Genomic DNA, 44348 nt, shown 5'->3' on the forward strand with positions numbered 1-44348 from the left:
TCGACTTCTTCGGCAAGCTCAAGCAGGCCGGGAACTTCAACCCGGTCGAGGTCACCCCGGCGACCATCGAGAAGGGCGAGACCCCGATCAGCGTCGACTGGTCCTACCTGAACGCCGGCTACACCGACAAGTTCAAGGACAAGGGCATCGACTGGCAGGTCAGCATCCCGTCCGACGGCATCTACGCCGGCTTCTACAACCAGGCCATCAACAAGGACGCGCCGCACCCGGCCGCCGCCCGCCTGTGGGAGGAGTACCTCTACAGCGCGGAGGGCCAGAACGGCTACCTGGGCGGCTACGCCACCCCGGCCCTGTTCGACGCCATGAAGGCCGCGGGCACCCTGGACGCGGCCGCCGCCGCCAAGCTCCCGGCCATCGAGAAGCCCTTCACCACCTTCCCGACCGACGACCAGACCACCGCGGCCAAGAAGGTCGTGACGGAGAACTGGGCCAAGGCGATCTCGGGCTGATCTGACTGATGACTACGGCTCCCACCCCGGTGCCGGCCAGCGCCTCCGCCGCCCAGAGCGGCGGGGGCGCCCCCGGCCCCGTCTCCCCCGCCCCGGCCCCGGTCACCGCCACCACGGTGCACACCGAGGCCCCCCGCCCGGCCGCGCGCCGGGCCCGCGGCAGCCGCGCCTGGCTCGCCGCCCTCCCCCTGGTCCTCTTCTTCGCGATCGGCTTCGGCCTGCCCGCCGTCGCGATCGTCATCGGCGCCTTCACCACCTCCTCGGACGCCCCCGACGGCGGCGGCGCCTTCACCCTCGACAACCTCACCGGCTCGCTCCAGGGCGCCTACTGGACGGCCCTGTGGGGCAGCGTGAAGCTCTCCCTGCTGACCGCGCTGATCGCCACCGTGGTCGGCCTGCCGCTGGCCCAGGCCGTGGCGACCTCCCGGTTCCGCGCCTTCCGCGAGGCCGTGATGTCCGCCTCCGGCGTGCTCGCCAACTTCGGCGGCGTCCCGCTGGCCTTCATGTTCGTCGCCACCCTCGGCAACTCCGGCGAGGTCACCAAAAAGCTCGGCCTGACCGCGCACGGCTGGAACCTCTACACCTTCTCCGGCCTGTCCGTGGTCTACCTGTACTTCCTGGTGCCGCTGATGGTCATCACCATCACCCCGGCCCTGGAGGGCCTCAAGGTCCAGTGGCGCGAGGCCGCGTACAACAACGGCGCCACCGGCCTGCAGTACTGGCGGCACGTGGCGCTGCCCGTCCTGCTGCCCTCGCTGCTCGGCGGCTTCGTGCTGCTGTTCGGCGCCTCCTTCGCCGCGTACGCCACCGCCGAGGCCATGGTGGGCAGTTCGGTGCCGCTGATCTCGATGCAGATCGGCGACGCGCTGTCCGGCAACGTCCTGGTCGGCCAGGGCAACCTCGCCCTCGCCCTCGGCCTCGACATGATCGTGGTCGCCTGCCTGGTGATGGCCGTGTACCTGCCCCTTCAGCGCCGGAGTGCCAAGTGGCTCGCCTGATCAATCGCATCCGTTTCGGCCGCGGCCTGGTCCTGCTGCTCTGCGGGATCTACTTCGCGGTGCCGCTGGTCTCGTCGGTGGTCTTCAGCGTCGACGACCACAAGAACGGCACCACCTTCCGCGCCTACACCGAGCTGCTGAACGCCCCCGGCTTCACCGACAGCCTGGTGCTCAGCCTCGAACTGGCCGTCGTCACCGTGGCGGTGCTGCTGCTCCTGCTCGTCCCCGCGGTGCTCGCCGCCCGGCTCGGCGCGCCGAAGCTGCGCCCGGTCATCGAGGTCATGTGCTCGATGCCGCTGGTCGTCCCGGTGGTGGCCCTCACCACCGGCATCATCGGCGTGCTGCGCTGGGGCCCGGACTACCTCCAGGACACCCCGTTCTTCCAGACCATGGTGGCCATCCAGAACCCGGACTTCCCGATCGTCCTGGTCATCGCCTACGTGCTGATGGCCCTGCCGTTCGCCTACCGGGCCATCGACGCCGGACTGCGCGGCGTGGACGTGGTCACCCTGGTCGAGGCCGCCCGCAACTGCGGCGCCGGCTGGCTGCGCGCGGTGTTCACCGTCGTCCTGCCGAACCTGCGCAGCGCGCTGCTGAACGGCGCCGTGCTCACCGTCGCCCTGGTGCTCGGCGAGTTCACCACCGCCTCCATCCTCGGCTTCGGCCCCTTCTCGGTGTGGATCAACTCCAACGGCAAGAGCGACGGCCAGATGTCCGTCGCGGTGTCGATGCTCAGCCTGCTGATCGTCTGGCTCGTCCTGCTGCTGATGTCCGCCGTCGGCCGCGGCCGCAAGGCCGCCCGGTCCTGAACCACCCCCCGTTCTCCAGGAGTTACCAGCCATGACCACGGCCACCGCCACCGCCTCCCGGGCCGCGACCGCCGCCGGCGGCGCCACCGTCGAGTTCCGCTCGCTGCGCCGCGCGTTCGGCGCCACCACCGCCCTCGACGGTCTGGACCTGACCGTCCGGCCCGGTGAACTGCTCGCCCTGCTCGGCCCGTCCGGCTGCGGCAAGACCACCGCGCTGCGCATCCTGGCCGGCTTCGAGCAGCACGACTCCGGCGAGGTGCTGGTCGACGGACAGGACATCACCTCGATCCCCGCCCACAAGCGCGACGCGGGCATGGTGTTCCAGTCGTACAGCCTCTTCCCGCACCTGACCGCGCTGGACAACGTCGCCTTCGGGCTGCGGATGCGCGGCACCGGCAAGGCCGAGCGCCGCAAGCGCGCCCAGGAGCTGCTGGAACTGGTCGGCCTGCCGCACCGCGCCGAGCACTACCCGCACCAGATGTCCGGCGGCCAGCAGCAGCGCATCGCGCTCGCCCGCGCCCTCGCCCTCCAGCCGCGCGTGCTGCTGCTGGACGAGCCGCTGTCCGCGCTGGACGCCAAGGTCCGCCTCCAGCTGCGCGAGGAGATCCGCCGCCTCCAGCAGGAGCTGGGCATCACCACCCTGTTCGTCACCCACGACCAGGAGGAGGCGCTGTCCATGGCCGACCGGGTCGCCGTGCTGCGGGCCGGGAAGCTGGAGCAGTGCGCCACCCCGTCCGAGCTGTACGGCCGGCCGGCCACCCCCTTCGTCGCCGAGTTCGTCGGCACCATGAGCCGCATCCCGTGCACCCGCACCCCGGACGGCGTCGAGGTGCTCGGCCGCCGGCACGCGGTCGACGGCACGGCGCCCGCCGACGGCGAACTCCAGGTGCTGGTCCGCCCGGAGAACGTCGTCCTCACCCCGTCCGCGACCGGCCCGGCCCAGGTGGTCACCGCGTCCTTCCTGGGCGCCGTCACCCGGCTCACCGTCCGCCTCGACGACGGCACCGAGGTCAAGGCCGACCTGCCCACCGAGGCCGCCGCCGCCCTCCCGGCCGGCGCGCGCGCCGAGCTCACCCTGCCGGAGCGCCCGGTACTGGTGGACCGCCGCACCGCCTGAGCGGCCCGTCTGGGATCCTCGTTACCGCCTCTGCACCCTCAGAAGAACCACCGAAGGTACCGCCATGCCTGAAACCGTCCCGCCCGTTCCCACTCCCTCCGCCCCCGTCCCCCTCCCCGCCGCCGTCCTCTTCGACATGGACGGCACCCTGGTCGACACCGAGCAGCTGTGGTGGAAGGCCGCCGCCGAACTCGCCGAGGAGCTGGACCACCCGCTCACCGACCAGGACGCCCCCGAGGTGCTCGGCCAGGCCGTCGAGCACACCGCCGCCCACCTGCACAGGGTCAGCGGCACCAGCCGTCCCGAGGCCGAGCTCGCCACGGTGCTCGGCGAGTCCTTCGCCGCCAAGGTCGCCGCCGAGACGGTGCCCCGCCCCGGCGCGCTCGCCCTGCTGGCGGCCCTGCGCGACGCACAGGTGCCCACCGCGCTGGTCTCCGCCTCCCCGCGCCTGGTGGTGGACCTCGTCCTGTCCTCCATCGGCCGCGACTGGTTCGCCGTCACCATGGCCGCCGAGGACACCCCCCGCACCAAGCCCGCGCCGGACCCGTACCTGGCCGCCGCCGAGCGGCTCGGCCTCGACCCGGCCACCTGCGTCGCCGTCGAGGACACCCCCACCGGGGTCACCTCCGCCGCCGCGGCCGGCTGCGCGGTGCTCGCCGTCCCCTCCAGCGCCGTCCCGATGCCCGACGGCCGGCGGATCACCCTGCTGGACAGCCTGGAGCGCGCCGACCTGGCCCTGCTGGGGAAGCTCTCCACCGCCCCGGCCGTTTGACAGCGACATGCCCTACGTCCTGCTCGCCCTCGCCATCCTGAGCGAGGTCTGCGCCACCAGCTGCCTCAAACTCACCGAGGGCTTCACCCGCCTCTGGCCCAGCCTCGGCGTCGGGGTCGGCTACGCGCTGTCCTTCTACCTCCTCGGCCGCGCCCTCAAGCACATCCCGGTCTCCGTCGCCTACGCCGTCTGGTCGGGCGCCGGAACGGCCGCGGTCGCCGGAATCGGCGTGGTCGCCTTCGGCGAATCACTGGGCAAGGTGCAGATCCTCGGCATCGCCCTGATCATCGTCGGAGTCGTCGTCCTCAACCTCAAGGGCGGCCACTGACTAGTCGTCAACTCGTCTGCCCCCGGGCCGGGTCGGAGCACCGGAACACCGGCACCCCGACCCGGCCCGTTCGCTACCGCGTTCCCATGACCGCCCCCAGGCCCCACCACTGCCGCTTCGTCCACCGCGAACTCTCCCGCCAGCTACCGGAGTTCGACCCCCAGGCCACCAGCCTCTCACCCAGCGGCAAGAGCCTCCGACCCGCCCTCGCCCAACCCTGGGACACCCTCGGCGCCCCCGACCGGCACCACCGAGGTCCACTACGCCGCCGCCATCGTCGCCAACAACCACGGCCCCGCCATCGACGCCTTCGGCACGTTCTGGGGCCGGTACTACGGCGGCAAGGGCAAGGGCTCACAAGTGCGAGCCTTACGCCACCCGGTACGACGATCCCGCGGATCTGGTCGCGGTCGACAAGTACATGCGGAAGTACATCAGGGAGAACAGACGCCCACTCAACAGTCCGGTCCCGATCGAAGATATCCTCGGACCCGACGGCCACAAACGCTTCACCGGTTTCTACAAGGATCCGCAGGATCCGAGCCGCTACCTGCCAGTGGACTTCGAAGGCGGGGAAATCGCTACCTTCTACGAACCCGATGCACATGGAAAGCGGCATCTGGTCACCTCCTACGCCAACCCGGCAGCGGGAAAGTATCCATAAGGACGTCATGGAACCTGAACTCGCCGGATTCATGCGGCATTACCTCAATGTCGAGATGGCCTTCTCCTACATGGATCGCTTGAAGAGAACCATCAGTATGTCGAACCCCATATGGGGTGAAGAACTCCAGAAGTGGTTCACTCAACTCTTCGCCGAGCGGGATCTCACCCGGGGTGAGTACTGCGAACTCACCTGGGTCGAGTTCGAGACCGAGGAGGAGATGTACGACTACCTGACGAAGGTCCACGCCTACCTCTTCCTCGACACCGAGGAAGCCCCGATCCCACCCGATTGAGGTTTCGTCGTTGCGGGCGGCTCCGGCCCCGCCGGAGCCGCCCGCGCTCCGAACCAGCCGAGTTCGCCGGCCCTGATGCCCGCGACGAGGCCCTACCAGGCCTCGAGGGTGAGCTGGAGGTTCGGGCCGCCCTTGTCCTTCGAGTCGCGGATCACGATCCCCGAGGTCAGCCGCTGCGCCTTTACACAGGCCCCACCCTGCTCGCTGCTGCTGCTTGAGCATGCCGATCGACCGATCGTGGCAGGTGCAGCACTTGTGGGTACCCGCCGTCGGCGAGACCGTCACCATGACGGCCGCCGAGTTGTAGATCGCCACGCCGGGGGCGCCCCTCGTCCTGGCCGAAGTCATCGAGGTGAAGGGCGACTTGGCCACCCGCTCTTACCGGGGCGTCCTCCGCGGCCGCCTGTCGGTGCCGACGATGATGACCGGGAAGTCGGACCGGCCGACTTCCTACTCCCATCGGGAGCACGCGACGGCGTCATCGACGAGCCTGAGCCCCCGCCCGAGGGGCGGAAGGATCCGGGCGTAGCGTTCCACCCCGGCGCATCGAGGAGCGGGGGTAGCAGTGGCGGGGAAGAGGACGAGTCGCGGGACGGTCGCGCTGGCGGGTGCGCTGGTGGCGGCGGTGCCGGTCGGGACGTTCGGGCTGGTGGCGGTGAGCACGTACATCGGTTTCGGTACGGCGTCGCTGCTCGGGTTGGTGGTCGGGGTGGCCTGGGTCGTGGGCGTGGTCCGGCTGCTCGGGGCGGCGTTGGGCTGCTGGATGGCGGCGTTCGGCGCGGTCCTGTGGCTCCTCGCGCTGGGGTCGGTGGCGTCGGCCCGGGATTCGGTGATCCTGAGCACGTCCGGGGTGACCGCCACCGCCCGTGTCACGGCGGTGCACGACCGCCCGCAGGGCAAGCAGCCGAGCTCGTCGTACGAGGTCGCCGACGAGAACGGCGTACCGATCCCGAACGGCATGGTGTCCGCGGGCCTGCACTCGCACGCGGTCGGCGACCGGCTCACCGTCCGCTACGACCCCAGGGGTGTCGCGGAGGCACGCCTCCCGGAGAACGTCGACTTCCTCAGGGACGGGGCCGTCGCCCTCGGCCTCAACGCCGTCCTGCTGGCGGGCACGGCCGGTCTCGGGGTGTCGGTGGTCCGCAACGGGCGCCCGCGCCGGGTGCCGTACCGGCGCGGCCTCGTCATCGGCGGCAGCCCGCGGGACGGGCGGTGAGCTACTCCCGCACCACTCGGGCCCGCAGGTAGTTGCGCCGTCCGAAGTTGGGCTCGTCGACCGCCGTGAGGTCCTCGACCTGGAACCGGTACAGCGCCGCCGCGCCGCCCCCGGTGAGGTACTGCCGCCGGACCTCCTCGTCCTGGGCGAAGGCCGGGTACCGCCCCTGGTAGGCCGCCAGGGCGGCTTCCGCCTGGTGCCCCCAGGCCTCGCCCGCGCTGCCGGTCAGCTGGAGTCCGCGCAGTTGCTCGCCGAAGGCGGGCGGCGGCAGGAAGACGGTGGCGGCGGCCCGGGCCTCCTCGGCGAGGTGGTGGCTGTGCCGGGTGGAGCGCTCGCTGACGAAGTAGAGGACGAGGTCCTCGTCGTAGGCGAAGAAGGCGAGGTTGGCGTGCGGTCCGTGCTCGTGGCCGGCGGTGGCGAGGGTGAGCACCATGGCCTCGGCGAGCAGTCCTTCGACGCCCTTGTGCAGCAGGTCGCCCGGCCAGTCCCCCTGCGTGACGTCGAGTCGGTACGGCATTCGGCACTCCCTCCGCTGGCGCCCGGTGCCTTCGCGCCCCGAGCACGACTGAGCCGGGCGGCGCCCCCGTCAGGGGCCGCACGCCCGGCTCACATGCTCCACCCGCCGTCCGAAACCGGACAAGGGGCGGGCCGCTCACGAAATGGGTTCTACGGGTTCTACTGCGCGCGGTGCGAGGCGTACCCGCGGGTCACCACCGGCACCGTGCCGGGGCCGAGCAGGGGGCGCAGCGCGCCCGACCGCATCCTGTCGACGAGCGGTCCGCAGCGTCCGGCCAGCGGGGCCAGCACCAGCGCGACCAGGGTGCCGACGAGGGCGCCGACCGCCACGTCGTGGGGGTAGTGCACGCCGACCCAGACCCGGGAGGCGGCCATCAGGGCCGCGAAGACGGTGGCGACGACGCCGAGCCGGCGGCTGACGAACCAGAGCGAGATCGCGGCGGCGAAGGCGATCACCGAGTGGTTGCTGGGGAAGGACCAGTCCCCGGCGGCGGGGCAGGTCTCCAGCGAGACGCTGCCCTTGATCTGCGCGCACGGCCGGAGTTCCTCGACCATGCCCTTGAGCACGGAGTTGAGGCCGTACGCGACGACCACGATCACCGGGGAGGCGAGCACCTTGGCCATCACCGCGGAGTCGGCGCCGCGCGCACGCCACCAGGCGTACAGCATGAACAGGGCGAACAGGCCGAGGCCGATCGCGGACCAGACCTTGATCACGTCGTCCAGCCAGGTCGGGGCGGACTGCGCCCACTTGTTCACCTGGGTGTAGAGGCCGCCGTCGATGCCACTGCCGTCGTACACGGCGAGAGCCCGAGAGGACATCACACGTCACCTCCGTGACGGCGCGCCTTACGGGCGCGGAACAGTTCGAGAACAATGGGGAGCACGGAGACAACTACTACCAGACCGATGATCGGCAGCAGATACTGGTCGATCCCGGGAATCGAGGACCCGAGCCCGTACCCGGCCAGCACCACGCCGACGGTCCAGACCGCACCGCCCGCGACCTGCCAGAAGGTGAACGAGCGGACCGGCACTTCGAGTACGCCGCAGAGCGGATTCAGCACCGTACGGACCACCGGGATGAACCGGGCCAGCACGATCGCCTTGCCGTGGCCGTACTTGGCCAGCAGTTCCTCGGCCCGCGCCGCGCCCTCCAGCAGGCTCTTGCGCTTGGTGCGGCTCAGCAGTGCCCGGCCGCCGCGCCGGCCGATCAGGTAGCCGACCTGGGCCCCGGCCAGCGCCCCGATCAGGGCGGCGGGGAGCACCTGCCACAGGTGCAGCTGCGGGCCCTTGGTGGCGCCGGGCACGCAGAGCAGGCCCGCGGTGAACAGCAGCGAGTCGCCGGGCAGGAAGAAGCCCACCAGCAGGCCGGTCTCGGCGAACAGCACCACGGCGATGCCGAACGCCCCGAAGGCGGCGAGCAGCGAGGAGGCGTCCAGCGGGTTCACGGCGAGGTGGGTGCCCATCGCGAGGTGAACGGCCGGATCGGCGGGGAACTGGAGCAAGGCTGGCGGACCTCCCGTACGTTGGGGGGCGGTCGCCGCGACGCGCGGCGGACCCGCCCGGGACCGTCTACAGTGACGTAGACGGTCTACATGACTGTAGACGAAAGCTGGAGGAAGCGCCGCCATGTCCGACGTACCGTCCGCCCGCCGGCCCGCCGGGGAGCTGGAGTCCGAGGTGCTGGCCGCCCTGTGGTCGGCCCGGCAGCCGATGACCCCGCAGGACGTCCAGACGGCGCTCGGCGGGGACCTCGCCCGCACCACCATCGCGACGATCCTGGCCCGGCTGCACGACAAGGGGACGGTCGAACGCACCCGGGCCGGCCGCGCCTACGCCTACACCCCGACCGTCCAGGACACGGCGGGCCTCGCCGCCCGCCGGATGCACACCGAGCTCGGCCGCGAGGCCGACCGCTCCACCGTGCTCGCCCGCTTCGTCTCCGACCTCTCCGCCGAGGACGAGCAGCTGCTGCGCGCCCTGCTCGGCGACGGCAGCGACGGCAGCGACGGCAGCGATGTCGGGGTCGAGGACGGCAGACCCGGACCGGCGAGCGGCCCCCGACCGACGGGCGGCCCCGGATCGGCGGGCGCCCCGTGATGATCGCCGTCTGGGCGCCGCTGCTGCTGCCCTTCCTGACCGTCCCGCTGGCCCGCCGGCTCGCCGAGTCGCTGCCGCCCCGGGCCGCCGCCTGGCTGCTGGCCGGCACCGCCACCGTCCTGGCCGGCGGCACCCTCTGCTCACTCGGACTGCTCGCCACCGCCGGCCTGCTCCAGCTGCCCCCGGTCGCCGCCCTCGGCCACCTCTCGCTGCCCTGGCTCACCGCCGCCGCGCCCAGCGCCCCGCTCGCCGCAGCGGTGGCCGGCCTCGCCCTGGCCGCGCTCGGCGCCCTCGCCGTACGGACGACCCGCCGCCGGTGCCTGGAACTGCGCACCGCCCGGGCCGCACTGCCCGCCCCGGGCGCCGCCTGCGCCCCCGGGCCGGGCGACGAGGCAGACGCCGCATCGCACACCGCGACGCGCGCTGAGACGGACGCCGACCAGCATCCGGACACGCGCCCCCGGCAAGCCCCGATGCGCTGGGCGCGCGCCCAGCGCGGACCCCAGGACCCCGCCCTGCACCCCGCCGGACGCCCCTCCCCGCGCCTCGCACGCCGCCCCGCCGGACGCCCCGCCCTGGCGGCCTGGCGGCAGGCCCTGGCCCGGCTCCGGCACCCCGCCGACCACCCGCTCACCGTGCTGGACGACGAGCGCGCCGACGCCTTCGCCCTCCCCGGCCGCCTGCGCCGCCCCGGCCGGACCGGCGAACCCGGCCGGATCGTGGTCACCTCCGGAATGCTGCGCGCCCTCAGCGGGCCCGAGCGCTCCGCCCTGCTCGCCCACGAGCGCGCCCACCTGACCGGCCGGCACCACGTCTTCCTCGCCCTCGCCGAGCACGCCGCCGACGTCCACCCGGCGCTCCGCCCACTGCGCGCGCCCCTCGGGTACCACCTGGAGCGCTGGGCCGACGAGGTGGCCGCCGCCCGGATCGGCGACCGTGCCGTGACCGCCCGCGCGGTCGGCCGGGCCGCCCTCGCCGCGAGCCGCTCGCCCTGGCCGGCCCGGCCCCGGCTGGTCGCCGCCGCCCACTCCGGCCCGGTCCCGCGACGGGTCGCGGCCCTCCTCCAGCCCCGCCCTTCCACCGCCCCGGCCACCCGGCTGCGGGCCGTCGCACTGGCGCTGGCCGCCTGCCTGGCCCTGACCACCGGCGCCACCCTGGAGGCCACCGCCGACCTCCACCACACCGTCGAGGCCGCCCAGCACGAACCCGGTACGGAGCGCTAGCCGCCCCCGGACGGGCGCTGCCGGCCGACCTCGAAAAGGCGCCGGACGGGCGCCGGAAGCGCTCCGAACGATCGCCGAACGGGCGCCGAACCATCGCCCGACCATCGCCGAACGGGCGCCGGACGATCGCCGAAAGGACACCGCAAGAGCACGGGAAGGGCGCCGAACGAACGCCCGCCGGGCGCCCCCCGCCGTTTCCGTACCGCCCGGTATGCGGACTTGGTGGACCCCGTCCCCACGCGCCCGTCGCACCCGTACTCTTTCGTCAGCGCGTCGACCCCGGCGCGTCCTCGAACGGCGGCGAGGAGCAACCCGAGTGCGGCAGACCGGACGGCAGTCCCGACGACCAGAGCGCCGCACCCCGCCGACCGCGGCGGAGCTGGCCAGGGTCCACGAACGCACCCTCGCCGACGCCGCCGCCCGCGAACTCGTCCTCCCCGAGAGCCCCGGGCCCGGTACGCCCGGCCGGCTCGAACCCCGCCCCGAGATCGGCGACTCCTGGGCGAGGCTGCGCCGCCTCGGCCTCGACCCCGACACCGGTGCCTCCACCGTCCTGCTCGGCCCCGCCGAGCTGGAGCAGCGCCGCCGGTCCAGCGGCCTCGACAACGTCATGCCGGTGCTGCGCGAGACCCTGTTGGAGCCGGTGGGCCAGGCACCGCTGATCCTCGCCATCGCCGACGCCGAGGGCCACGTGCTCTGGCAGGAGGGCGAACGCGGCCTGCGCCGCAGCGCCGACCGGATCGGCTTCGTCACCGGTGCCCGCTGGATCGAGGAGACCGTCGGCACCAACGGCATCGGAGTCGCGCTGCGCGCCCAGCGCCCGATGCACGTCCACTCCGCCGAGCACTACCTGCGCAGCCACCACACCTGGACCTGCGTGGCCGCCCCCGTGCACGACCCGACCACCGGCCGGCTGGTCGGCGCCATCAACCTCAGCGGCCCGGCCCACAACGTCCGCCCGTACCTGCTCCAGCTCACCGCCACCGCCGCCCGGCTCGCCGAGACCGAGCTGCGCGCCCACCGCCTGGAGGCGCTGAACCGGCTGCGCACCCTGGCCGCCCCGCTGCTCGCCCGGGTCGGCGGACCGGCCCTGGTGGTGGACGCGGCCGGCTGGACCGCCGCCTCGGCCGGGCTGCCGCCGCAGAGCCGGCTGCGCATCCCCAGCGAGGGCTGGGTCCCGGCCGCCGTGCACTGGGTGCCGGGGCTGGGCGAGTGCGTACTGGAACCGCTCGCGGACGGCTGGCTGGTGCGGCCCGTCCGCCCGACCGGGGCGGACGGCTCCGGCACGGTGACCGCCGAGCGCGCCGAGGGCGCCCGGCTCCGGCTCGACCTGCGCCGACCGGACCGCCCCGAGCTGTCCGTCCGGGGCGCGGCCGACAGCTGGTCGCACCCGGTCAGCCCGCGCCATGCCGAGCTCCTGCTGCTCCTCGCCACCGCCCGCGAGGGCAGTACGGCGGCCCAGTTGGCCGAGGCGCTGTTCGGCGACGCGGGGCGGACGGTGACGGTCCGCGCCGAACTGTCCCGGCTGCGCCGCTACCTGGGCGGCCTGCTGGCCCACCGGCCGTACCGCTTCGCCGACTCGGTGCTGGTCACCGTGGAGGGGCCGGCCGATCCGCTCGACCTGCTGCCCTCCTCCACGGCCCCCGCGGTACGGCGGCTGCGGGCGGAGCTGGTGGCGGGCCTGGTCCGGCTGCCCGGGGCCGCGGCACCCGTGCCGTCACCGCGCCACGGCGCGCGCCCGCCGGTCCCGGGCGACGACCCGGACGACGACCCCGACGCGCCGTACCCGCCGACGGACAGCACCCCCACGAACCACGCGTCCACCGGCAGCGCCGTCACCAACACCCCACCCGTAAGCGGCAGTTGCGCCCCTCAGCCGCCCGCGAGCAGCGCGGCCAACTGGGCGTCGGTGGGCCCGCAGTCGCGCTCGGCCTCGGCCGAGACCAGCGCGTAGGTACGGTCCAGCCAGGCCTGCACCCGGGGCCTGGAGGCCTCCAGCAGGGCGCTGCCGTGCGGGGATTCGAGCGCCAGGTGCAGGGTCGAGCCGTGGCAGGGGCAGTACGCCGGCCACAGCTTGACGTCGCCCTGGCCGCTGATCCCCTGGAGGCCGTCGCGCAGCAGGTCGCGGGAGAACACCCAGTCCGCCTCGTCCGGACGCCCCAGGTGAAAGGTCAGCAGCACCTCGTAGGGCCGTACGGCGTCGAAGCGGAACCGGGTGCACACCTCGCCGACCACTTCGTCTCCCAGTGAGATCCGCAGCGTCAGCACCTCCTCCACCGACACCGGAGCGGCGGTGGAGCCACCCCCATCGCCGCCCGTGGGGGTGGCGGCGAGGGGGGCGCTGGAGGCTGCGGACAGCGGGTCGGGCGGCATGACGGTCTCTCCGGGAACGGCGCGGGATGCCATCAGCCTGCGTCACCCGCGACCGGGCGGGCAAGGGTTGCAAGGGGGTTGCAATAACCCCCGCCCGGGCCCGCCGACCCTTACCAGGAATATCAGACGGACCGTCAACTTCCGCTCATCGAACGGATGTCCGGAAAATGGAGGGATACTGTCCGTCGTCCGGCCACCCGCTGGTACGCTCTCCCCCTCCCGGCGCGGGCCCGCCCGCGAGGCCGGCCCGGAACGGCCGGACCGCTGCCCGGCGTGGTGCGTGGGAGAATACGGCGACGCGACGGCGGCTTCGGGGAGGGAGGGGTCCGGTGGCTGTGCGTGGGGAGACCACGCGGGACGTGCAGCACGAACCCGCACGGCAGGGTCGACACGGTCGGCCCCGCCCGTTCGGCGGCCGCTTCCGGCTGCCCACCCTGCGCTTCTCCGGTGCCGCGATGGCGATGTCCACCGTCGTCGGCATCAGCATCGCCACCACCCTCCTGCTGAACGAGCAGCAGGGCATCGGCCGTCGGGCCGGCGTCGCCCGGGTCGGCACCACCCCGCCGCCCAGCCCGAGCGGTACGGACCAGGCCGAGGCCGCCTCCGAGCGGACCACGGACACCCCTCCCCCGCCCTCCGGCCACCCGCACGCCCCGAAGCCCTCCGGCCACCCGTCGACGCACCCGTCCGGCCCGGCCAACGCCGCCGCCACGCCGCCGTCAGGGCTGCGGGCCGGAACGGCCGCCCCGGTCGCACCGCCGGCCGGCGGGCAGGCCTCCGCCGGGCACGACCCGCGCCCCTCGGCCGACACCCCGGCCGACGGCTCCTCCCCCTCCGCCCAGCCGCCCACGGCCGCCGACCCGTCCGCCCCGGCCCCCGGGCAGCCGGGCACCGGGCAGACGGCCCCCGGGCAGCCGGGCACCGGACGACCGGACGTCGGCGCAGCCGGTACGGGCGAGTCCCCGCACCCGCCCGCGCTCCAGCCGGCCAAGCCCGGCCGCCCGCTCCCGCCGCCGGCCGCCGTCGTCCCCGGAAACGCCGCCGGCACCGACGGCACTGGCGCCGCCGACGGCAGCACCGACGGCACCGCCCCGGACACCGACCAGGCCCTGACCGGCACCGGGCTGACCACCGCCCTCGGCCGCGACGGCCTCCGGCACGCGCTCGACCTCACCGTGACCGAAACGGTCACCGCACTGCAGGCCGAATTCCGGCTCGCCGCAGGCGAGTTGGCCCCCGGTACCGGAACCGTCTGGACGGACCTGCCGGGCGCCGTGGTGACCACCCAGCAGGAACGCGGCACCCTGGTCTACCGCTTCACCACCCCGCCCGGCACCGACGTCGAGCCCGGCCGCTACAGCTTCGTCGTACGCGGCACCCGCCCGGCCGTCCAGGCCGGTCCGGTGCGCAAGTCGGGCCCGCAGGAGGGCTGGAACGCCGCTGCCTTCGGCATCGACCGCCCCCGGGCGGTCGCCGCGCTCGGCGGCTTCGGCCCCTCGGCGCCGCAGGCCGACCAGCGGGCCGCCCAGCAGCCCACCCGGCAGCCCGCGCCGCAGGACGCCCAGCAGCCGGTGGGCCAGGTCCGCTGACCTCCCCCCGGCTGATCCACTGACCTCCCCTCGGCCGATCCGATCGTCCGACGATCGGCCAGCTCACCGGGCTCTTCCCCGCACCCCCGTTCGTTACTGTGTGCAGCACCCGGCCCGACGCCCCCAGCGGCCCCGGCCCGGGCCGTCGTTCCGCACCCGAGGAGGAGTCCTTGTCCACCGTCCTGACTCAAGGCGGCAACGCACCGCTGACCGCCGCGCGGGTGACCGTCGAGGTCACCGCGCCCAAGGCGCTGGACGTCTCCGGCCTGCTGCTGACCGACGCCGGCAAGGTCCGCTCGGACGCCGACTTCGTCTTCTTCAACGCCCCGCACGGCCCGGGCGTGAGCCTGCGCCCGGCCGCCGCCGGAGCACCGGCCGCGATCACCGTCGACACCCCGGCCGTCCCGGCCGACATCAGCAAGGTCGTGGTCACCGCCAGCCCGGCCGACCAGTCCGCCACCTTCGCCGGGATCGAGCCCACCGCCACCGTCCGGGACGCCGACACCGGTGCCGTCCTGGCCACCTTCACCCCGCCCCGGCTGGGCCTGGAGACCGCGCTCATCGTGGTCGAGATCTACCGGCGCAACGGGGTCTGGAAGGTGCGCGCGGTCGGCCAGGGGTACGCGGACGGGCTGGCGGGCATCGCCACCGACTTCGGCGTCACCGTCGACGACTCCCCGGCACCGGCACCGCAGGCGGCACCGACCCCGGCACCGCAGCCTGCGCCGACCCCCGCCCCGCAGCCGAGCGCGCCGACCCTCCAGATGCACTCCCCGGCCGACCTTCCGCTGCCGCCCGTCCCGCCCGTCCCGCCGGTGCCCCCGGCCCCGCCCGTGCCCCCGGCGCCGCCGGCTCCCTCGGTCGACCCCCGGATCGCCCTGGCCACCCTCCCGTCCATGCCCGCCGCACCCCCGGAGCCCCCGGCCCAGGCCCAGGCCCCGGCCCCGGCAGCGACGCCCGCCCCCGACCCTACCGAGCGCCCCAAGGTCACCCTCGACAAGGGCCGGGTCAACCTGGTCAAGGGCAGCTCCGTCTCCCTGGTGAAGAACGGCCGCCCCTTCCTCTCCTCGGTCCGGATGGCTCTCGGCTGGGAGTCCGCCGCCCGCGGCCGTGACATCGACCTGGACGCCTCCTGCCTGGCCTTCGACGCGAAGCACCGGCGCCTGGAGACGGCCTGGTTCATGAAGCTGAGCATCTTCAACGGCGCGATCGCCCACTCCGGCGACAACCTGGTCGGCGGTGACGGCGGCGACGACGAGGCGATCACCGTCCACCTGGAGGGCCTGTCGGCCGAGGTCCACGCGCTGGTGTTCGTGGTCAACTCCTTCTCCGGCCAGAAGTTCACCGAGCTGCGGAACGCCTACTGCCGCCTGGTGGACGTCCGCACCGAGGAGGAGCTGGTCCGCTTCGACCTGACCCACTCCGAGCCGCGTACCGGCGTGGTGATGTGCAAGCTGGTCCGCCGCCCCACCGGCGAGTGGGAGATGACGGCGCTCGGCGAGTTCGTCGACGGCAAGACCGCCCGGGCGATGATCGAACCCTCCGCCGCCCTCCTCTGATCCCGACCGCATCGCTCAACGTCAAAGTCACGCCAGCGATTTCACCCCCCTGGGGCATCAAGTCGTCCACGGATCGACTCGATTGACTCTCCGGGGGGTGATTCGCGCTCTCCCCCGTGACCGCGCACCCGCACCACCCGCGCACCCGTGGAGGAGAGACCGTGCCCCGCTTCCCGTCCCGCCTCGCCGTCGCCGGCGCCGCCGTCGCCCTCACCGTCGGCCTGATCACCCCCGGCGCGGCTCACGCCGGGACCAAGCCCGCCACCCGGACCGGCCCGCTCAAGTGGGCCGCCCTCGGCGACTCCTACACCGCGGGCGTCATCGAGGCCACCGGCGACCTCACCGCGCCCCAGGACGGCTGCGCCCGCACCACCGGCTCCTACCCCGAGCTGATCCGCCGCGACCTCGGCGCACTGGTCGACCTCCACAACGCCAGCTGCAGCGGCGCCGCCAGCCCGGACGTCTCCACGAACAAGCAGAGCCCGCTCGGCCGCCCGCTCCCGCCCTTCGGCAGCGACCCCGACGCGCCGTACCCGCCCGTCCCGCCGCAGATCGACGTCGTCGACCCGGCCAGCGACGTGATCACCGTGAGCACCGGCGGCAACGACCTCGGCTTCGGGCAGATCCTCAAGGACTGCATCGAACTCGGCGCCACCCACCTCGGCCTGGGCACGCCCTGCAAGGACAAGTACGACGCCCAGATCCCCGGCCGGCTCGACCAGCTGCGCACCGACTACACCGCCATGCTCACCGCCCTCCGGACGAAGGCCCCGTCCGCCCGGGTCGTCACCGTCGGCTACCCGCACCTGATCCCCGAGGACGCCGCCCGCTGCCAGTACGGCAGCCTGCTGCAGTTCGGCACCTTCACCCCCGGCGACCTCGGCTGGGCCCGCGACAGCATCCTCAAGCCGCTCAACCTGGCCATCCAGCAGACGAGTTCGGCCCAGCAGGACACCTACGTCGACCTCTACTCCGGCTCCGCCGGACACAGCGTCTGCGACCCCGACCACTGGCTGGACGGCGTGCTGACCAGCATCATCCCGCTCAAGTACGCGCTGGTGCACCCCAACGCCAAGGGCCAGAAGTTCGCCGCCGCCCAGGTCGAGTCCACCCTTCTCGGCAACTGACCGGCGCCGGGCGGGAAAACCAGTGGCACGGCCCACCACCGGGGATCATCCTGGTCGGATGATCATCCGCGAAGCCACCCCCGAGGACTGGTCGGCCATCTGGCCGTTCTTCCGCACCATCGTCGCCGCCGGCGAGACCTTCCCCTACCCCCTGGACATGCCCTCCGAGCTGGGTCGGGAGTGGTGGATGAAAACCGCCCCCGACCGCACCGTGGTCGCCGTCGACGAGGACGGCACGGTCCTCGGCACCGCCACCATGAACCGCAACCGCCCCGGCAACGGCGGGCACGTGGCCAGCGCCAGCTACATGGTCGACCCGGCGCACCACGGCAAGGGCATCGGGCGGGCCCTGGTCGAGTACACCCTCGACTGGGCCCGCGGGGCGGGCTTCCGCGCCATGCAGTTCAACGCGGTGGTCGCCAACAACGACCACGCCGTCAAGCTGTACCGCTCGCTGGGCTTCGAGGTGGTCGGCACCGTCCCCGAGGCCTTCCACCACCCGGTCGACGGCTACGTCGGCCTGCACGTCATGTACCGCCCGCTGTAACCACGGGGGCCCTACTCCTCGATCGCCCCGCCGACCCGCCGCAGGTGCTGCCGGAAGCTGTACGACGGGTCGGCGGCCCGCCGCTCCAGGAACTCCTCGAAGCGGGTCTGCCTCCGCAGGGTGTCCCCGGCCGTGATCCGCCCGGCCTGCGCCCGTTCGGTGGCGGCGATCCCGGCGGCCGTCTCCAGCACCTCCCCGGCCCGGTCGGCCGGCACGAACAGCACCCCGTCCGCGTCCGCGAACACCACGTCCCCGGCGGTCACCAGGTGCGGCCCGAACCGCGCCGACTCCAGCGCCTCCGGCTCCCGGCCGTCCAGCCGCAGCGGGCCCACCGGCAGCGCGCCGTAGCTGAACACCGGCAGCCCGATCTCCACCAGCTCGGGCGTGTCCCGGTGCAGCCCCCACACCACGATCCCGGCCACCCCGGCGGCCCGCGCCTCCAGCACCGCGAGGTCCCCGATGCAGGCCTCGTCGGTCCGCCCGCCGTTGTCGATCACCAGCACGTCCCCGTCCAGCGCGCCCCCGTACGCCTCCAGGAACACGTCCACGCTCCCGTAGTGCCGCACCGGCAGCACCCGCCCCGCCACCCGCGCCCCGGCCACCACCGCCCCCACCCCCACCGGCGCGGCCCGCACCCCCACCCCGAGCCGCACACACGCATCCGCCACCAACGGCGTCGACAACCCCTCGAACTCCTCGAACCCCTTGGACATCCCCAACTCCTCCCGCTGAAAGCCAAGTTGACCAGTACCGGAATCCTATGCCGGACCTCAAACTCACACCATCGAGTGAAAGTCCGCCGTGTACTGCATAACCCGACCGAAGGGCGAATAGCGTGACGCCCATCCGAAGGAGGGGCATCATGAGTGCTGTGGCGCATGAGCAACCGATCACGAACTCCCCGTCGCAGGCCGACATCCTGCTGGAGAGCTTCCTGAGCCTGCACTCCCCCGAAGGCTTCCGGGCTGAGCTCATCGAGGGAGAGATCATCGTGGCACCACCGCCGGACGGCGATCACGAGGACTACATCGACCTGCTGATCGACCAGGTGAAGGCGAAGTCCAAGGTCCACATGCAAGTGTCCGGTGGCAAGGGCCTTCGCCTCGTGAGTGGTGGTCTCTGCCCGAAGAACCACGTCATCCCGGACGCGACCTTTGCTCCGAGGAGTCTCCGGCTCTTCCGCGGGGCCCCGTCCTGGATGGAACCGGACGGGGTGGCCATGGTTGCCGAGATCACCTCGACCAAGCCCGACCAGGACCGCATCGCCAAGCGGCACTGCTACGCCCGGGCCGGAATCCCGCTCTACCTGCTCGTCGACCGCGAGAAGTCCCAGCTCAGCCTGTTCTGCAAGCCCCACCGGGACGAGTACACCGAAGTCCACCTGGCCGCCTTCGGTGAGCCGCTCGCCCTCCCCGCCCCGTTCGACTTCGAGCTGGACACCAAGGACTTCCTCTAGGAAACACGAAACGGCCCGCACCCCCCGTCAGGGGTGCGGGCCGTTCATCCTGCCGCCAGGGTCAGCTACGGGTGGCCATGGCGCGCAGGAAGAAGGTGAGGTTGGCCGGGCGCTCGGCGAGGCGGCGCATGAAGTAGCCGTACCACTCCTGGCCGTACGGGAGGTAGACCCGCATGGTGTTGCCCTCCTCCGCGAGGCGCAGCTGCTCCTCGGGGCGGATGCCGAACAGCATCTGGTACTCGAAGGAGTCCCGGGTGCGGTTGTTCCACTGGGCCAGCTGGCCGGCGATCTTGATCATGTTGGGGTCGTGCGAGGCGATCATCGGGTAGCCCTCGCCGGCCATCAGGATCTTGAGCGCGCGGACGTACGCGAGGTCGACCTCGTGCTTGCCCTGGAAGGCGACCGACTCGGGCTCCTTGTAGGCGCCCTTGCACAGGCGCACCCGGGAGCCGGGGCCGGAGAACTCGCGGCAGTCGGCCTCGGTGCGGCGCAGGTAGGCCTGGAGGACGACGCCCAGCCAGGGGAAGTCCGCCCGCAGCTCGCGCGCGATGGCGAGGGTGGAGTCGGTGGTGGTGTGGTCCTCCATGTCGAGGGTCACCGTGGTGCCCGCGTCGGCGGCGGCCTCGCAGATGCGGCGGGCGTTCTCCAGCGCGATCTTCTCGCCGTCCACCGGCAGGAACTGGCCGACGGCCGACAGCTTGACGGACACCTCGGCGCCGGCCGCGAGGCCGGTCTCCTTGAGGGCCTTGAGCAGGTGCTCGTACGCCTCGGCGGTGCCGGCGGCCTGGGCGGCGTCCTTGGTGTCCTCGCCGAGGTGGTCGAGGGTGACCTTGCGGCCGGTCGCGACCAGGTCGTCGGTCGCGGTCACGGCGTCGTCGAGGACGTCACCGGCGACGAAGCGCTCGACTATCGCGTGGGTCGGGGGGAACTTCTCGACCACGGTGCGGACCTGGGGGGACCGCGAGGCCGCGAGAAGGGCGGAACGGAGCATCGTGACTCCTGGAGCTGATGTTTCCAAGGGTGGCAGAAAGAGCCGGGGCGGCGGTACGGGGGTGAGCCGCCGCCCCGGCGGGGCGGCGCCCGGCTGCGGGGCCGGGCGTCGCGGGTGACCGTTGGCTACTGGGCGCAGAGCGGTCGGGGTGGGCTGGTCAGCCCATGTGCGGGTAGCGGTAGTCGGTCGGCGGGACGAAGGTCTCCTTGACCGAGCGGGTCGACGTCCAGCGGGCCAGGTTCTGCTTGGCGCCGGCCTTGTCGTTGGTGCCGGAGGCGCGGCCGCCGCCGAAGGGCTGCTGGCCGACGACGGCGCCGGTGGGCTTGTCGTTGATGTAGAAGTTGCCGGCGGCGAAGCGCAGCTTGTGCATCGCGTCCTGGGCCGCGGCGCGGTCCTGGGCGATGATGGCGCCGGTCAGGCCGTAGGCGGAGACGGACTCCATCTGGGCCAGCATCTCCTCGTACTTCTCGTCCTCGTAGACGTACACGGCGAGGATCGGGCCGAAGTACTCCTCGCGGAAGTACTCCGCGGCCGGGTCCTGGCAGACCAGGACGGTCGGGCGGACGAAGTAGCCGACCGAGTCGTCGTAGCTGCCGCCGGCGAGGACCTCGACGGAGGCGTCGGCGTGGGCGCGGTCGATGGCGGCCTTGTTCTTGGCGAAGGCGCGCTCGTCGATGACGGCCGACATGAAGTTGGACAGGTCGCTGACGTCGCCCATGGTGAGGCCGTCGACCTCGGCGGCGAACTCGTCCTTGAGGCCGGCCCAGATCGACGCCGGGACGTAGGCGCGGGAGAGCGCCGAGCACTTCTGGCCCTGGAACTCGAAGGCGCCGCGGGTCATCGCGGTCTTCAGCACGGCCGGGTCGGCGGACGGGTGGGCGACCAGGAAGTCCTTGCCGCCGGTCTCGCCGACGATCCGCGGGTAGGTGCGGTAGCCGGCGATGTTCTCGCCGACGGAACGCCACAGGTGCTGGAAGGTGGCGGTGGAGCCGGTGAAGTGGATGCCGGCCAGCGCGGGGTGCTTGAGCGCGACGGCGGAGACGTCCAGGCCGTCGCCGGTCACCATGTTGATGACGCCCTTGGGCAGGCCGGCCTCCTCCAGCAGCTGCATCAGCAGGTGCGCGGAGTACTGCTGGGTGGGGGACGGCTTCCACAGCACCACGTTGCCCATCAGCGCGGGCGCGGTCGGCAGGTTGCCGGCGATCGCGGTGAAGTTGAACGGGGTGATCGCGTAGACGAAGCCCTCCAGCGGGCGGTGGTCGCTGCGGTTCCACACGCCGTCCGAGGAGACCGGCTGCTCCGCCATGATCTGGCGGGCGAAGTGCACGTTGAAGCGCAGGAAGTCGACCAGCTCGCAGGGGGTGTCGATCTCGGCCTGCTGGGCGGTCTTGGACTGGCCGAGCATGGTGGCGGCGGCCAGGGTCTCGCGCCAGGGGCCGGCCAGCAGGTCGGCGGCCTTGAGGAAGATCGCGGCACGCGAGTCGAAGGAGAGCGCCTGCCAGGCCGGGGCAGCGGCCAGGGCAGTGTCGATGGCTTCCTGCGCGTCGGCCTGGGTGGCGTTGCGCAGGGTGCCGAGCCGAGCCGCGTGGTTGTGCGGCTGGACGACGTGGATCTCGGTGCCGCCGCCCATCCGGCGCTCACCGTTGATCGTCATGGTCAGCTGGACCGGCTCCTGGCCGCCCAGCTCCTTCAGCTTGGCCTCCAGGCGAGCCCGTTCGGGGCTGCCGGGGGCGTAGCTGTGGACCGGCTCGTTCACCGGCGCGGGGACCTGGGTCACAGCGTCCATGAGGCGCACGCTCTCCTTCGTTGCAATGCGGGGGAAGGCCTGCGCGGGTCACGCACGGGCCACAGCACGAACGCTATTCCTGGCTGCCCGGCCACTTGATTGGCCGGGCGGCTAAATTCCCCCGTACGGCGTTGTCCGGACCGACGAAAGCGATCACACAACGGTCACGACAGCCCCATCCGCCCTACCCGCCCCACCGGCACCACCCTCAGGACCACTCTCGGCACCACCCTCGGGACCACGCCCGGCACCACCCCCGGCCGGACGCCCCGGCCGGAACCGTTGGACGGTCCCGGCGCTGTCCAACCGGCTAAAATCGACCGCACACCGTTGTCCGAGCGGATGAAGGAGGCCCGGCGTGACCACCCCCGGGCTCCCGCTCCGCCAGCTGCTGATGTCCCTGGGCGAGCCCCTGGTCGAACTCCAGGCCGCCCCCCAGGGCCTGGACGTCCCCGTCCGCGACGTCGCGATCCTCGACCCGGAGGACCCGCCGACCGCCTCCCCCGGCGAACTCGTGCTCGCCATCGGCGCCCGCGGCCGCGCCGCCCTCCCCGCCCTGCGCGCGGCCGGCCGGGCCGGCGCCGCCGCCGTCGCGGTCAAGCTGGACGCACCCGGCCAGGCCGACGCCCTGCGCGAGGCCGCCACCGACGCGGGCGTCGCCCTGCTGTCGGTGCGCCGGGAGACCCGCTGGGAGCACCTGGACTCGCTGGCCCGGGCGATCATCGCCGGTCCCGACGCCCCGGCCTCCCCCGGAGCCCCCGAACCCAACGCGGGCGACCTCTTCTCCCTCGCCCAGACCGTCGCCGTGCTCACCAACGGCATCGTCTCGATCGAGGACACCTCCAGCCGGGTCCTCGCCTACTCCCGCTCCTCCGACTCCGACGAGGTCGACGACCTGCGCCGGCTCTCCATCCTCGGCTGGCAGGGCCCCGAGCCGTACCTCTCCAAGCTCCGCGAGTGGGGCATCTTCCAGCACCTGCGCAGCTCGGACACCCCGATCGCGGTCGAACCGCACCCCGAACTCGGCCTGCGCCGCCGCCTGGCGGTCGGCATCCGGGCCGGCGCGCAGCCGCTCGGCACCATCTGGGTACAGGAGGGCGCCCAGCCGCTGGCCGCCCACGCCGAACAGGCCCTGGTCGGCGCCGCCCGGGTCGCGGCCGCCCAACTGGTGCGCCGCCGACGCGAGTTGTCCGCCGACGTCCGGCTCACCCAGACCCTGCTGACCGGACTGCTGGAGGGCTCCACCGGCCCCCAGTCGCTGGCCACCCACCTCGGCCTGGACCTGCGCCGCCCGGCCACCGTGCTCGCGTACGGGGCCCGCACCACCGAGGCGCTGCACCGCTCCGACGTCACCGGCCTGATCTCGGTGCACACCGCCGCCCGGCACCGCGGCGCGCTGCTCGCCCCGATCGAGTCCCGGGTCTACGTGCTGCTGCCCGAGCTCCCGCCCGGCCTGCCGATGACCACCGTGCGCGACTGGGCGGCCGAGGTGGTCACCGCCGCCCGGGAGCACCTCGGCGTCCCGCTGCGCGCCGCGATCGGCTCGACCGTCGACGGCCTGTCCCAGGTGCCGGACTCCCGCGCCCAGGCCGACCGCATCCTGGACGCGATGGGCCGCGGCGGGGTCGACCTCGACGTCGCGGCGCTGATCGACGTCCAGGCCGAGGTGCTGGTCAGCGAGGTGCTCGCACTGCTCCAGGACCGCACCGGCCTGCGCGACCCGCGGCTCACCGCGCTCACCGCGTACGACCGCCGCCACCACACCCGGCTCGCCGAGTCGGTGCTCGCCTGGCTGGACGCGCTCGGCGAGGTCCGGGTCGCCGCCGACGCCCTGCACATCCACCCCAACACCCTGCGCTACCGGGTGCGCCGCGCCGAGCAGTTGACCGGCATCGACCTCGCCCAGCCGCAGCAGCGGCTGCTGGCGATGCTGCAACTGCGGCTGCCCGCGGACGAGTAGTCCGCGGGCAGCCGCCTGACTGATGATCCGTCAGGCTCCGTACCCCTGGCCGCGCTTGTGCTCGTTCAGCCGGCGCCACGGCCCGCTGATCGCCAGCTGGATGCCCGGCTCCTGGATGTTGGCGAAGAGGGTCCGGCCGTCGTCCGAGAAGGTCACCCCGGTGAACTCGCTGAACTCGGGCTTGGCCGCGCTGCCGATGTTCAGCTCGTTGCGGGCGATCGGGTAGACCAGCCCGTCCTCGGTGGCGCCGAACAGGTGCGAGATCCCGTTGCCGTCCTCGGCGATCACGATGCCGCCGTACGGCGAGACGGTGATGTTGTCCGGGCCGTCGTAGTTGTCGTGGTCGCCCAGGACGTCGTCGTTGACGCCCAGCAGCACCTTGAGGGTGATGGTGCGACGCGCCGGGTTGTAGAACCACACCTGGCCGTCGTGCTGCAGCGGGCTCTCCGAACGGGCGTAGCTGGAGACGAAGTAGAAGCCGCCGTCACCCCACCACATGCCCTCCAGCTTGCGGGCCCGGGTGACCTCGCCCTCCTTGAACTGCTTGCGCACCGAGACGGTCCGGGCGTCGCGGTCCTGCACCTTGACCCAGTCGGCGCCGTAGACGGTGCCGACCTTGGTGGCCCGGGAGAGGTCGTCGACGAACCTGCCCTGGGCGTCGAAGACCTTGAAGGCCTCCAGCACGCCGGCGTCGGCGGCGAGCTTGCGCAGCTGGTACCGGCCGTGCCGGAAGCCGGCCGGCGGGGTCCAGCGGAACAGCAGGCCGTTCGGGTTGGAGGCGTCCTCGGTGAGGTACACGTGACCGCGCTTGGGGTCCACGACCACGGCCTCGTGGGCGTACCGGCCGAAGGCCTTCACCGGCTGCGGGTCGCGGTTGTAGTCGTCGTCGAAGGGGTCGACCTCGAAGACGTAGCCGTGGTCCTTGGTGAAGCCGTTCTTGCCGGCCTTGTCCTCGGTCTCCTCGCCGGACAGCCAGGTGCCCCACGGGGTCACCCCGCCCGCGCAGTTGGTGGCGGTGCCGGCGATGCCGACCCACTGCTCGACCGAGCCGTCCCGCTTGGCGTGCACGATCGTGCAGCCGCCGGCCGCGCCCGGATCGTAGACGTGCCCCTCGGTCAGCGGCACCGGGTGCGGCCAGTTGGCCCGGGCGCCGGACAGCTCGTGGTTGACCACCATCAGGTTGCCGCCGCGCTCGTCCTCGAAGGCGGACGTGCCGTCGTGGTTGCTCGGGGTGAACTCGCCGGTGCGCAGCCGGGTCTGCCCGGCCCGGTTGAGCACCTTGTACGAGAAGCCCGCGGGCAGCGAGAGCAGCCCGGCCGGGTCCGGCACCAGCGGGCCGTAGCCGATCGCGGCGCCGCCCGCCGCGTTGGTCCCGGCGGCACCGGCCGCGGCGGCGACCGGGGCCTCGCCGCCGACCGGCGCGGCGATCGCACCGGGGGCGCTGGCCAGCGCCTCGGCACCGCCGGCGATCAGCACGCCGGCCCCGACGAGGGTGGAACGGTTGACGAAGTCCCGACGGGACAGCGACATGGCAGCAACTCCTGGGGGGGTGTACGGGCGTCGAGGCAGGTCGTCGACGCCCAGCAGACTCCGCCGCAGGGGTGAACCCGGCATGACGCCCACCGCACGACGAGGCGACCATTTGCCAACCGATGACCGACACATGACCCACGCTTTACCGAACGCGGGTCAGCCGTGTCCGGATCGGTCGAGCGCACGTCGGTCGAAGGCGGGTCAGCCCCGCCCGGTCCGCCACTGCTCCCAGGCCGCCAGCCACAGCTGCTCCACCAGCCGGTGCTCCTCCGGCGTGCCCGACCCGGCCGTCCCCGGCCGCTCCCGCCACAGCTGCTCCCAGGCCCGCTGCGCCGGCAGGCTCGCCACCTCGCTGGCGAACACGGTGTACCGGACCACCTCCTCGACCGCCGCCTCGCCCTGCGGCGTCCCGATCAGCCAGTGCGTCTGCTGGGACAGCCGGTTGAGGTGGTTGACCATCGAGGTCACCGCCGCCGCGGCCTCCTCCCGGGTCTCCGTGGCGAGCCGCATCTGCTGGCGCACGGCCGCCTCCCAGCGCACCGCGCAGACGTCCCCGCGCAGCCCGCGCGGCAGCCGCGGCGTCCGCCCGACCCGCACCTGCGCCTCGATCGCGGCGGCCTCCGCGATGCTCTGGGCGATCAGCTCCCGGTGCGCCTCCAGCCCCGCGACGGTCGGCAGTTCACGCTCCTCGACCGGGACGTAGCGGGCCCGGCGGGAGGCCAGGTCGCGCAGCAGCTCGGTGCGCCCGCGCAGGTAGCAGTCGAAGTCCCCGATCCCGGCGAGCTCCACCCCGCCGGGGGGCAGCCCGCGCCCGCACACCGTGACGGCCTGCCCGTCGACCCGCAACCGGACGGCCCACACCGGCCCGGCGACCTCCGGCCCGCCCGAGGCCGCGCCGGCTGCCGCACCGCCCGGGGCCCCGCCGACCACCGCCCCGCCGGGCACCGGCCGGTCCTCGTGCACCTCCACCGCGCAGGGCTCACCGTCCACGGTGATCCACTCCCGCAGCGTCCGCACCCGGCCCGGCCCGTCGCCCTCGTCCACGCCCAACTGCTCGTAGACGCGGTCCCGTTCGTCCTCGACCACGTCCTCCAGCTCGGGCAGCACCTCACAGCCGTCGGCCCCCGGCCGGTACGTCCGCACGGTCACGTACGGCCCGGCCGCGGTGGTCCAGTCACCGCACTGCACCTCGACCCAGCGCAGTTCACCGCCGCAGGTCTCGAAGGCCGCGAGCGCCTCGCCCCGGCCGGGCGGCCCGGCCACGCCGTACACCGGAAAGTCCACCGTGGCGAGGGTCCGGCGGGAGAAGTCCTCCTGGCCGGCGAAGCGCTCCGGCCCGCCCGACCGCTCCGGCCCCGACCGCTCGACGTTCCACTCCTGGGGCCTTCCGCCGCTCTCCCGCACCATCCTCTGCCGCACCCCCGAGTCCTCGCGCCCGCACCGCTGACGCCACTTTACGTGCCGGGAGCTGCCGGGTCATCAGCTCCGCTGCCGTACGGGGGCGGTGGCCGTGTCCGTCGGCCACGATGTCAGCAGCCCTCCCTACGCTGGCGGCATGACAGCACAGAACGACGCAGCCCAGCCCGCCTTCCCCGCCCGGATCAGCATCGTCACCCTCGGCGTCTCCGACCTCGACCGCAGCGCCCGGTTCTACCAGGACCTCGGCTGGCGACGCTCCGCCGCCTCCAGCCCGGAGATCGTCTGGTTCCGCACCTCCGACTCGGTGCTCGGCCTCTTCCCCTCCGAGGAGCTGGCCGCCGACGCGGGCGTACCCGCGACCGGCGAACCCTCCTTCCGCGGCGTCACCCTGGCGGTGAACCTGGAGTCCCCCGCCCTGGTGGACGCCGCGCTGCGCACCGCGGTCGAGGCCGGCGCCGTGGTGGTCAAGCCGCCGGTCCCGACCAGCTGGGGCGGCTACTCCGGCTACTTCGAGGACCCGGACGGGCACCTGTGGGAGCTGGCCCACAACCCGTTCTTCCCCTTCACCGAGGACGGCTCGCTGGACCTCCCGTAGCCCGTCGTCCGCCCCTCCGCCGTCCTCGCCCGCCCCTCCTCAGCCCTTCCTCAGCGCCTCGTCAGCCCCTCGTCAGCGCCTCGTCAGCCCTTCGACCGGGCCTTGAAGGCCGCCTTGCGCGCCTCCTTGGCCAGCGCCCGGTCCGTGTGCAGCTCGCCGATCGCCTCCAGGACGTCCGCCGTGTACGGGTGGTCGACCCGCCACAGCTCACCGAACCACGACGCCGGGTCGCCCTTCACCGGCAGGTCGGTGATCAGCTCGCGCAGCAGCGCCGCGTCGCCGCCGCTGTCCAGCAGCTGGGCGGCGAAGGTGTCGACCACCGTCCACAGCGCCATCGTCCGCTCCGGCACCGGCACGTCCGTCGCGCCCAGCGCGGACAGCCAGGCCCGCACCGCACCGCCGAGCTCCGGGTCGTCCAGCACCTCCCGGGCGGCGGGCTCGGCGCCCGCCCCCAGCAGGTTCAGCGCCGAAACGCACAGCATCCGGCGCAGCGGACCGTACGCGTCGTCGCCGCGCGCCGCCGCCAGCAGCTCGCGCGCCGCCGGCTCCGGCTCCCGGCCGGCCACCCAAGCCCGCAGCTCCTCCTCCGGCAGCACGTTGGCCGCCTCGCACACCCCGCGCAGCAGCTCGGCGGCGTCCCCCTGGGCCAGCTCGCCGACCAGCGGGGCGTCGTAGCCGTCCTCCAGCAGCCACTGCCGGATGCCGTACTGGCCGAGCGGGGTGAGCCGGACCAGCCCGAAGCGGGCCGACTCCTCCTCGTCCAGCGGCGCCTCCCCGACGAGGGCGGGCTCCTCGCCCTCCTCCTCGTCGAACAGCTCCGGGTCGATCGGCCGGTACTCCAGCAGGCCCAGCTCGGCGAGGTCGCCCAGCATCGGGTCCAGCGCGACCATCACGTCGGTGATGTCGCCGAGCAGTTCCTCGCTCGGCTCCTCGCCCTCCGGCACCACCAGCAGCGCGGCGAGCACGCCCAGCGGCACCGTCTCGTTGCCCGGGTCGGCGAAGGCGGTGGTCTCGTACAGCACCTGGAGCGCCTCGTCGAGCAGCTCGGCGGCGGCGTCCCGGGCCTCCTCGACCTCGCTCAGGCCGTCCTCGTCGTCCTCGTCCGCGTCGTCCTGGTCCGCCTGGTCCGCCGACACTTCCGCCGCCTCGTCCTGCTCCGGCAGCGAGTCCGCCTCCACCGCCAGTTCCCGGACGATCCCGGCGGCGGTCAGCCACAGCTCCAGGACGGTCTCCGCGTCCCCACGCTCGGCGGGCTCCAGGTCCGGGCCCGGGACGGCGACGTGCTCGCCCTCCTTGGTCGTGCCCAGCTCCACCAGGTCCAGGTCGCAGGCCAGCGACCAGGCCCGCAGCGCCTCGACCTCGGCCTCCTCCGGCACCTCGCCCTCGGCCGGGGCCAGCCCGAGCAGCCGGGCGACCGGCGCCCGGTCCTCCTGGACGAGGTCCCCGAACTCGTCCACCACCCGGTGCGGGGACGCCCAGCGGGCCAGCGCCAGCGCGTAGCCGAACATCGGCACGGCCTTCGCCTGCTCGGCCAGCTCCTGCTCCGCGGGCAGCTTCACCGGCGGCACCAGGATCGCCGCGTCGTCCAGGTCCTCGTCGTCCAGACCGTGCGCGGCGAACGCCCCGTAGAGGTCCTGGAGCTCCAGGTCCGCGGGCAGGACCGCCTCGGCCGCGCCCTCTCCGGCCGAAGCCCCCGCCCCCGTGTTCTTCCGACGTCGTCCGGCCATCGTCGTGTGCTCTCCCTCAGCCAGCGGTCAGCTCGAACAGCTCCGCGTGTCGATCTACCACCTCAGCGTATAGGCCGGGCACCCCCGATGCCCGGCCTCACAGGGCGCGCAAAGGGGCGCGCGCCGCTTCCACGCGCCCACCCCTTATCCTTCGCTTTGGCACCGCGCACAACCCCGCGCGGGCCACCGGGCAACGAAGCCCCTTCTCTCAGCTCACCCGCTCCACCAGGGAGCCCCGCACCGCGGCCACCACCACAGCGCCTCAGGACGGGCGCGCCGGCACACCCAGCCGACCCCGGTGGCGCCCGGCCACAGGAGACCCCTGCCATGGCGGACCTCTCCCCCGCCGGCTCCGTGCTGCGCACCGCGCAGCTCGACGGACGCCGACTGTCGGAGGCCCTGCTCCCCCTGGAGCTCGCGCCCCGCGCCCAGCTCCAGCTCGCCGCGATCAGCCGCTGGAACGCGCTGCGCGGCATACGCGTCGGCCTGGTCGCCGGCGCCCTGCTGCTGATGCTGATCGGTGCCAACCTGGCGACGCCGATCTACCCGCTCCTCCAGCAGCGCCTCGGCCTCGGACCACTCGACACCACGATCCTCTTCACGATCTACGTGTTCGCGCTGCTCCCCGTGCTGGCCGTGGTCGGCCACTGGTCCGACCACCTCGGCCGCCGCGCCCTGATCCTGCCCGCCGTCGCCCTGGCCGCCGCCGGCGACCTCGTCTTCGCCACCGCCGGCAGCTTCTGGCAGCTCGCGGTCGGCCGGGCCGTCCAGGGCATCGCCGTCGGCCTGTCCACCGGCGCAGCCGGGGCCGCCCTCGGCGACCTGCTGCCCGACCACCCGGCGCTGGCCCCCAAGCTCACCCTGGCCTGTTCCGCCGGAGGCGTCGCGCTCGGCCCGGTGGTCGGAGCCCTGCTCGCCGGCGGCTCGGACCCGCTGCTGACGCCCTTCCTGCTGCACGCCGTCGCCCTGCTGGCGCTCTGCGTGCCACTGGCCCTGGTCCACCCGCGGATGCCCGGCCGCAACCGCCCGCCGGCCTCCCCGCCCCGGATCACCACCCCGGCCCACCTGCGCCCGCAGCGCCTGCGGCTGCCGCGCACCGGCCGCCGCGAGTTCCTGCTCGCCGCCACCGCGGGCTTCATCTCGTACGGGGTCTTCGGCGTCTACCTGGCTCTCGCCCCTGCCTTCTCCGCCAAGCTGCTGCACACCCCCTCGCACCTGACCGGCGCGATCGTGGCCGCCCTGCTGCTCGGCTCCTCGGCCCTCGCCCAGCTGATCATCCCGCCGACCGCCGACCGTACGGTGATCGCCCTCGGCATGACCGGCCTGGCCGCCGGCCTGGGCCTGGTCGTCGCGGCCGGCTACACCGACACACCCGCGCTGCTCTTCATCGGCAGCGTCCTCGGCGGCGTCTGCCAGGGCGTCGCCTTCCGCTCCCTGTTCACCACCGCCGTCGCCGCGATGAACCCGGAACGCCGGGGCTCCGAACTGAGCTCCCTCTGGATCATCGTCTACCTCGGCAGCTCCGCCCCCGTCATCGCCGTCGGCGCCCTCGTCCAGACCTACGGCCTCCTCCCCGCCGTCAGCGGCTTCGCCACCCTCGCCGCCGTCCTCTGCGCCGCCCTCGCCCTCACCATCGCCCGCAAACCCCGCCCGGCCTGACCCCGGCACTGAAAGCGCCGCTGCCCGGGACTCCCCCTCCGGAAGTCCCGGGCAGCGGCGCTTTCCCCCACCGGGCGAACACCCGCGCATCATCCGCTCCGTGGATCAGCCCTACCACCGTTCCCCACCATCCACCCCCCACCCGCCTCCCGGCGGGTGCCCGCCCCGGGCCTGGCCCCGTACCGCCCTGCCGAAAGAAGCCAATGAGCGCCCGGAGGCCGCCCCCGGCTGCCGGGGGCGGCCTCCGGGACAGGTCGAAATGGCTGTGGCCGCACGGCAAACTGGCCCGGATACCGGGCCCGGAGGCCACCGAGCTACCCGAAGGGGTGGTCCCGCCCTGGTACGGGTTGACGCTCATCTACCAGCCGGACGAGCTCGGCGGGCTACCGAGCGCGCACACGCCCAGACGATCAAGCTCCCGGCCTGGCATCGTGAGCAGGATCTGCGTCTGGCCGAACACTACGTCCGCGCGGCCATCAAGATCAGCGACCATCACAAGGAGCTGCTGTGACCGTCACCTCCCCCGAGTTCGCCGCCAGCCTGGCGGCCGAGGCCGAAACCGCCGGAATCACCGGCTTCGTCGCCGCCGCCATGATCAACCACGACGGCCGCATCCTGCTCGTGCGCCGCAACCCCGACGACTACATGGGCGGCCTGTGGGAGATCCCCTCCGGAACGGTCGAGGCCGGGGAGACCATCCTGGACGCCCTCCATCGGGAGACCGCCGAGGAGACCGGCCTCACCATCGACCAGGTCACCGGCTACATCGGGCACTTCGACTACAAGAACAGCCGAGGCGGCACCACCCGCCAGTTCAACTTCACCGTCACCGTGCAGAAGACCGAACCGGTTGTCCTCACCGAGCACGACGCCCACCAATGGGCCCTCCCCAGTGACCTGCCTGAGGTGAGCGACGCGGTTCGCGAGCTGATCACACGCTGAGGCGTACGAGGGTGGCGGGCCCCTCGGATTCCCCGAGGGGCCCGCCACTCCGCGGTCGAGACGACCTGCTGCGGCTCAGGAAGTTACTGCCGATGCGCTGCTGAGCTCCTGCCCGGCCTGGTCCAACTCCAGCGACAGCTCTACGGTGATCTTCGTATCGCTCACGGCGAGCCCGATGACGAATGCGGGGCCGTCCTCCCGACCGGGCGGAGCGCCAACGGCCCGACGCCGTCCACCTCGGTCACGCAACGAGCACAATGTCCAGGTATGCCTGCACCGGCTCGAAGAGCCCGTACGGCACGTACTCGGGGATCTCGGCGAGGGCCACCCACGCAAGGGCGTCCAGTTCGTCCGTGTCCACCACCTCGGCGGTGCCGCCGACGACCTCGCAGGCCGTGTACGACATCAGCCGGCCGGTCTTCGGGTGCACCCGCTCGCCCAGGAGCTTGACGGCGGCCACACCCAGTCCGGTCTCCTCTGCGGTCTCGCGGACGGCCGCCTCCTCGGGCGACTCACCGGCCTCGATCTCACCGGCCGGGAACTGCCAGGAGAGCTGGCCCTCACTGACCCGCCGACGCACCATCAGCACACGGCCTCCGCGGACCACGATCGCGGCGGCAATTCCCGGGCGTTCCTCCGCAGTTCGCTGTCTCACGTCTGCTCCTCCAGGGCGGCCAGGATGGGGGAAATCGTATCGGCGTCGAAGAAGCGGGCCATCGAGTTTCGAGGAACCCACATCACGTCGACGTTCTCGACAGCGTCGCCGCCGGTTGGCTGACCAGCAAGGTACTCACGCAGGAACCACTCGTTGGACACTCACCCCACTTTGGCCGCCTACTGCAGACCCAGGCCCTTTCGGCAACCTGGAGTGTCTTCATTGGGCAAGCCACGTGTCGGGTTTGAAGGTGTCGGATCCCCAAGCTCGCGGCACGATCTGGTGTTACAGAGACGCGAGTTCGGCAGCTCGCTGAGCGAGTTCCGGGGCGCCGGGAATTCCGCGCCTGCTGTAGACGGCCATGGTTGAGCGCACCGTTTTCAGCTCCTTCTGGTTTCGGTCGGATGCCACGCCGTCCATGAGGTCCAGGCACTGATTCCAGAGGACGACGGCTTCCTCATGACGGTGTTGGGCGGCGACAGACTTGGCGAGGTTCGCGATGGTCAGACCGCGAACCCGCTGGTACGTCGCCGGAACGCGGTCCTCAAGTGCCCTGCGGTAGTGCCGTTCAGCGGCTCGGTGGTCCTTCATCTCGGTCAGGGTCTTGCCCGTGTGCGATGCCACGGTGGCCGCGACCGGGCCGGAGGCGGCCGCGTAGGATGGCACGCCGTCGTCGGCGGCGAGCATGGCGTCCTCGGCGGCCAAGAGTGCCCCAGCGGCATTCTTGCTCTGGCCGCTTGCTCCGTAGGCCCGGGCGGACGTCACCAGCAGCAGCGCCTCCGTCTTTCGGTCGACTTTCCCCTGGGCCCGTGAGAGCGCGGCTTCGGCCAGCTCGACGCAGTGCGTGGTCTGGTTCAGGTCGAGGGCCTGATGGGTCAGGGCTCGCATCATCCAGGCTCCATGGCCTGCGGGATCACACTCGCAGGCAAGCTGGTAGGCGAGGAGATAGAACCGCTGGGAGGCGCCCTCGCGGCCCAGATCGTGGCACTTCCATCCGACCAGCGTGGCGAGCTCGGCTGCCGCGCCGTACGCGCTCCGCCGGACCTCCTCGGACGGGAACGTGGCCTGGAGCATCGGCACCACGGCATCCGCCAGGTAGGCCGACACGGTGGACAGCCCGTGGCCGCCGCCCAGTCTCTCGTCGGCGGTCCGGAACATCTCGATGAGCTGCCGGACGGTGGAAACCTCTTCGGCTCCGGCCCTACGGCTGCTCTTCGCGGTTCGCAGGGTGGCGGCGACGGCCTGGTGGTCGTAGGTGAGCGGGAGCCCGACGGTGGCGGTGGCGAAGGCCAGGGCGAGGAGATCACGGCGGTGGAACATGACAAGTCTCCCGAGGTCGACAGCAGTTGCCAGAAGGTCAGGGGGCATGGCCTCCCCGATGGCCGGGAAGCCTAGACCGATCTCGGCGGTCGTCACCTGGCGCTTCGCCACTCTGGTCAGGGCCTCGGCGAGGTAGGCCGCAGTATTGCCGGTCGGGGTGCCGCCCCTAACCCAGGAGAGCACGGCCGACCGCGAGGTGTGCAGGGTCTCACCGGCCTCCGCCGCGACGCTGCGGACCACCTTGGCCAGGACTTCGTACGTACACCCGGCTTCCGCCATGACGGACGCCAATTGTTCGTTCGGCTGCTTATGCCCGGTCAACTCGCACCCCCAGAGCTGATCTTGAACAGATTGAACAGGCTGAGCGGGCCATCACCGTACCGCCCGAATGTGGCCGACTGTTCACTGAATGTAACAAACCCGCACCTCAGAGGAGGTTGATGCCTCATGGCCGACGAGTACCGCGACCCGCGCCTTCATGAGCTGTCCGGGGCCAGCGTTCTGGTCACCGGAGGCGGTGGCCTGGTCGGCAGCCGCATCGTCGCTCAGCTCGCCGCCTGCGGCGCCACGCCGATCGTCCTGGACCGGTTCGACGCCTACCCGCACCCGGTGCGGGACCTGTTCCAGGTGGACCGCCACAGCGCCCAGGTCCTGCTCGGCGACGTTCGCGAGCGGGCCACCGTGAAGTGGCTCACCGGCCGTGCGGACTACGTGATCCACGCCGCCGCGTACGCCGATGTCGCCGCCTGCACCCGCCGACCCGACATCGCCTTCGCCGCGAACGTGCACGGCACCCAGACCGTCCTGGACGCCGTGGCGGCCTCGACGGTGAAGCGGCTGGTCTTCGTCTCCTCCGCCTCTGTCTACGGCAACGGCACCCCCGCCGAGGACGGCGCGGCGCGGTTCACCGAGAACCAGCCGCTGACCCCGATCTCTGTGTACGCCAACACCAAGCTGTGGGGCGAGCACCAGGTGCGCCTGATGCTCGGAGGCAGCGACACCGAGTACTCGATCGTCCGGTACTTCTCGGTCTACGGCGACCCGCAGATCCCCAAGCCCGGCTCGCACTCCTGGATGGTGCCCTGGCTGGCCCTGTCCGCCCACACAAACCGGCCGATGAGGCTCAACGGTGGCGGCCACCAGGTCCGCGACATGATCCACGTCGAGGACATCGCGCACGCCACCATCCTCGCCCTCGTCATCGACCAGGCTGCCGGGCAGACCATCAACATCGGCACCGGCATCCCCACCCCGGTGCGGCGGATCGCCGAGCTGATCGCCGCCCACTACCCCGGCGCCGCGTTCGTCGAGACACCGATGCCGGAAGGCGACCCGCGCGGAGGCTGTGCCGACACCAGACGGTCCACCGATCTGCTCGGCTGGCATCCCGCCATCACCCTCACCGAGGGCATCGACCGCTACGTGCACTGGCTCAGCACCACGCCGGACGCCGTCCCGGACTGGTTCACCACTCCGATCACCGCCGCCGTCTCGGCCGCCTGAACGAAGGGACATTCACCCCATGCGCGTCGTTCTGCTCGGCGGAGCCGGATACATCGGCTCCGTCGCTTCCCACCGCCTCGTCTCGCTCGGCCACCATGTCACCGTCGTGGACGGCATGATCTACAACCGCGGGGACGACCCAGGCTGGCTCCTGCCCAGCGCCGCCACGTTCGTCCCCGGGGATCTGCGTGACCCCGAGCTGCTGGCTGGGGTCTGCGACGGCGCGAACGCCGTCGTGCACCTCGGCGGGATCGTCGGAGAGCCGGCCTGTCGGCTGGACGAGGAGCTGGCCGTCGAACTGAACTACGCCGCCCCGATGATCGCCGCCGAGGCCGCCGCCGGTGCAGGCGTCGATCAGTACGTGTTCTTCTCCTCGTGCAGCGTCTACGGCAAGCACGAAGGCACCGTGAACGAGGACACCGAGCCCAACCCGCTGGGCATCTACGCCCGGACCAAAGTCCTCACCGAACGGCATCTGCCCGACGTACTCGCCGAAGTCACCGCCTTGACGAGCCTTCGGCTGGCGACCGTCCACGGTTCCTCGCCCCGTCAGCGCCTGGACTCCGTAGTCAACTCCATGGCCTCGCGCGCCGTCGCCACCGGGCGGATCCCCCTCAACGGAGGCACTCAGCGTCGGCCCCTCGTCCACGTCGGCGACGTCGCCCGGGTGCTCGCCGGCGTCCTGGACAAGGATCTGACCGGGGCGTGGAACGTCGGCAGTGACCAGGAGAACCACACCATCACCGACATCGCCGAGACTGTGGCCGCCATCGTGCCCGGATCGAAGATCCAGCGCGGCCCGGAGCTCGACGAAGCCGACGCCCGCGACTACCGGGTGAGCTTCACCCGGCTCCAGCAGCGCCTCCCTGGCGCATGCTCCACCACCCTCAAGGACGGCGTGCAGGAGATCGCCGACCTCCTGGTGGCCCGTCAGATCGCCGACCCGGAGGAACCCCAGTACGACAACCACCAGGCCCTGGCAGCGGCCTTCACAGCAGGCAAGGTGCGGAGCGTGCGCACCCCTGAGTGCCGGCGCTACTTGGCCGAGTACACCGCCGCGTGGGGGCAGCCGTGACCGTCATCGCGCCGTTCCTGCCTTGGAACCGGCCCTCGCTCGGGCAGGAGGAGGAAGCCGAGGTCATGGACACCCTGCGCTCGGGCTGGCTCACCCACGGCCCGAAGGCCAGCCGGTTCGAGGAAGCGGTGAAGTCCGAGCTCGGCGTCGAGGACGCGTTCGCGGTCTCCTCGTGCACCGCCGCGCTGCACCTGGCCCTGCTGGCGGCCGGGGTCAAGCCGGGCGACGAGGTGATCACCCCGAGCCTGACCTTCTGCGCGGCCCCGAACGCCATCGTCCAGTGCGGCGCCAGGCCGGTGTTCACCGAGGTCGATCCGGTCACCCTTACCATCGACCCCGAGGCGGCCAAGCAGGCGATCACTTCCAGGACGAAGGCCGTCCTGGTCATGCACTACGGCGGCCAGCCCTGCGATCTCCTGGCCTTCCGCAAGCTCGCCGACGATCACGGCATGGTCCTGATCGAGGACGCCGCCCACGCTCTGCACGCCTGGCGCGACGGCCTTCGGGCGGGCAGCATCGGCGACCTAGCGACGTTCTCCTTCTACGCCAACAAGGTCATCACCTGCGGCGAAGGCGGGATGATCGTCGGCCGCGCAGACCTCGTCCAGGCCGCCCGCCTACTCGGCCGGCACGGCATCGACACCTCCGCGTGGCAGCGGCACGGCACACGGAACACCGCCGACTACGAGGTCACCGTGCCGGGCTTGAAGTACACGATGCCGGACATCACAGCCGCGGTCGGCCTCCAACAGTTCCACAAGCTGCCCGACTTCACCGCCCGCCGAGCACAGATCGCTGCCTCCTACGACCGGTCCCTCGCCGACCTGCCCGGCCTGCGGCTGCCCACCATCGCGGACGGCGTCCGGCACGGACGGTTCCTCTACCCCGTTCTGGTCGAACCGGTCGGCGGCCGGACCCGGGACACGGTGGCCGAGCTGCTCCTGAACGACCACAGGATCGGCACCAGCGTGCATTTCAAGCCGGTGCACCGCCTCGCCGCGTACCGCCTCCTGGACTGCCACTTGCCCATCACCGAGCAGATCGCCGCCCAGCAGCTCTCCCTGCCCTGCTACCCCGCGATGACAGCTGCGGACGTGCAGCGCGTCATCGACGCCCTCCATGCCATCTGGTCCTGACCCCGTGCCGGGCTGGCTGTCAGATCACCGGCGGCCGGCCCAGCCGCGTCATCCGCCACACCGTGCTCCACCGCATCGGCCGCCGCGGCGGGCATGGCACCCGAACACCCTCGAAGAACCCCGACCACCACGCCTTGAGCCCGGACATCGGCGGCCGGCGGACCAGCGTGTACAACGCCCAGGAGGTGAGGTAGACCGGCACCAGAGGGGCGGGCAGGTGGCGCTTGGCCAGCCACACCCGGTTCCGGGCCGTCATCCGGTAGTAGGCGGCGTGACGGGCCGGGTCGGTGCGGGGGTGCTGCAGCACCAGGTCGGCGCGGTAGTCAATCCGCCAGCCCGCGTCCAGCGCGCGCCAGGCAAAGTCGGTCTCCTCGTGCGCGTAGAAGAACTCGGCGGGAAACAGGCCGACCTGATCGATCACTCTCATGCGGATCGCGTGCCCGCCGCCCAGGAACGTCGTGACCGGACCGGACTGCAGCGGATCGCTCGCGCCGAAGCGGGGCACGTGGCGGCGCTGGGTGAACCCGGTCTCATCCGCGATCCGGAAGCTGACAATGCCGAGCTTCGAGTCCCGCTCGAAGGCCTCCCGGATCAGCCGGAATGTGTCGGTGCGGGGCAGCAGCCCGTCGTCATCCAGGACAACCAGCACGTCCGTGCCGCCAAGCTCGCGCAGCCGGTCGACGCCGGCGTTGCGACCCCCGGGAATGCCGAGGTTCTCCGGCAGCTCCACCGCGTCCACCCAGTCCGGCAGCTCGGGCAGCTTCACGCCCTGGCCGAGCACGACGGTCCGAACGCCGTTGTCGCCGCCGTCCTGGGCCCGTACCGACTCGAGTAGTGCCGTCAGCTCCGCAGGCCGGTTTCCCATCGTCAGCACCACCACGCCCAGCGTGACGCCCATCGCACCCGACCCTTCGAGGAACCTTCATGATCTCGCCGACACCCCGGCCTGGCCGCGGACCGTCGCTGCACGAGCTGGCCGACACCGGCCGACTACCGGACCACCAGGTGATGGACCGGCCGACGCTGGACTGGATCGCCCGCCACCGGCCCGCGGGCCCGGGTGTCCGGGCCAGACTGCCACACCGGCCGCTCCTACTGGTACCGAACGCCTCCTGGTTCGCCCGCACGCAGACGGCCGCCTCGATTCACGGCGTACGCCACGGTGCCCGGGTCGCCGTGCTCGTGCAGTTGCTCGCCGCCAGCCACGATCTCAGCCCGGGCCGAGGGCTGGCGCTCGCGGCCGCGGCGGCCTGTCACGACTGCCGGCGGCTGAACGACCACGACGATCCCGGCCACGGTCGCCGCGCCGCCGACTGGCTGACCGAGCATTCCGCGAGCCTTCAGACGATGTTCAGGACGGTGGCCACGACAGAGGCGATCACCGCAGTCGCCCTTCACGATGTGCCGCACCATGCCTTCGCCCGCGACCAGGAACGCGCCTACGAGCAGCACAAGGTGGCGGTGGACCTACTCAAGGCAGCTGACGCGCTCGACCGCTACCGGCTACCGCTGGCCCGCTGGTGGCCCGACCTCAACCGCCTGCAACTCCAAGTCCCCGCCTGGGCCCCGGTGCTCGCCCACGACCTGGTTGTGGGCAGCGAGCATGCCCACCTCGACGGCGCGACCGACACCCAGGCCCTGGAGCGTGCGCTCCAGGCCGTAATGCCCGAGTAGGAGAAGCCCCCGTGCACACCGAGTGGGACTTCGCGCACACCGACTACAACACACGTCCCGACCGACCGCTGCCGGCCGGGCTCGCCGCCTCCGAGGCCGACTGGCACCAGCGCCTCGAACAGGCCCCCAACGGGCACCTGCTGCGCGAAGACAGCAACGCCATGCTCGCCACGCTCACCGCCGGCGGCCCGGTCTACCTGCTGCACCTGACCCGTTCCCTGGACGCCATCCGCTCCAGCGGCCACCTTCTCGCGTCCACCGGCTGCCTGATCGGAGCCGTCTACGGCTCGCCCCTCACCCCGCTGCCGGGCGGCGCGCTTCGGCCTCATAACCTCGGCTCCTACCTGCTGAACGCCCGCCAGGGCCTGGCCAGCCGCCGTCACAGCACGCCCCTGGTCATCCGAGTCACCCCCGGTCACCCGGCACCGGCCAAGGGCCTGGACTACCTGCGGCTCGGCGGCATCCACCTGCGGACCTACCAGACGTACCGGCACTTTCTCACCGCAGTCGAGGACGACCAGGTACTGCAGTCTGTCGTGGACCGGGTTCGTGTCGCAGCCCCGTTCCTCGACAAACTCCTGCACAACGCCAGTGGTGGCACAACGCCGAACGAGTCGTTCATCGACGCCCTCGCCGCAACGGTCCCCGTCCTTCCCTATCTCGGGTACCTCTATTTCGAGACCGTCGCCGAATACCTGATGCTCCACTCCAGCAGCCGGGCCACCCAGGAGTACGCGGACTGCGGGGAAATGAACAACCGGCTCTACAAGGAACTCGCCTTCTCCGCCGTGGACAGCATGGGCACTCTCTTCGACCTCGGGCGGTTCTGCCCAGGCCACACCCGACTCCTCGATCTCATCGGACGCATCGAGCCCGGCCTGGCGGCGTCAGCCGCCGACTATGTCCGCCGACGCATGTCCCATCTCTTCGCCGCCACGTCCCTGACGCCCTGTCAAGAAATTTGGAATTTAACCTTCCGCGCGGCAAACCTGGACACACTGACCGAGACAGCACCACGCCTCCTCGGCCAGCTGATCTTCCGGGAGATCCGGCTCCTCGATCGCTACCCGCAGCTCTACTACCGCTTCGAGCAGGCCAAGGCCTCGGAGGCGTGGACCTACTGGAACGAGGTGGGCATCCCGACTCCGTTCAACGGCGTCACCCCAAAGGGAGAGATCGGCATCAACCCGGCCTACCCCAACGGCCGGTTCACAGTCTGGACGGCAGAGTCATGCAAGCAGGGGCTTCTCCATCCGGTTGAGCAGATCGCCGCCGCTCCAACCGCCCGGCTCGTGCCGTGGCTGGTTGCTCCCCTTCGGGACCGAACGGAGGAGGAGCGGTGGTCGAAACGCCGCGCCGCCCCGACGTGATCGGGCGACACCGGTTGATCGTGATTCCCAGGGCAAGCAACGCCGCTCGGCCCGACCTTCGAGAGAACGGAGCCTCCCATGGACGGCATCACCTTCGGCCGGGTCACCGTGACCCTGCCCCACCTGAACGAGCCCGGCCTGTACCTGTCCAACGTCGCCAGCCTGGACTCGACCCGGGGCATCGTCCAGGACTTCCAGTACGGCGACGCCGACCTGCGGGCCCTGGACCTCGCCGAGACCCGCCTCGTCACCGGCCGCGTCTCCAACCTGCGGGCCGACCGTGTGCAGCTCGACCAAGTCCGCATCGACTCCGTCGAGTTCGACACCTGCGACCTCGCCGCCGCCCGCATCGCCGACAGCAAGCTCTCCCGCGTCGTCTTCCGCAACTGCAGGATCATGGGCGCCGGACTCATCGGCGTGACCCTGGACAACGTTCTCTTCGACAACTGCAAGCTCGACTACGCGACCTTCGAGCAGATCCGCTCCACCGGCCCGGTCGCCTTCTCGAAGTGCACGTTGACCGAGGCGTCGTTCACCGGCTGCGACCTCGGCGGCGCTGTCCTCGACGCCTGCGCCCTGCGACTGACCGAGTTCGGCCGGGGCAAGTACCAAGGCCTCGACCTTCGAGGCAACGACCTCACCACCCTGCGGGGCGTCGCCAACCTCGGCAAGGTCCTCATCGACCGCACCCAGCAGACCGAACTCGCCGAAGCCCTGGTCGCCGAGCTGGACGTGACCTTCGCCGACGCCCTCGACGACCAGTGAAACCCCCCCACGCGGGCCGTTCCGCTGCCCGTGGTGGTGGCGGTAGCGCCGCGTCCGACCCCTATTCACGTAGGAGACTTCCATGGCTGCTGCGCCGCCACAAAGCCCCCGCCCGATCACGCCTCGGCTGCCGACCGACCCGACCTTCAACCAGGAGCTGTGCGCGCTCGTACTCGACACCGCACCCCGCCTGTTCGCCGTCGTCCAGGTCTGGGGCGAAGGCCTCCCGGACGTCGACGGGTGGGTCGTGGCCTGGGGAGTCGCCGACCACAGCGGGCGAGCGCACGTGATCAGCATCGACGGGCAGGCGCGAATGACCCTCGCATCTCCCAACCGGGCCTTGCGCCATTTCGCCGGGCGACCGGGGATCACTGCACGGCTGGTTTGGCTCAAAAGGCCGAGTGCAGCCGCAATGGAACAGGCCGATGCCGCCTGACCCACCACGGTCGCCCGCCAGCCCCAGCGCGTCCTTCATCACCGGCCAGTCGTTGCACGTCTACGACAGCTGGATCCTCCACTGACCGGCGTCCCCCCGAACAGAAAGCAGACCGCCATGCAGCACCGCGTCCGCGCCGTCCTCCTCACCCCGAACGACACCACGCTGCTGATCAAACGCATCCGCCCCGGCATCGACCCGTACTGGGTGATCGTCGGCGGAAAGATCGAACCGACCGACGCCAGCCCAGAGGACGCCCTACTGCGCGAGGTCCGCGAGAAGATCGCGGGCGAGGCCGAGATCGTCAGCCTCCTCCACACCATCGAGACGGACGATGAGCGCCAGGACTTCTACCTCGCCACCATCGAGAAGTGGAACTTCGCGGACCGCACCGGCCCCGAGTTCAGCCAGGAAGGCCGAGGCGAGTACCTCTTGGAGGAGACCCCCCTCACCATCGAAGCCCTCGCCACGATCAATCTCCTGCCCCGGGAGATCACCACGGTCCTCCGCGAGACCGTCGAACGCGGGGACCTCCTCGCCGCCAGGTAGCCGCAAACCGGTGGCTGCGTCAGGGTGCCGGCCCGGGGCGGGTCCGTCCCGGGCCGCACCATTTCACACCGCGCCTTGATCACTCCGGGCCTCCAACTCTCCGTATCGATCCGGAAGTCGGCCAGCTTCGACGGTCTGGCCGCCAAGTACGGTATGAGCCACCAGCTACAGAGCATCGACGGCATCCGGCGGGACTACGGCCGCCGGCCCACTCTGAAACTTCGGTGATCAAGGAGCATGCAGGTGGCGGCCATTCAACTTGTGATCACGGATGAGCAATGGCGGGATGCCCAGACGATTTGGGACTACCACCAGATGCACCACGAGCTGCGGCCGTGCGATGCGGCGATCGGCCTCGGTAGCCACGATCTCGGCGTGCCAGTCTACGCGGCCGAGCTCTACCACGAGGGCCTCTTTCCCACCCTGGTCTTCACCGGCGGCCCCAACCCGACCCACCCGGAACGGTTCCCCCGGGGCGAGGCGGTGCACTTTCGGGAGTACGCCCTTGAGCGCGGTGTCCCGGAGTCGGCGATCCTGCTGGAGCCGAACGCCACAAATACTGGACAGAACATCAGCCTCTCACGTGAGGTGCTGGCCTCGGCCGGTCGCGACGTTCGGTCCGTGATGCTGATCGCCATGCCGTACATGGAGAGGCGCGCGTTCGCCACCTGCCGCAAGCTGTGGCCGGACGTTGAGGTGGTTTGCGCCTCGGCACCGATGGGGCTGAACGACTACGTAAAGGCCATTGGAAGCGAGAAACACGTCATCGACATGCTCGTCGGGGACATGCAGCGGGTGCTTGAGTACCCGAAACTCGGGTACGCCGTCGAGCAGGAGGTCCCGGAGGCGGCCAATGCCGCTTACGACCGGCTCTGCCGCGCCGGCTTCGACACACGACTCATCAAATCCTGACGTTCTGTCTGCCGAAGGACAGGCGATGCTCTCCAAGTCGCCCTGACGAAGGACACTCGCAGAGAATGCCTCACTCTGCGTCAAATGCCATGGTACGTTCGGCAATCCAACCGAAAACAGGTGACCCCGGCAGCGCGCCAACGCTCCGGGGTCTGGCACCAGGAGCCAAACCTCCCGATGCGGATCCATCGTAGCGCCCACGTGCGCAACTTCACCGTGCTACCCAACGCCCTACTCCAGTACCGGCGGCTGAGCTACACCGCCCGAGGCCTGCTCGCGGACCTCCTCTCCCGCCCCGACGGCTGGCGCGAGGACGGCCGCCACATGGCCGACACCAGCCCGCAGGGGCGTGGCGCCGTCCGCAAGGCGTTGAAGGAGCTGACCGAGGCCGGGTACTACCGGGTCGAGAAGATCCGGATGCCCGACGGCACGATCATCACCGAAGCCCACGTCTACGACACCCCGCACCTCACGGCTCCGCCGAGTACCACCCGTCCGGCGCCCGGTGAAGCGGCAACCGGCCCTGCTGGCAGCCCTGTTGTAAAGAACCGGCAGCAAGAACCCTCCCTCCCCACGAGCCCGGCCGACGAAAGCAACCGGGGAGGAGAGGAGGAACCACCCGAGATCCGCGAAGCGGTGGCCACTCTGTTCCGGGTGATCCGCCCCGAGACCCGGCTGCGCCTGGGCGAGGCCGAAGCCGCCGCACTCGCGCCCCTCGTCGCACAGTGGCTGCAACGCGGCGCGGCCCACGCCGACCTCGCCCAAGCCCTGCTGTCGGGCCTGCCCACCCCGGTGCACTCGGCGGCCGCGGTGCTCCGCTACCGCCTGGAGCACAAGATGCCGCCCGCCCAACCCGTTGCACGGCCACCGGCCCGGTACGCCGAGTGTGCCAAGTGCCACGACCCCGTGCCCCGACCGGGCATCTGCCGCCCGTGCGCCGGCCTGACCACCCGAACCCCCACGGCCCGCAAGGGCGCGGACGTGGCCACCGCAGGTGCCGCCCGAGTCCGAACTGCCCTTCGCTCCGCAATGACCGGCAGTCGACCTGCACAGATCGCAGCCTGAGACAGGCTCCATCACCGCCGCGGGGCGCCCCCCCCGGGGGGGCCCCCCCCGGGGGCCGCAGACGGCAAGCCGGAAAACAAAACAAAAAAAAAAAAAGACGCTGGAATCGGGTGG

General features: G+C 72.1%; 45 protein-coding genes and 1 pseudogene (1 of these 46 running past the window's edge). 31 read left to right on the plus strand and 15 right to left on the minus strand.

All coding sequences use genetic code 11. The features are described from left to right. From ACFY2K_RS18430 to ACFY2K_RS18465, 8 genes are all read left to right on the plus strand, one after another. On the plus strand, positions 1 to 470 hold the final stretch of the coding sequence (locus ACFY2K_RS18430) for an ABC transporter substrate-binding protein (RefSeq protein WP_375894520.1). It extends 700 nt beyond the left edge of the window; the window shows 470 of its 1170 coding nt (coding positions 701–1170); the start codon falls outside the window, past its left edge; it ends in the stop codon at positions 468 to 470. A gap of 8 nt (positions 471 to 478) precedes the next feature. Beyond that, the gene (locus tag ACFY2K_RS18435) at positions 479 to 1468 is read left to right on the plus strand and encodes an ABC transporter permease (protein ID WP_387712514.1); all 990 of its coding nucleotides are present in this window, start codon (positions 479 to 481) and stop codon (positions 1466 to 1468) included. Beyond that, positions 1468 to 2277: an ABC transporter permease gene (locus ACFY2K_RS18440; protein ID WP_375894617.1), complete on the plus strand. Its 810-nt coding sequence runs from the start codon at positions 1468 to 1470 to the stop codon at positions 2275 to 2277. Before ACFY2K_RS18435 ends, ACFY2K_RS18440 begins: the two co-directional genes overlap by 1 nt. Before the next feature lie 31 nt (positions 2278 to 2308). After that, the gene (locus ACFY2K_RS18445) at positions 2309 to 3394 is read left to right on the plus strand and encodes an ABC transporter ATP-binding protein (RefSeq protein WP_375894514.1); all 1086 of its coding nucleotides are present in this window, start codon (positions 2309 to 2311) and stop codon (positions 3392 to 3394) included. A gap of 64 nt (positions 3395 to 3458) precedes the next feature. After that, a complete protein-coding gene (locus ACFY2K_RS18450; RefSeq protein WP_380525192.1) occupies positions 3459 to 4166 on the plus strand; it encodes an HAD family hydrolase in 708 nt (235 codons plus the stop codon). 7 nt (positions 4167 to 4173) lie between these two features. After that, positions 4174 to 4494, plus strand: coding sequence for a DMT family transporter (locus ACFY2K_RS18455; RefSeq protein WP_375894509.1), 321 nt, complete (start codon positions 4174 to 4176; stop codon positions 4492 to 4494). Positions 4495 to 4915: 421 nt separating this feature from the next. Further along, positions 4916 to 5158, plus strand: a complete 243-nt coding sequence (locus ACFY2K_RS18460; RefSeq protein ID WP_387712518.1) for a hypothetical protein — start codon at positions 4916 to 4918, stop codon at positions 5156 to 5158. A gap of 97 nt (positions 5159 to 5255) precedes the next feature. Beyond that, the gene (locus tag ACFY2K_RS18465) at positions 5256 to 5453 is read left to right on the plus strand and encodes a hypothetical protein (RefSeq protein ID WP_375894504.1); all 198 of its coding nucleotides are present in this window, start codon (positions 5256 to 5258) and stop codon (positions 5451 to 5453) included. 92 nt (positions 5454 to 5545) lie between these two features. Here ACFY2K_RS18465 and ACFY2K_RS18470 read toward each other — a convergent pair whose 3' ends face one another. Further along, complete coding sequence (locus ACFY2K_RS18470; protein WP_387712558.1) at positions 5546 to 5689, minus strand: DUF397 domain-containing protein; 144 nt, start codon at positions 5687 to 5689, stop codon at positions 5546 to 5548. A gap of 329 nt (positions 5690 to 6018) precedes the next feature. Between ACFY2K_RS18470 and ACFY2K_RS18475 the strand changes: the two genes are divergently transcribed. Next, positions 6019 to 6669, plus strand: a complete 651-nt coding sequence (locus ACFY2K_RS18475) for a DUF3592 domain-containing protein (RefSeq protein WP_387712521.1) — start codon at positions 6019 to 6021, stop codon at positions 6667 to 6669. Position 6670: 1 nt separating this feature from the next. On the opposite strand, the gene ACFY2K_RS18480 is transcribed toward ACFY2K_RS18475, so the two are convergent. From ACFY2K_RS18480 to ACFY2K_RS18490, 3 genes are all read right to left on the minus strand, one after another. Beyond that, entirely contained in the window at positions 6671 to 7186 is a 516-nt protein-coding gene (locus ACFY2K_RS18480; RefSeq protein WP_375894499.1) for a pyridoxamine 5'-phosphate oxidase family protein, read from the minus strand. A gap of 158 nt (positions 7187 to 7344) precedes the next feature. Then, positions 7345 to 8007 carry a phosphatase PAP2 family protein gene (locus ACFY2K_RS18485; RefSeq protein WP_375894497.1) on the minus strand — a complete coding sequence of 221 codons (663 nt, stop codon included), beginning with the start codon at positions 8005 to 8007 and terminating at the stop codon, positions 7345 to 7347. Next, positions 8007 to 8654, minus strand: coding sequence for a DedA family protein (locus ACFY2K_RS18490; protein WP_375894613.1), 648 nt, complete (start codon positions 8652 to 8654; stop codon positions 8007 to 8009). Before ACFY2K_RS18490 ends, ACFY2K_RS18485 begins: the two co-directional genes overlap by 1 nt. A gap of 163 nt (positions 8655 to 8817) precedes the next feature. On the opposite strand from ACFY2K_RS18490, the gene ACFY2K_RS18495 reads away from it, so the two are divergent. The 3 genes from ACFY2K_RS18495 to ACFY2K_RS18505 all read left to right on the plus strand — a co-directional run bounded on the left by ACFY2K_RS18495 (position 8818) and on the right by ACFY2K_RS18505 (position 12465). Continuing rightward, complete coding sequence (locus ACFY2K_RS18495; RefSeq protein WP_380639376.1) at positions 8818 to 9288, plus strand: BlaI/MecI/CopY family transcriptional regulator; 471 nt, start codon at positions 8818 to 8820, stop codon at positions 9286 to 9288. After that, complete coding sequence (locus ACFY2K_RS18500; protein ID WP_380525196.1) at positions 9288 to 10511, plus strand: M48 family metalloprotease; 1224 nt, start codon at positions 9288 to 9290, stop codon at positions 10509 to 10511. Before ACFY2K_RS18495 ends, ACFY2K_RS18500 begins: the two co-directional genes overlap by 1 nt. Positions 10512 to 10827: 316 nt before the next feature. Then, on the plus strand, positions 10828 to 12465 hold the full coding sequence (locus ACFY2K_RS18505) for a GAF domain-containing protein (protein WP_387712526.1): 1638 nt from the start codon (positions 10828 to 10830) through the stop codon (positions 12463 to 12465). On the opposite strand, the gene ACFY2K_RS18510 is transcribed toward ACFY2K_RS18505, so the two are convergent. Then, positions 12384 to 12884 (minus strand): SsgA family sporulation/cell division regulator, encoded by a 501-nt coding sequence (locus tag ACFY2K_RS18510; RefSeq protein ID WP_375894490.1) that lies wholly within the window; start codon positions 12882 to 12884, stop codon positions 12384 to 12386. The genes ACFY2K_RS18505 and ACFY2K_RS18510 overlap by 82 nt on opposite strands. 329 nt (positions 12885 to 13213) lie before the next feature. Here ACFY2K_RS18510 and ACFY2K_RS18515 point away from each other — a divergent pair, with 329 nt between their 5' ends. From ACFY2K_RS18515 to ACFY2K_RS18530, 4 genes are all read left to right on the plus strand, one after another. Beyond that, positions 13214 to 14473 carry a hypothetical protein gene (locus tag ACFY2K_RS18515; protein ID WP_380639374.1) on the plus strand — a complete coding sequence of 420 codons (1260 nt, stop codon included), beginning with the start codon at positions 13214 to 13216 and terminating at the stop codon, positions 14471 to 14473. A gap of 182 nt (positions 14474 to 14655) precedes the next feature. After that, positions 14656 to 16032 carry a TerD family protein gene (locus tag ACFY2K_RS18520; protein WP_387712561.1) on the plus strand — a complete coding sequence of 459 codons (1377 nt, stop codon included), beginning with the start codon at positions 14656 to 14658 and terminating at the stop codon, positions 16030 to 16032. Positions 16033 to 16193: 161 nt separating this feature from the next. Next, entirely contained in the window at positions 16194 to 17159 is a 966-nt protein-coding gene (locus ACFY2K_RS18525) for an SGNH/GDSL hydrolase family protein (RefSeq protein WP_387712530.1), read from the plus strand. Positions 17160 to 17217: 58 nt separating this feature from the next. Beyond that, positions 17218 to 17706: a GNAT family N-acetyltransferase gene (locus ACFY2K_RS18530; protein WP_375894482.1), complete on the plus strand. Its 489-nt coding sequence runs from the start codon at positions 17218 to 17220 to the stop codon at positions 17704 to 17706. 11 nt (positions 17707 to 17717) lie between these two features. Here ACFY2K_RS18530 and ACFY2K_RS18535 read toward each other — a convergent pair whose 3' ends face one another. Beyond that, complete coding sequence (locus ACFY2K_RS18535) at positions 17718 to 18419, minus strand: RraA family protein (protein ID WP_375894479.1); 702 nt, start codon at positions 18417 to 18419, stop codon at positions 17718 to 17720. 149 nt (positions 18420 to 18568) lie between these two features. On the opposite strand from ACFY2K_RS18535, the gene ACFY2K_RS18540 reads away from it, so the two are divergent. After that, a complete protein-coding gene (locus tag ACFY2K_RS18540; protein ID WP_387712533.1) occupies positions 18569 to 19162 on the plus strand; it encodes a Uma2 family endonuclease in 594 nt (197 codons plus the stop codon). A 61-nt stretch (positions 19163 to 19223) separates the two neighbouring features. On the opposite strand, the gene ACFY2K_RS18545 is transcribed toward ACFY2K_RS18540, so the two are convergent. Both ACFY2K_RS18545 and pruA read right to left on the minus strand, forming a co-directional pair. Continuing rightward, positions 19224 to 20153: a proline dehydrogenase family protein gene (locus ACFY2K_RS18545; RefSeq protein WP_375894476.1), complete on the minus strand. Its 930-nt coding sequence runs from the start codon at positions 20151 to 20153 to the stop codon at positions 19224 to 19226. A 157-nt stretch (positions 20154 to 20310) separates the two neighbouring features. Then, positions 20311 to 21939 carry an L-glutamate gamma-semialdehyde dehydrogenase gene (pruA, locus tag ACFY2K_RS18550; RefSeq protein WP_375894473.1) on the minus strand — a complete coding sequence of 543 codons (1629 nt, stop codon included), beginning with the start codon at positions 21937 to 21939 and terminating at the stop codon, positions 20311 to 20313. A gap of 358 nt (positions 21940 to 22297) precedes the next feature. Here pruA and ACFY2K_RS18555 point away from each other — a divergent pair, with 358 nt between their 5' ends. Next, positions 22298 to 23899: a PucR family transcriptional regulator gene (locus ACFY2K_RS18555; RefSeq protein WP_387712537.1), complete on the plus strand. Its 1602-nt coding sequence runs from the start codon at positions 22298 to 22300 to the stop codon at positions 23897 to 23899. Positions 23900 to 23929: 30 nt separating this feature from the next. Here ACFY2K_RS18555 and ACFY2K_RS18560 read toward each other — a convergent pair whose 3' ends face one another. Further along, positions 23930 to 25429, minus strand: a complete 1500-nt coding sequence (locus tag ACFY2K_RS18560) for an alkaline phosphatase PhoX (protein ID WP_375894467.1) — start codon at positions 25427 to 25429, stop codon at positions 23930 to 23932. Positions 25430 to 25633: 204 nt separating this feature from the next. Then, on the minus strand, positions 25634 to 26851 hold the full coding sequence (locus ACFY2K_RS18565; protein ID WP_380594186.1) for a hypothetical protein: 1218 nt from the start codon (positions 26849 to 26851) through the stop codon (positions 25634 to 25636). Positions 26852 to 26987: 136 nt separating this feature from the next. Between ACFY2K_RS18565 and ACFY2K_RS18570 the strand changes: the two genes are divergently transcribed. Continuing rightward, a complete protein-coding gene (locus ACFY2K_RS18570) occupies positions 26988 to 27446 on the plus strand; it encodes a VOC family protein (protein WP_375894462.1) in 459 nt (152 codons plus the stop codon). A gap of 83 nt (positions 27447 to 27529) precedes the next feature. On the opposite strand, the gene ACFY2K_RS18575 is transcribed toward ACFY2K_RS18570, so the two are convergent. After that, entirely contained in the window at positions 27530 to 29173 is a 1644-nt protein-coding gene (locus ACFY2K_RS18575; protein WP_387712541.1) for a hypothetical protein, read from the minus strand. A 327-nt stretch (positions 29174 to 29500) separates the two neighbouring features. On the opposite strand from ACFY2K_RS18575, the gene ACFY2K_RS18580 reads away from it, so the two are divergent. Together ACFY2K_RS18580 and ACFY2K_RS18585 are read left to right on the plus strand one after the other, a co-directional pair. After that, on the plus strand, positions 29501 to 30832 hold the full coding sequence (locus tag ACFY2K_RS18580) for an MFS transporter (protein ID WP_387712544.1): 1332 nt from the start codon (positions 29501 to 29503) through the stop codon (positions 30830 to 30832). A 507-nt stretch (positions 30833 to 31339) separates the two neighbouring features. Next, positions 31340 to 31774, plus strand: a complete 435-nt coding sequence (locus ACFY2K_RS18585; RefSeq protein ID WP_380524114.1) for an NUDIX hydrolase — start codon at positions 31340 to 31342, stop codon at positions 31772 to 31774. A gap of 241 nt (positions 31775 to 32015) precedes the next feature. On the opposite strand, the gene ACFY2K_RS18590 is transcribed toward ACFY2K_RS18585, so the two are convergent. The 3 genes and pseudogenes from ACFY2K_RS18590 to ACFY2K_RS18600 all read right to left on the minus strand — a co-directional run bounded on the left by ACFY2K_RS18590 (position 32016) and on the right by ACFY2K_RS18600 (position 34070). After that, positions 32016 to 32429 (minus strand): NUDIX hydrolase, encoded by a 414-nt coding sequence (locus ACFY2K_RS18590; protein ID WP_380594971.1) that lies wholly within the window; start codon positions 32427 to 32429, stop codon positions 32016 to 32018. Further along, positions 32426 to 32581: pseudogene (locus ACFY2K_RS18595) on the minus strand (NUDIX hydrolase); the annotation flags it as partial. The pseudogene ACFY2K_RS18595 and the gene ACFY2K_RS18590, both read right to left, overlap by 4 nt. A 133-nt stretch (positions 32582 to 32714) precedes the next feature. Continuing rightward, entirely contained in the window at positions 32715 to 34070 is a 1356-nt protein-coding gene (locus ACFY2K_RS18600) for a tetratricopeptide repeat protein (protein ID WP_380524118.1), read from the minus strand. A 126-nt stretch (positions 34071 to 34196) separates the two neighbouring features. Between ACFY2K_RS18600 and ACFY2K_RS18605 the strand changes: the two genes are divergently transcribed. The 3 genes from ACFY2K_RS18605 to ACFY2K_RS18615 are packed head-to-tail and all read left to right on the plus strand — an operon-like array spanning position 34197 to position 37463. After that, positions 34197 to 35252, plus strand: a complete 1056-nt coding sequence (locus tag ACFY2K_RS18605; protein WP_380524120.1) for an NAD-dependent epimerase/dehydratase family protein — start codon at positions 34197 to 34199, stop codon at positions 35250 to 35252. Between the two features lie 19 nt (positions 35253 to 35271). Beyond that, positions 35272 to 36327, plus strand: a complete 1056-nt coding sequence (locus ACFY2K_RS18610) for an NAD-dependent epimerase/dehydratase family protein (protein ID WP_380524122.1) — start codon at positions 35272 to 35274, stop codon at positions 36325 to 36327. Then, positions 36324 to 37463, plus strand: a complete 1140-nt coding sequence (locus tag ACFY2K_RS18615; RefSeq protein WP_380524124.1) for a DegT/DnrJ/EryC1/StrS family aminotransferase — start codon at positions 36324 to 36326, stop codon at positions 37461 to 37463. Before ACFY2K_RS18610 ends, ACFY2K_RS18615 begins: the two co-directional genes overlap by 4 nt. 19 nt (positions 37464 to 37482) lie before the next feature. Here ACFY2K_RS18615 and ACFY2K_RS18620 read toward each other — a convergent pair whose 3' ends face one another. Then, positions 37483 to 38361, minus strand: a complete 879-nt coding sequence (locus ACFY2K_RS18620) for a glycosyltransferase family 2 protein (protein WP_380524126.1) — start codon at positions 38359 to 38361, stop codon at positions 37483 to 37485. Positions 38362 to 38387: 26 nt separating this feature from the next. Between ACFY2K_RS18620 and ACFY2K_RS18625 the strand changes: the two genes are divergently transcribed. The 7 genes from ACFY2K_RS18625 (at position 38388) to ACFY2K_RS18655 (ending at position 44234) form a co-directional block, all read left to right on the plus strand. Further along, on the plus strand, positions 38388 to 39137 hold the full coding sequence (locus tag ACFY2K_RS18625) for a hypothetical protein (protein ID WP_380524128.1): 750 nt from the start codon (positions 38388 to 38390) through the stop codon (positions 39135 to 39137). Between the two features lie 11 nt (positions 39138 to 39148). After that, positions 39149 to 40507: a hypothetical protein gene (locus ACFY2K_RS18630; RefSeq protein WP_380524130.1), complete on the plus strand. Its 1359-nt coding sequence runs from the start codon at positions 39149 to 39151 to the stop codon at positions 40505 to 40507. 78 nt (positions 40508 to 40585) lie between these two features. Further along, positions 40586 to 41272 (plus strand): pentapeptide repeat-containing protein, encoded by a 687-nt coding sequence (locus ACFY2K_RS18635; RefSeq protein WP_380524132.1) that lies wholly within the window; start codon positions 40586 to 40588, stop codon positions 41270 to 41272. A gap of 82 nt (positions 41273 to 41354) precedes the next feature. Then, complete coding sequence (locus ACFY2K_RS18640; protein WP_380594959.1) at positions 41355 to 41708, plus strand: hypothetical protein; 354 nt, start codon at positions 41355 to 41357, stop codon at positions 41706 to 41708. 117 nt (positions 41709 to 41825) lie between these two features. Next, positions 41826 to 42257 carry an NUDIX domain-containing protein gene (locus ACFY2K_RS18645; protein ID WP_380524137.1) on the plus strand — a complete coding sequence of 144 codons (432 nt, stop codon included), beginning with the start codon at positions 41826 to 41828 and terminating at the stop codon, positions 42255 to 42257. Positions 42258 to 42494: 237 nt separating this feature from the next. Next, the gene (locus ACFY2K_RS18650) at positions 42495 to 43169 is read left to right on the plus strand and encodes a YdcF family protein (protein WP_380524139.1); all 675 of its coding nucleotides are present in this window, start codon (positions 42495 to 42497) and stop codon (positions 43167 to 43169) included. A 177-nt stretch (positions 43170 to 43346) separates the two neighbouring features. After that, positions 43347 to 44234: a hypothetical protein gene (locus ACFY2K_RS18655; RefSeq protein ID WP_380524141.1), complete on the plus strand. Its 888-nt coding sequence runs from the start codon at positions 43347 to 43349 to the stop codon at positions 44232 to 44234. The last annotated feature ends 114 nt before the right edge of the window (positions 44235 to 44348 follow it).

The organism is Kitasatospora sp. NPDC001309 (assembly GCF_042896295.1).
Lineage (GTDB): Bacteria > Actinomycetota > Actinomycetes > Streptomycetales > Streptomycetaceae > Kitasatospora.

What these genes read in the sequence shown, in the direction of transcription:
- ACFY2K_RS18435 (WP_387712514.1), top strand. Translation starts at nt 479, where the DNA reads ATGACTACGGCTCCCACCCCGGTGCCGGCCAGCGCCTCCGCCGCCCAG.
- ACFY2K_RS18445 (WP_375894514.1), top strand. Translation starts at nt 2,309, where the DNA reads ATGACCACGGCCACCGCCACCGCCTCCCGGGCCGCGACCGCCGCCGGC.
- ACFY2K_RS18450 (WP_380525192.1), top strand. Translation starts at nt 3,459, where the DNA reads ATGCCTGAAACCGTCCCGCCCGTTCCCACTCCCTCCGCCCCCGTCCCC.
- ACFY2K_RS18455 (WP_375894509.1), top strand. Translation starts at nt 4,174, where the DNA reads ATGCCCTACGTCCTGCTCGCCCTCGCCATCCTGAGCGAGGTCTGCGCC.
- ACFY2K_RS18460 (WP_387712518.1), top strand. Translation starts at nt 4,916, where the DNA reads ATGCGGAAGTACATCAGGGAGAACAGACGCCCACTCAACAGTCCGGTC.
- ACFY2K_RS18465 (WP_375894504.1), top strand. Translation starts at nt 5,256, where the DNA reads ATGTCGAACCCCATATGGGGTGAAGAACTCCAGAAGTGGTTCACTCAA.
- ACFY2K_RS18480 (WP_375894499.1), bottom strand. Translation starts at nt 7,186, where the DNA reads ATGCCGTACCGACTCGACGTCACGCAGGGGGACTGGCCGGGCGACCTG.
- ACFY2K_RS18485 (WP_375894497.1), bottom strand. Translation starts at nt 8,007, where the DNA reads ATGTCCTCTCGGGCTCTCGCCGTGTACGACGGCAGTGGCATCGACGGC.
- ACFY2K_RS18490 (WP_375894613.1), bottom strand. Translation starts at nt 8,654, where the DNA reads ATGGGCACCCACCTCGCCGTGAACCCGCTGGACGCCTCCTCGCTGCTC.
- ACFY2K_RS18495 (WP_380639376.1), top strand. Translation starts at nt 8,818, where the DNA reads ATGTCCGACGTACCGTCCGCCCGCCGGCCCGCCGGGGAGCTGGAGTCC.
- ACFY2K_RS18500 (WP_380525196.1), top strand. Translation starts at nt 9,288, where the DNA reads ATGATCGCCGTCTGGGCGCCGCTGCTGCTGCCCTTCCTGACCGTCCCG.
- ACFY2K_RS18510 (WP_375894490.1), bottom strand. Translation starts at nt 12,884, where the DNA reads ATGCCGCCCGACCCGCTGTCCGCAGCCTCCAGCGCCCCCCTCGCCGCC.
- ACFY2K_RS18530 (WP_375894482.1), top strand. Translation starts at nt 17,218, where the DNA reads ATGATCATCCGCGAAGCCACCCCCGAGGACTGGTCGGCCATCTGGCCG.
- ACFY2K_RS18535 (WP_375894479.1), bottom strand. Translation starts at nt 18,419, where the DNA reads ATGTCCAAGGGGTTCGAGGAGTTCGAGGGGTTGTCGACGCCGTTGGTG.
- ACFY2K_RS18540 (WP_387712533.1), top strand. Translation starts at nt 18,569, where the DNA reads ATGAGTGCTGTGGCGCATGAGCAACCGATCACGAACTCCCCGTCGCAG.
- ACFY2K_RS18545 (WP_375894476.1), bottom strand. Translation starts at nt 20,153, where the DNA reads ATGCTCCGTTCCGCCCTTCTCGCGGCCTCGCGGTCCCCCCAGGTCCGC.
- pruA (WP_375894473.1), bottom strand. Translation starts at nt 21,939, where the DNA reads ATGGACGCTGTGACCCAGGTCCCCGCGCCGGTGAACGAGCCGGTCCAC.
- ACFY2K_RS18560 (WP_375894467.1), bottom strand. Translation starts at nt 25,429, where the DNA reads ATGTCGCTGTCCCGTCGGGACTTCGTCAACCGTTCCACCCTCGTCGGG.
- ACFY2K_RS18570 (WP_375894462.1), top strand. Translation starts at nt 26,988, where the DNA reads ATGACAGCACAGAACGACGCAGCCCAGCCCGCCTTCCCCGCCCGGATC.
- ACFY2K_RS18575 (WP_387712541.1), bottom strand. Translation starts at nt 29,173, where the DNA reads ATGGCCGGACGACGTCGGAAGAACACGGGGGCGGGGGCTTCGGCCGGA.
- ACFY2K_RS18580 (WP_387712544.1), top strand. Translation starts at nt 29,501, where the DNA reads ATGGCGGACCTCTCCCCCGCCGGCTCCGTGCTGCGCACCGCGCAGCTC.
- ACFY2K_RS18605 (WP_380524120.1), top strand. Translation starts at nt 34,197, where the DNA reads ATGGCCGACGAGTACCGCGACCCGCGCCTTCATGAGCTGTCCGGGGCC.
- ACFY2K_RS18610 (WP_380524122.1), top strand. Translation starts at nt 35,272, where the DNA reads ATGCGCGTCGTTCTGCTCGGCGGAGCCGGATACATCGGCTCCGTCGCT.
- ACFY2K_RS18620 (WP_380524126.1), bottom strand. Translation starts at nt 38,361, where the DNA reads ATGGGCGTCACGCTGGGCGTGGTGGTGCTGACGATGGGAAACCGGCCT.
- ACFY2K_RS18625 (WP_380524128.1), top strand. Translation starts at nt 38,388, where the DNA reads ATGATCTCGCCGACACCCCGGCCTGGCCGCGGACCGTCGCTGCACGAG.
- ACFY2K_RS18635 (WP_380524132.1), top strand. Translation starts at nt 40,586, where the DNA reads ATGGACGGCATCACCTTCGGCCGGGTCACCGTGACCCTGCCCCACCTG.
- ACFY2K_RS18640 (WP_380594959.1), top strand. Translation starts at nt 41,355, where the DNA reads ATGGCTGCTGCGCCGCCACAAAGCCCCCGCCCGATCACGCCTCGGCTG.
- ACFY2K_RS18645 (WP_380524137.1), top strand. Translation starts at nt 41,826, where the DNA reads ATGCAGCACCGCGTCCGCGCCGTCCTCCTCACCCCGAACGACACCACG.
- ACFY2K_RS18650 (WP_380524139.1), top strand. Translation starts at nt 42,495, where the DNA reads ATGCAGGTGGCGGCCATTCAACTTGTGATCACGGATGAGCAATGGCGG.
- ACFY2K_RS18655 (WP_380524141.1), top strand. Translation starts at nt 43,347, where the DNA reads ATGCGGATCCATCGTAGCGCCCACGTGCGCAACTTCACCGTGCTACCC.